A 57,671-nucleotide genomic window follows, 5' to 3' on the forward strand; every position below is an offset into this window, starting at 1 on the left:
TCGAGCCTGTTGTACGTTTAAAGAGCTTCCACCAGCCTGCTTTTGCCACAGCTTCCCCTGCTTTAAGTTCATACTCTTTAATCACTTGGGTTCCTTGGTAGACAACCAGCTTGCCTATGGACTGGCCTTCAGCCACTGGTGCCTTCACGCTTTCTGGAAGTACTAGTTCGTGACGAATGCCTTCTTGCGTCACACCTTTTTTCAAAAGAACACTATACGTCTCTTTCGCCGTAATCGGCAGCTCGGACTTCACACCCTTCTCAATCTTAAGGGTACCGATAGCGTCCCCTTCTTTGTGAATAGTGTGGATCTTATATTGCGAAAAGAGATAGTCAAACATGCCCGACACTTCACTGTTACGTGTCTTCGTGTTCGGCTCACCCAGCACAACAGCAACAGCACGCAGACCGTCTCTTGCAGCCGTAGCAGATAAGCAGAATTTTGCTTCAGCGGTATATCCTGTTTTCAGTCCATCAGCGCCTGTATAGAAACGTACAAGCTTGTTCGTGTTTACCAACCAGAATGGTTTGGTGGAATCCTTACGCAGATAATCCTGATAGGAACCGGTATATTTGATAATTCTATCATGCTTTAAAAGCTCCCGGCTAATTACCGCAATATCGTAGGCTGAGGAATAGTGATTAGCAGCTGGAAGACCGTTGCAATTGGCAAAGTGGGTATCTTTCAGACCCAGTTCTTCCGCTCTTTTATTCATCAGATCGACAAAAGCGCTCTCCGAACCCGCTATTTTCTCTGCCATCGCCACAGATGCATCATTACCGGAGGCCATAGCGATGCCTTTGAGCATCTCATCCACCGACATTTCTTCACCAGGCTCCAGGAAAATTTGCGATCCGCCCATCGATGCGGCATATTCACTCGTGCGCACCTTATCCGTCAGTTGCAGTCTTCCTTCATCCAGTGCTTCCACCGTAAGCAGCATCGTCATAATCTTCGTAATACTTGCGGGAGGCAGCTTATCATGGCTGTTCTTTTCATAAATAATAGTGCCGGTGCCTGCATCCATCAAAATCGCTGAACGCGCACCAGGCGCAAGATCTACAGCGGCAGCATTACTGCCAGAATCCTTGCTTTTTTCCTCAGCATAAGCACCTGACATCGGTCCTAGAACCGACACAACGATACAGAGCACAAGCACAGCAAAACGCATTTTTCTCACAATGGTTCCCCTCCTGAACGTTAACCTTCATATCACAGGTACTGTGTTCCAGTTTCGTCAGAAAGGGTGGAAATTATTCCATTTCCAAGTAAATAACTATAATAATTTATCGCAAGAAGTAATGATGTTGTCAATAAAAAAAAGCCCAGCAGCAGTTGCAGAGCATTTTTATTATAGGGGAGATCAAAAGTTAATTCAATTTTTAAGTATTTCCAATTTTTCCGTACTCATTTAACCCCCCTTTAAAGGAAAATGTAATATTTTAACGAATGGTATTTAAGAACTTAACTGCTTATAGAGGAGTGAATATACAGATGAACCACCTTGCAGATTGTATTGAAGCAGAAGCTAAACAGAACAATTTCTCTGGTGTAGTGCTGGTACAACAACCTGATAAAAAAGTCATCAGCAGTTGTTACGGTTATGCCAATAAGTCGGATAAGCGCGAAAACAATATTCATACTCGGTTCGGCATTGCTTCCGGGTGTAAAATATTTACCGCGATCGCTGTCTGCCAGCTGGTCGATCAGGGATTGATTTCTTTTGAAAGTAGACTATTAGATTATCTGAAAAAGGTAGAGTTCCCTCTCTTTAGTCCCGACATCACCATACATCAGCTGCTTACGCATAGCTCTGGTATTCCGGATTATTTTGATGAAACAATTATGGATGATTTCGAGGATCTGTGGAAGGCACGGCCTATGTACACCTTGCGACAGCTTGAGGATTTTGTGCCGATGTTCCGGACTCTTCCCATGATGTGGACCCCTGGCGAACGTTTCCACTACAATAATGCCGGCTATATCGTGCTAGGCCTTCTGGTAGAGGAGCTGAGTGGAATGTCTTTTTCCGATTATGTAGAGCAGCACATCTTTAAGCCTTGCGGAATGGAGCAATCCGGTTACTTTACGTTAGATGCCTTACCTGCCAACTGTGCACTAGGATACATAGAGGAAGAGAACGGAAACTGGAGAACCAACATCTACTCAATCCCGGTAAAAGGAGGCGCTGACGGTGGAGCTTTCGTCACTGCACCCGACATGCAGCTATTCTGGAGCGGGTTAATCAACCATACATTATTGAGTCCAGTACTCACTTCATTATTGCTTACTCCCCATGTACATGTGGATGGCGAAGGCTATTATGGTTATGGTGTATGGATTACCCTCCGCGAAGAAAAAGTGTTCAAATTTCACATTATGGGCTATGATCCCGGTGTTTCCTTCCGGTCGGCTATCTATCCAGCTAGTGGCGAGACTGTGGTCGTATTATGTAATACAAGCAGCGGGGCTTCGCAGATATTCAATAAGATTAATAATCAGTTATAAATATTGCACCATTGAGCAAAACGCAAAGAAGCGACCTTCCCGTTATGGGAGGATCGCTGCTTTGTTGTTTGTTTAAGGCCATAGCCATGACAATATTTATATTGCCTAGGCTAGTACCGTGTTACCCCATCTTTAGTAACAAGTGCAAATACCAAAGGTTGGGCAGGAACAGGTTCAGAAGTGATACGGTAGGCTTCTAACACCTTACCTTCAGCTTCCTCTACTTTCTTCTCACTGGCATCATTGATATGCAAGACTGCAAGCGTCTCGCCGATCTCTACAGCATCTCCAACCTTTTTAGAAAGTTGAATCCCCACAGCCAGATCGATTACGGATTCCTTAGTTTCACGTCCAGCTCCAAGCAGCATAGCCGCAACGCCAATTTCCTCGGCCTGAATCCCTTCTATGAACCCTTTGGTTTTTGCTATCACTTCAATGAATCGCTTAGCCGTAGGGAGCTTCTCCGGAGAATCAATTTGCGATACATCTCCACCTTGTGCCTTCACGATTTGTTTGAACTTCTCTAGCGCACTGCCATCTTCAATATGCGTCATAAGAATCGAACGTGCCTCCGCTTCATCCTGGGCTTTGCCGCCAAGAACAAGCATCTGGCTGCCCAGAATAAGACAGACCTCCTGCAGATCCTTCGGACCGTGACCCTTCAAGGTCTCGATTCCTTCCTTAATTTCCAACGCATTTCCGATCCCGTAACCAAGCGGCTGGTCCATATCACTGATAATCGCAACGGTATTGCGACCCAGATGCGTTCCAATGTCAACCATCGCCTGAGCGAGTGCTATAGAATCATCCAGCGTCTTCATAAAAGCACCGCTGCCTGTTTTGACATCCAACACGATCGCATCCGCACCTGCTGCAATCTTCTTGCTCATCACAGAGCTTGCAATAAGGGGGATGGATTCAACTGTTGCTGTTACATCCCGAAGGGCATACAGCTTTTTGTCTGCGGGTGTAATGTTGCCCGACTGGCCGATCACGGCAGCCCCGATCTCCCCTACTTGGTCAAAGAAACGCTCACGAGCCATCTCGATAGAGAAACCACTGATGGACTCCAGCTTATCGAGCGTGCCTCCAGTGTGCCCAAGTCCGCGGCCGGACATCTTCGCTACCGGTACTCCAGCAGAAGCTACCAAGGGTGCCAATACTACAGTTGTTTTATCGCCCACTCCGCCTGTGGAGTGTTTATCGACCTTAATACCTGCGATTGGGCTAAGATCTACTTGATCGCCGGACATCGCCATTTCCATCGTTAAATCGCCGGTCTCCCGCGCGTTCATGCCTTGAAAATAAACAGCCATTGCCCATGCAGAGAGCTGATAATCAGGCACTTCACCTTTACTGTAGCCCTGAATTAAAAAGGAAATTTCCTCACGACTCAGCTCTCCACCATCTCTTTTTTTCTGAATAATATCGACAGCTCTCATATTACACCTGCACTTCACGGACAATTGCGCGAGCAAGTCCGATAAATTTTGGTCTAGTCAAATTAGTTACCTTCATTATCTGTTCAAACTTCAATGGCTCAAGCTCATTCACTTGTGTCATAGATTGGACCTCCCAAAAATTCATAATGCAGTACCCGAAATTACATTTTCGGAATAAAGCCCAACACCAGCTTCAGGAAACGCTCACGCACACGATCTGCAGTTTCCATAACCTCTTCATGGTTGAGCGGTTGATCCAGGATTCCCGCAGCCATGTTAGTAATACAGGAGATACCCAATACCTCGATACCTGCATGCCGGGCAACAATGGTTTCCGACACAGTAGACATGCCAACAGCGTCAGCCCCCAGATGACGAAGCATTACGATTTCAGCAGGTGTTTCGTAGCAAGGTCCCAGCAGACCTGCATATACGCCTTCTTTGAATTCGAAATTCTGCTGCGCTGCCGTTTCCTTCGCTACCTTGATCAGGCGGCGGCTATAAGCGGTTGACATATCCGGGAAGCGCACGCCCAGTGCAGGATCATTAGGTCCTATTAACGGGTTCCGTCCCGTCATATTCAGATGATCCGTAAGGAGCATAAGATCGCCCGGCGTGAAATCTGTGTTCACTCCACCAGCAGCATTAGTTACTAATAGGCTGGCTATACCAAGTTCTTTCATAACCCGAACAGGGAATGCCGTAACCTCCGGTCCATAACCCTCATACATATGAAAGCGGCCCTTCATCATCACGACACGGCGTCCTTCAATCATACCGATCAGCAGTTCTCCCTCATGCCCTTCTACAGTGGACACAGGGAAGTGAGGAATCTCATCATATGGAATGCTGATTCCATCGGTGATCAGGTCTGCCAGCACACCGAGTCCTGAACCAAGGATCAATCCAATTTCCGGAGCCACCGGACATTTGTCTTTTATATAAATGGCTGCTTCTTGAATTTCTTTTTGAGTTAACATGCTATGGATGATCCTCCTTAATGAATGTTGTGGCGCAACCCACATTCTTTTATTGCAGTTTCGCTAAAAAGCTTGTCCCATACTGCGGCGCCTTCGCACCGAAATTATCAGCAATGGTTGCAGCAACATCTGAGAAGGTCTCACGAATACCCAAGCTATCTGGATGCTTAAGGCGTGGGCTGTAAATAAGCAGCGGCACATATTCACGAGTATGATCTGTTCCACTATGGATTGGATCATTCCCATGATCTGCTGAAATAATCAACAGGTCATCTTCACCAAGCGTGGATAGAATTTCAGGCAACGCCTGATCGAATACTTCCAGTGCATGACCGTATCCTTCCGGATCGCGACGGTGTCCATATAAAGAGTCAAAATCCACCAGATTCGTGAACAGCAACCCGTTGAACGGTTGGCGAAGCTGCTCAATGGTAACTTCGATACCATGTTCATTGCTCTTCGTAGGGTAAGAAGCTGTAACCCCTTCACCTGTGAAAATATCGTTGATCTTTCCTACCGCGATAACATCTTTTCCGATATCAGCCAGCGAATTCATTACCGTTGGTTCCGGTGGTTTCACGGCATAATCATGGCGATTCGAGGTCCGTACGAACTTTCCTGGTTCGCCAACATATGGACGAGCAATAACGCGCCCTACGGAGAATTCAGGAGCCATAGTTAGCTCACGGGCGATTTTACACGCGCTGTATAGCTCTTCCAGTGGAATGATATCTTCATGTGCCGCAAGCTGGAATACACTGTCCGCAGAGGTGTACACAATCCAAGCTCCGGTCTTCATCTGCTCTTCGCCATATTCAACTAAAATTTCCGTACCGGAAGCCGGTTTATTACCGATCACTTTCCGGCCAGTTGCTGCTTCGAATTTCTCAATCAATTCTGCCGGAAATCCATCCGGATACGTATTGAATGGAACCTCAATTTTCAGCCCCATCAGCTCCCAGTGCCCGGTCATCGTATCCTTACCTACAGATACTTCCTGCATCTTGCCATAATATCCAGTTGGTGAAGCTACAGGTTCAAGCGGCGGCAGCGGAGCAATATTAGCTAATCCTAACTGCTGAAGGTTAGGCAGTTTTAATCCGGGAACACGGTTCAAAATATGGCCAAGCGTATGCGACCCTGCATCACCAAAATTCGCAGCATCTGGAGCTTCTCCGATACCTACACTATCCAAAACAATAAAACCAATTCGTTTAAATGAGGACATATTGTCTTCACTCCTTTTTTAATATAGATCGTTCGTTCATTCGTTTGCACCAACAAGAAGAAACGGCTGTACCTTCTCCCGGAAGTCAGACGCTTCCGTAGCTAGCGATACAATGTATCGCCTGTCAGGTATCCGTTTCTGCCAAAGGATAACCTGTGGAAAATTACCCATTCCCCAGTCTATCCTATAAGTATGATTCCATCATAACTATCTTACTCACAAAAAGCATCTTTGAAGCATGATCAGCGAGCTCTGGGATGATGGCTCTCATATACTTCCTTCATATTCTTACGCGCGATACCGTTATAAATCTGAGTCGTCGAAATATCAGCATGACCCAGCATTTGTTGTACGGAACGCAAATCCGCTCCACCTTCCAGTAAATGGGCGGCAAAGGAATGCCTAAGCGTATGCGGTGTAATATCCTGCTCAATGTTTGCTTCCCGTGCGTATTTTTTTATGATTTTCCAGAACCCCTGGCGGGTTAAACGCCCACCTAGGCTATTCAGGAACATGGCCGGCTCCTCCTGATGATCACGAAGCAGCTTGTCCCGCATAAGAGAAGTGTAAGCTGCTACACTCTCTGCAGCAATGGTTCCGATGGGAACCACTCGTTCCTTGCCCGAAGTCCCTGTACAGCGCGCAAACTTCATGTCCGTATGCACATCGTCTACGTTAAGAGAAATTAATTCAGAAACCTTTATCCCCGTTGCGTAGAGCAATTCCAGCATAGCCTTATCGCGCATCCCTTGTGCTGTACTCACATCTGGAGCAGCTAGCAGCCGCTCAACCTCCGAAACCGCAAGCACCATAGGTGGCTTCTTATCGGGCTTCATGGTTTCCATGTCCAGTGTTGGATCCTGCTCAATTAAACGTTCCTTCAGCAAATAATGAAAAAAGGCCCGCAGGGACACCGCGTTTCTGTTGAGTGTTGCAGTAGCTCTTCCCGCTCCGCGTAAGGAGCCAAGATATAACATCACATGAGATCTTCGGATTTCTTCGGGCTGCTCAACCCCCCGCTCTTCAGCAAACTCTAGAAACTGCGATACATCCCTACCGTAAGATTCCAGTGTATTCGGGGACAAACCTTTATCTCCGGACAAATAATGTAAAAAAGGCTGCAAGTGTGACTTCATTATTTCACGCTCCTGTCCTGGCGCAGCTACTCTTAGTGTCTTCCTGCAGCACATTCAGCATGAGGCTTCAGCAGATGTGTACACAACGCTTACTCTGCATAAATCCACCCTAGCTTTCTTCGACATTCTTCTCGCTTGTTCCTGCTTCCTGCGTAGCTTTCATTCTCCGAACCAGTAATAGAAACGCAAGCGCTGCCGTGCATCCAGACCATCATCACCAACCTCGGCGTGATCAAATGCCCGAACAGCGGTGCCTTCAGGAATTCCATAGTTCTCTATCGGACTGAGCCATTCCCCTAGCCAGCTCATAGCATAGTAGAGTAAATAGCTTAGAGCCACAAACATGATCATAAAATACAGCTTACGCACTGTTTTGGGCACAGAAACAATCATAAGGACGCCTCCTATTACATATAAATGAATTCTGCTCGTCCTTCATTTTATGCTCCAAAAAAGGCTGATATGTATGGCTCTAATAGACTAATCATTTAAAAAGCCCCCTCCGGTATAGGAACCGGGGAGGACTTGTGAAGTTAATTCTTAATATAAGATAACTTTAGGATGGATTTCCGTCTGTATTGTTCTTATCAGTACAGCGGTAGCAAATCCCATGGAAATCAAGTCTATGATCAAGCACTGTGAAATTAAACTCTTTCTCCAGTCGCTCTTCCAGCGGACCGAGCCAATCCTCGCGAATCTCATCCATACTGCCGCATTGCACACAAATTAAGTGATGATGATGATGCTTCGCAGTATCTGTTCGCAAATCATACCGGGCTACACCGTCGCCGAAATTGATCTTTTCTACGACATGAAGCTCACTGAGAAGTTCGAGGGTACGATACACAGTCGCAAGACCGATCTCGGGAGCTTTCTCCTTCACGAGCATAAATACGTCTTCCGCGCTAAGATGATCTTCCTCATTCTCCAGCAGCACTCTTAAGGTCGCTTCCCGTTGGGGTGTAAGCTTGTATCCTTGGGATTGTAACTGTTGCTTAATCTTGTCTATCCGTGCTTCCACCTGTCTCCCTCCCCCTTGGATAATTACCGCACCGGTCTTCAAACCACTTCTTCCATTATAGGGGGTGTCGCTTTCAGAAGTCAAACGCTTTTACTGCACAGTCAAGGTCGTCACCGCTTGTACAAGTGAAGGCGTGACCCAACGCATCATGGTTGGTGTAACCCAAGTCTCAAAACATGAAATACCCAGGATCAAAAGCGCCATCACAAATGACAATATAGTGTACATGGTAAAAGGACGAGTCACTGGCGTCCGGCGCTGTCCCATCACCCGGCTGCGGATCATCTGCAAGGAAAAAGCTATCGCAGCTGCACTGCTTACCAGCAGCACAGGGATCAGCACCAGATTATGTGGAGCCACAGAGACTAACGCGAACAACATCCCATGCCAAGAATATTGACTAACCAGACAGCCAACCGTAAAACCAATCAGTACCCCTTTTAAAAAATCAAGAATCAAAATTCCCGGCAGCCCAATGACCGACAGCCCAAGAATCCAGATCAGTCCGATCCATTTCAGATTCAAGGCCGCTATACTCCAGTACGAATCAGGTGCGGCTGGCAGACCTTGCTGATCAACCGTAACAAAGAAATTCCCCAGATAATCCCCCAGCTCCTGCTGCTGATCCATCGTAAGCGCACTAACGATAAGAGCTCCAAATACAACACCTACCAGAAATAATACGCCGACAAAAATATACAGAGGCGTCTGTTCCTTCATCATCAGCCGTAAATTACGCATTTGGGACGTTCCCCTTTCCGGTTACATGTTACACCATATGAGAAAACGTCCCGCGATATGACTTGTCCTTCAGGTAATGACTCTACTTTATGGGCTGAACCACTTTACCGTACGTCCCGCCACCGCCTGCTGATAGCTCCAAAATTCCAGAGCGGGCCTGGACGATCATCGACGCCAGATCCGCACCTACAACGCTGGCAATTTCCGCTTCACCACAACCATGTAAAATGTTCATCTCAGTTCCAAACGCTTGCAGTAACGCGTTCATCTTCGCCTTCCCTAACCCCGGGATAAATTCAAGCGGAACCTGATAATGATAGGGTGGACGGTCAGCAGGCACTAACGGGGTCTTGCGGTCCGCAATATCTAGGATCCGGTCGAAGACACCTCTAACCAGCTTAAGACTGCCGCAATATTGGCAACGGTCCGAGTTGACATAAGCCTCATCAATAATACTGCCACAGCCCCCGCAATAGCTCCGGTGGTATTTGCCAAGCCGCGGATTAAGTCCGAAATTAGCACTTACCTTCCGCCCATCTTTACGTTCCAGTGCAAGCCGCAGTTCAGCGAACGAAGGCCGTGCCAGCTCCATCACATTATACTCACGCCCTAACTTACCCAGTGAATGCGCATCTGAGTTGGTTAGAAACGTGAAATTATCCAGCTCACAGAGATATCCAGCCATTTCGGAATCTGCACTCAGCCCAAGTTCAACCGCAGCTATGCGGTCCAGATCAAAGATGTCCGCCATACGCTCGGCAGCACAGCCGTACAAGCCCTTGTGAGGCGTGAAAATATGTGCAGGGATAAGAATGCCTCCCCGGCCGTAAATCTCATCCTGAAGCTCCCTAGCCGGAGCATACAGGCGTTGGGAACTTAGATTCACGTTCCGCATATAGCGGCTCATCCACGCACTAAAGTCGGTCATGCGTTCCACGTCCGGCATGTAAGCGAGCACATGGCACTCTTTTCGCCCTGGCTCGCGGATTTCAATCTCTGTTCCCAGAATGATCGTAGTCCCTCGGTAAGCAATGCCTCCACCTTCAGCTAATGTCATCTCTCCAGATTCCAAAGACCGCTGAATATCCCGCAGGACGCCAGGTGAATGACTATCTATAATACCGATCATTTCTAGTCCTTTGCGCTCTGCAGCTTCTTTGGCAATGCCCGCAAAGGTAAGCTCGCGGCTGCCGCTAATTTTGACAGCCTGACCTTCCGACGTTCGCCCAATATGAACATGCAAATCGCAATAGAAACTCTTCAGTTCAGTTGTTAATTCCATTGGCCTGTCAGCGTGTATAGATGCCAAGCGTACACTGCCATCATCGTTTTTGCATCCGCGATGCGCCCGTCAGCCATATATTGATACGCTTCCTCCAGGGTAAGCTCCGAAACCTCTAGAAATTCATCCTCGTCCAGTGACATGTCCCCTGGTTGAGCGTTAGTAGTCACATACAAATGAATAATCTCATCGGCGAAGCCGGGAGAAGTATAGAAAGATTTAAGCAATTTCAGATCTCCACTGTGAAATCCAGTCTCTTCCTGAAGTTCACGACCAGCCGCAACTAATGGATCTTCACCTTTATCCAGCTTCCCAGCCGGAATTTCTACCTCAGTGCGTTGCATGGGCTGACGGTATTGCTCTACAACAAGCATTTTGTTGTTGTTTAAAGCAAGCACCGCTACGGCGCCGGGATGCTTCACAACTTCACGTGTCGCAGTATTTCCATCAGGCAGTCTCACTGTGTCCACCTGCAAAGATATAATCTTCCCATCAAAAACAGGCTGTGTAGACAATGTCACTTCATCAAGCTCGGGTTTGCTGTGCAAATGTTGTTCTCCCATAAAGTTTCTGGTCTCCTTTTTCTCTATTGTGCATACGGTGTATTATAGCAAACTTAAAGGGAAAGAAGGAATTTCAGATGAATGAAATCTTCAGCCGTACAAGCTCATCCGCAGTGATGATGGTAGGTAAGCCGGAGGAAATAAAGGCCATCTTGGCTGGATGGATCCAGCAGTATGGGCGCGATATGCCCTTGGCATACATTCTTTCCCTGCACGATCAATCCGCAATCCTTCCGTCCAAGGCAGGATGAATTCATCCTCTCCTTTGGGACTTAGCCATACATGTTCACACAACTATAGGGGTGTCTCAAAAGCCATGAAATGGCTACTGGGGCACCCCAGTCTTTTTGCGTCGCCCCGATTAGAGAGGGATTCTGCTTACGATGCAGGTATTGGGCACAGGTTGTTTGATTAAACGACTATTGCGCTTACGATACTGGCATCAGACACAACTTGTTGATCGCTCACGATGCTGGCGTCAGACACAACTTGTTGGTCGCTCACGATGCTGGCGTCAGACACAACTTGTTGGTCGCTCACGATGCTGGCGTCAGACACAACTTGTTGATCGCTCACGATGCTGGCGTCAGACACAACTTGTTGATCGCTCACGATGCTGGCGTCAGACACAACTTGTTGATCGCTCACGATGCTGATATCTAGCACAAGTTGTTTGATTAGGTTGCTATTGCGCCTACCTTTGTACGCTATCGGACTCAGTTGCCCTTAAACACACCTTTTCCCCACTTTTACGATGCTATCGGACCCCAGTGACGCTATCGGCACGAAAAACACACTTTATGCTCCTCTTCTTATGGAATAGCTGCGCTCGTGTCCGATACTCTGCTCAATTGGCGATAATTTTGCTTTTAGCGTCATCTGGGTCCTTTCGCCTCAACAGAGGGGGCGGACTTGGCGCTGTCGCTCTCTGCCCATTGGAAGTGACTCGCGCTATCGGACTCAGTTGCCCTTAAACACACCTTTTCCCCACTTTTGCTAGGCTATCGGACCCCAGTGACGCTATCAGCAAGAAAAACACACTATATGCTACTCTTCTTATGGAATAGCTGCGCTGGTGTCCGAAACTCTGCTCAAATGGCGATAATTTTGCTTATAGCGTCATCTGGGTCCTTTCGCCTCAAGAGAGGGGGCGGACTTGGCGCTATCGGTTGTGTCTCTGTGCTATGTGATGTGTCTCAGTACTATCGAATGTGACTCGTTGCTGACTCTGCGCTGTGTAATGTGTCTCTGTGTTATCGAATGTGACTCTTTGCTGTGTGTGACTCGCGCTATCGGACACAGCTGCACTTAAACACACCTTTTCCCCACTTTTGCTATGCTACCGGACCCCAGTGACGCTATCGGCACGAAAAACACACTATATGCTCCTCTTATTAAGGAATAGCTGCGCTCGTGTCCGAAACTCTGCTCAATTGGCGATAATTTTGCTTTTAGCGTCATCTGGGTCCTTTCGCCTCAAAAGAGGGGGCGGACTTGGCGCTATCGGACACAGTTGACCTTAAACACACCTTTTCCGCACTTTTGCTTTGCTATCGGACCCCATTGCAGCTATCAGCACAAAAAACACACTATATGCTCCTCCTATTAAGGAATAGCTGCGCTCGTGTCCGAAACTCTGCTCAAATGGCGATAATTTTGCTTATAGCGTCATCTGGGTCCTTTCGCCTCAAGAGAGGGGTGGCATCCGGGAATTCTGAAAATCTCTACTTCGAGACTCGCCAAAAGCAGCGTTAGAGGTCGCATGACTTTTTTGGGATTACCCTAAATATAGCTGCACTAAACTCCCCATAAAAAAAATGCAGAGCAGCGATCCTCCGTTACGGTAGAATCGCTGCTCTGCTGTTTTATAAGGTGGTTAGCCCTTTACGCTCTCTTTTACAATATTCACAACGAGTTCAGCCACTTTAACGATATCTTCGGCTTTAATCCGTTCCTTGGTAGTATGGATATGTTCATAACCCACTGCAAGGTTAACAGTCGGAACATCTAGACCGTTGAACACGTTAGCGTCACTACCTCCGCCAGAGTGGAACAGACGTGGAGTAAGCCCCATAGAAGTAATGGCCCGCTGTGCAAGCTGTACTACCGGATCATGTTCATTAAAGCTAAAAGCAGGGTAGATGATTTCACTGCGGAATTCGCATTCTGCGCCGTATTCCCGCACAGTTGTCTCGAGTGCTTCGCGCATCGAAGCGATTTGATCGCCAACCTTCTCCTGCACAATACTGCGTGCTTCTGCATCCAGCTGGACGTGATCGCACACTACATTCGTTGGGCCGCCGCCAGCGAACTTTCCAATATTCGCTGTGGTTTCGTTATCAATACGACCCAGCTTCATGGCTGCAATCGCTTTGCTAGCGACTTGAATTGCGCTGATGCCGTCCTCTGGGTTCACGCCAGCATGAGCCGATTTCCCAAAGATTTGCATCGTGATTTTAGCCTGTGTCGGTGCTGCCACCGCAATCGCTCCAACTTCACCATTGGAATCAAGCGCAAAGCCGAAGTCTGCATCCAAGTTGCTTGGATCCATCGAACGTGCGCCCAGCAATCCAGATTCTTCACCCGCTGTAATCACGAATTGAATCTGACCATGCGGAAGCTTTTGCTCTTGGATCACACGAATGGCTTCGAACAATGCCGCAAGCCCTGCTTTGTCATCAGCTCCAAGAATCGTAGTGCCATCACTTGTAATCCATCCATCTGAACCAAGTGTAGGCTTGATATTTTGTCCGGGAACAACCGTATCCATATGGCAAGTGAACAGAAGCTTTGGAGCAACTCCTCCATTCTCAGCTGGCCAGGTAATAAATAGATTACCTGCTCCATGTCCGGTTCTTTCCTGGGAATCGTCTTCGAGCACTTCTAAACCCAGTTCGTTAAACTTACTCTTAAGGACATCGGCAATCTGCCGTTCATTTCTTGTTTCGCTATCAACTTGGACAAGTTCCATAAACTCCTGAATCAATCGGTCTTGTGAAATCACTGGACTTCCCTCTCTTTCGTGAATACGGTACAATGGTTGTACGGATTACCATCTTCATGTTAATAACTTAAACTAAATCTAAAGGAGTTACCCATGCAACGTAATAAATGGTTCAAGATCTTCATCTACGTCATGTTGTTTGCCATGATTGCCTCTACACTATTTATGGTTATCGAGCCGTTCCTTGCAGGTTAAACATTGCTCAGGAAGCATTAATAATAGCGGCTAGGAACACCTTGCCGCTATTTGGCCTGCACGTTTGTTCTTAATCAGCCTTTGCCATATCACAGAAAGTATCCATCAGCTCTTCATATGGAAAATGTTTCAAGAAATATGGAACCAGCTCTCTAGCCACCTCTTGAAGCTCAAATCGACGACCTGCACATTCCTCTAGAGAAGTTATCCCAAAATCGGTGATTCCGCATGGAATAATCCCTTGAAACCCGCGCGCCGCAATCCCCTCAGAAATGTTAAAAGCAAAACCATGACTGGTAATAAAACCTCTTCTAAATTTACTCTTATTAAACTTCACACCTATAGCACAGATCTTCTCATCGCCAACCCATACTCCGGTGTACTCCGGTTTACGATCTCCGGCAATACCGTAGGATGCCAAATAATCAATAATAACAGCCTCCAGACTGCGCAAGTACCCATGCAAATCCACTTTGCCATCTTCTCCGAGCTTAAGGATCGGATAACCTACAAGCTGACCGGGTCCGTGATATGTAATATCTCCTCCGCGATCGATTTCAAACAGCGCGATTCCTTTTTCTTCGAGCTGCTTTTGATCCAAGAGAAGATGTTCAGGATGATTTTGTGAACCAATAGTATAGGTAGGCGGATGCTGCAAAAGAATAAGTCTCTCCGGCTGCTCGCCAGAATCAATGGCATGCACACTTTCTTTTTGCAGCTCCCAGGCCGTCCCATACTCCATAATAGGGTCATATGAAATCTGCAGCTTACGAATATCCGAATTATTCATACCGTCAGGTCCCCTTTTTCAGTCTCATGCCTGCACAGTTTGGCTCGTTATTATTTTAGTAAAGTTTCGTATCCGGGGTATATCCTTCAATATTATCCTTGACGCGTTGCAAGAAACGACCACAAATGACTCCGTCCAGAATCCGATGATCGAGCGACAGACAAATATTAGCCATTGATCGCACACCTATCATATCGTTAATAACCACAGGTCTTTTTACAATCGATTCAAATGTTAAAATCGCTGCCTGTGGATAGTTAATGATTGGATAAGAAAGAATGGAGCCAAACGAGCCTGTATTATTTACAGTGAAAGTCCCTCCCTGCAAATCTTCCAGGCTCAGTTTGCCTTCGCGTGTTTTTTGTGCCAATTCATCAATCTCACGAGCCAACCCAGCGACATTTTTCTGATCAGCCTTCTTAATCACAGGAGTGATAACCGAATCTTCTGTACCTACCGCTAACGAGATATTGATATCACGTTTGACAATAATTTTGTCTACAGCCCAGACAGAGTTCATAATCGGGTAATCCTTAATCGCACTCACAACAGCCTTCATCATGAAAGCCAGATAGGTTAGATTGATACCTTCTTTACGCTTGAACTCATCCTTATGTTTATTGCGCAGTGCGACCAGATTAGTCACGTCTACCTCAATCATTGTCCAAGCATGCGGAATCTCAGAGACACTTTGACGCATTCTTGTAGCAATTGTATTCCGGATTGGCGTTACATCAATCAGGTATTCAGAACTGCTGCCTCTGCCACCCTCAACTTCAATTGTTGGAATACGAGGAGATTCGCTCAAGTGTAGACCCGAATGGCGAAGTGGCTCTTCTGCCTTCTTCTCTTGGGCTTGAACGAACTGTGGAGCAGGCGGTTGTGACGCCATTGGGGCAGGCTGGCTAGCAGAAATCGAAGCTGCAGATCTAGCTCCGCCGCTTTCGAGGAAGGTCAGCACATCCTTACGGGTAATCCGACCACCCATACCAGTACCAGCAACTAAAGTCAGATCGATGTTATGTTCAGCAGCCAAAGTCTGTACCGCAGGAGAATAGCGTGCACGCATCATATCGCCAGCAGTTGAAGTCGCACTTTGTCCTGCAGCATTATTAGAGGAATTAGCTGCAACTGTGTTAGTGTTAGTCACGTTTGCAGCAGCAGATGCAGTCACAGGCACGGCTATACGACAAATGACTTCGCCGACATTGACAACCTGGCCTTCTTCCGCCAATAGTTCACCCATAACTCCATCTATCGTTGAAGGTAATTCAGCATTTACTTTATCTGTAATAAGCTCACATATTGGTTCGTATTGCTCTACCGGATCGCCCGGTTTCTTCAGCCATTTGCCGATCGTCGCCGATACTAGCGATTCCGCCAGCTGCGGCATGATCACGTCAGTCAACTTTTGGTTGTCAGACATCTTTTCACTCCTTAAAAGTTTTACGAAGCATTGACTCTTAGAAAGACTACATAGTAAAACTTGCTTCGTAAGCATATTCTTAAAGTTTTACGAAGCTTCGTCAGCATCACCTGAGTTTTAGGAAGCTTCGCATCTACTCAACAAATTAATATTGTGCCAGCCGGAGCATTTCCGCCTTCACTTTTTCTTTACTTAGCATGAAAAACTTCTCCATTGGCGGGCTGATTGGCATCGCCGGAACATCGGGACCACAAAGACGGAAGATTGGTGCATCCAGCTCGAACAGACAATGCTCAGCGATAATGGCCGCCACTTCGCCGCCAATTCCGCCTGTTTTATTATCTTCATGCACAATCAATACCTTACCGGTCTGACGGGCAGCAGCAATAATCGCATCACGATCCAGCGGTTGCAAGGTACGCAGATCAAGAATATGTGCTGTAATTCCTTCCTCGCGTTCCAATTCTTCCGCAGCCTGCATAGCAAAATGCAGCGGGAGACTGTAGCCAATCACCGTAATATCCGTTCCCTCACGCAGCAGATTAGCTTCGCCAATTGGAACGGTGTAATCCCCTTCCGGTACTTCTTCCTTGATCAGCTTGTAACACTTTTTGTTCTCAAAGAAAAGCACCGGATCAGGATCACGTACAGCTGCCTTCAGCAATCCTTTAGCATCATAAGCGGAGTAAGGCGCTACAATCTTCAATCCAGGTGTACCAAAGAAAATCGATTCTGGACACTGTGAATGATACAAACCGCCGAACACCCCGCCGCCAATAGGAGCACGAATGACAACCGGGCAACTCCAATCGTTATTTGAACGATAGCGGATTTTAGCCGCTTCACTGATAATTTGATTCGTCGCCGGAAGCATAAAGTCGGAGTATTGCATTTCAGCTATTGGTTTCATTCCGTACATAGCTGCTCCGATGGCTACACCAGCAATCGCTGATTCAGCGAGGGGTGTATCCATAACCCGCTCTTCGCCAAACTGTTCCTGTAGACCTTTAGTTGTGGTAAATACGCCGCCTTTGAGACCAACGTCCTCACCAAGCACGAACACGGAATCATCGCGCTCCATTTCTTCCTTCATCGCGAGCCTGATGGCATCGATATATTCCATTATAGCCATGGTTTATGCCCCTCCTTTGAGGTCGGAATCACTGTATACATGCAGCAGTGTGTCTTCCGGTTTCGGGAACGGAGCATTATCGGCATACTCGATAGCCGCTTTAAGCTCAAGATTGCATTCAGCAGCAAGATCTTGTTCTTGCTCGTCACTCCACAATCCCAGACCGATCAAGTAATTACGGAATCCTGCTACGCCGTCCTTCTTCCAGTTCTCATCAACCTCTTCTTTGGTCCGGTAAGCCAGATCATTATCTGAGGTGGAGTGTGGAGACAAACGGTACATCATCGCTTCAATCAGCGTAGGACCTTCACCCGCGAGGGCTCTTTCCCGCGCTTCCTTAACGACACGATAAACCTCAAGCGGATCGTTTCCGTCTACACGCACACCAGGAAATCCATAACCCAGTGCACGGTCGCTAACCTTGCCGCCTAACTGTTTATGAACAGGAACAGAGATTGCGTACTGATTGTTCTGGCACATGATAATAACCGGCAGCTTATTCACTCCGGCAAAGTTACAAGCTTCATGAAAATCCCCCTGATTGCTGGAACCTTCACCGAAGGTTACAAAGGAGACGAATTTCTTCTTCTGCATTTTGGCCGCCAGAGCAAAGCCAACCGCATGAGGGACCTGAGTGGTTACAGGGCTTGACCCTGTCACAATACGCAGACGTTTGCTGCCAAAGTGACCCGGCATTTGCCGCCCACCACTGTTTGGATCTTCTGCCTTAGCGAATACGGACAACATAAGTTCGCGTGTAGTCATACCCACTGAGAGCACGAAAGCATAATCGCGGTAATAAGGTAAAAAATAATCATTTTGCCGGTCCAGCGCGAACGCCGCCGCCACCTGACCCGCCTCCTGGCCTATGCCGGAGACATGAAAGTTGATCTTGCCAGCGCGCTGAAGCAGCAGACTGCGCTCATCGTATTTACGAGCGAGCGACATATATCTGTACATATCGATGACCTGGCCGTCACTAAGTCCAAGCTGCTTATGTCTGTTAATCGTTTCTACAGTACCTTGGGGTTCCATAAAGAGATACCTCCTTATTCATAAAGCCTGAAGTCTTACAGGAATTAAGACCAATTGTGCCCTGATCTTAAAACCTGGTACTAAGACTTGACTTGAGTATATTATAATCCCTTTCTACCCAAAAAGAAAAGCTAAGAAAAACTAAAATCCAATAGATCTTCCATCCACAGCTAACATTGCTTCTCCGATAATCTCCGAAAGGGTAGGGTGAGCATGTATAGCTTCACCAATCTCCCAAGGTGTTGCATCCAGTAGCTGTGCCAAGGCCGCTTCTCCAATCAGATCCGTCACATGAGGACCAATCATCTGCACACCAAGAATATCTCCACTGCTACGATCCGCTACAACTTTGACAAATCCATCCTTCTGGCCATATACAATTGCCTTACCAATGGCCGAGAATGGGAACTTGCCAATCACTACATCATGTCCAAGCTCTTTAGCTTCCTTCTCGGTGTAGCCCACACTTGCTACCTCAGGCCGAGTATAGACACAACGTGGTACTAAATGTGTATGATAAGGATGTAGCTTCTCACCAGATAGATGGTTAACCGCCATTATCCCTTCATGACTGGCTGCATGAGCCAATTGAAGCCCACCGATGCAGTCGCCAATGGCATAAATATGCGGCTCTGCCGTCTGCATACTAGCGTTTACAGCAATAATCCCTTTGTCAAAGCGAATGTCTGTGTTTTCCAGACCAATATTCTCGATGTTGGCCACTCTGCCTACGGATACAAGCAATTTTTCTGCCATTAGGCTTTGACTTTGCTCTCCCTTACGGGCTTCGATCGAAATTCCATCCTCCGTTACCTGGCAGGTTGCAGCATCCACTGTAGTTTCAGTCAGTACCTTAACCCCACGCTTTTTCAACAAACGTTGCAGTTCCTTAGCTATCTCTTCATCCTCTTGAGGCAGTAACTGACCTGCCGCTTCAACCACAGTCACCTGCACTCCAAAATCAGCCAGCATTGAAGCCCATTCGACCCCAATTACACCGCCGCCCACAATGATGATAGAGGATGGCAGCTCTTCGAGCATGAGCGCTTCATCACTGCTAAGAATCACTTTCCCGTCTGGTTCGAGACCAGGCAATACTCGTGGACGTGAGCCCGTAGCGATAATAAGATGGCTGGAAACTACTGTTTCCATCTCCCCATCTTCCAGTTCCACAGCTACAGCACCGCTGCGCGGAGAAAAAATAGAAGGACCCGTTACGCGCCCTTTACCTTTGACAACTTGTATTTTATTTTTGCGCATCAAATATTGTACGCCTTGATGAAGTTGCTCAACTACAGCTTCTTTGCGTTTCTGTACCTTTGGGAATACCAGCTGTACACCGCTTGTCTCAATGCCATAGCTCTCGCTCTCATTGATTTCAGCATATACCTCTGCACTACGGAGCAGCGATTTACTAGGAATGCAGCCCCGATGCAGACAGGTTCCTCCTAGTTTGTCCATTTCGATGACGACAACGGACTTTCCAAGCTGTGCAGCGCGAATAGCCGCCACATACCCTCCAGTACCTCCGCCAAGTATGGCCACGTCACATGAAATTGTCATGATATGTATCCTCCAGTCATTACACGTAAGTTCATTTTACTTAGTATATTGTACTCTCTTTTTGCTCTATTACAAAACTTATAAACGTCATATGCAAATGGACTTTTTCTTGCTAAAGCGTTATCATATGGGTGAATCTAAAGGGCTAAGAGGGGTAGGAGACACTTATGAAACTGTTAATTTCACGCTTCATTGCCATCCTTATTCTTGTGTTTCCGGGCTTAATAGCAATGAAGGGCTTCCTCATGATGAAGGATGATATTTTTGATTACATTTCCATGCATGGTGATGATTCTGTAGTGCCCCACTTTGCTTGGCTGCATTTCGGTGGTGGATTGCTGCTCTTCGCAGCTGGCATGACTTTCCTTGGTGGCTGGATTCTGGCTAGGGACCGTAAGAAGAATTACGTAGGTCCAAGGTTCAAGGAGAAGCAAAAGGCGAAACAAGCCGGAACGCAGGAAACGATCTCTTAAGAGGCTATGCTGAACTTAGGATCAGCTTTTTCATCTCATCATTTATTCACCTGATCATCTGAATCTCGAATCGCACACAATCAAGCCTTAATACCCTGCTGATTGTAATTTGTACAATAGATTTCCCCACATTCAAAGCCTCCCAGCTCACCCGATCTGGTGCTCGTTATCTATCATAAATAACATAAAGGCGAGAACTTCATGGACGCAATCTGCGCTCCCTGAAAATTCTCGCCTTTTTCTTAAATACCCGCCTTATCAAGCGCCTCTTTCCGCCGCCCCTGTACCAACTCGCTGTACAGTCCGCCTTGCTTCAGCAGCTCTTCATGAGAGCCTTGCTGCAATAATCTGCCGCCCTGAAGCACAAGAATTCGATCAGCTGCACGTATCGTGCCAAGTCTATGAGCAATGACGAAGCTCGTTCGCCCTTTCATCAGCGCCTGCAGCCCTTCCTGAATCTTGATCTCGGTCACTGTATCAATACTGCTGGTTGCTTCATCAAGCACAAGCATAGAGGGGTTAGCAAGAATCGCTCTCGCAATGGAGAGCAGCTGCTTCTGCCCTTGGCTTATACCGCTGCCATCCGCCGAGAGCATCCGTTCATAACCTTCGGGCATTCGCATAATAAAAGAATGGGCATTGGCCAGCTTAGCCGCCTCTTCAACCTCTTCATCGGACGCATCCAGCCTCCCGTATCGGATGTTATCGCGGATACTCCCTTTGAACAAAAAGGAATCCTGCAATACAAAGGCCATATGACTTCTCAAGCTTTCCCGCCGAATCGAAGTGATATCTAAGCCATCCAGCGTGATTTTCCCCTGATTAGGATCATAGAAACGGGATAACAGCCCAATTAGCGTTGTTTTGCCTGCACCGGTAGGTCCAACTAAAGCGATCATCTCGCCAGGCTTCGCTACAAAGCTGATATCCTGCAGCGTGTTAGAACCTCCATCATAAGAAAAAGCTACATTTTCAAACTTCACCGCACCCTGTACAGTTTCAAGTGATTTGGCTGCACCTTCATCTTTAGCCTCGGTCTCTTCGTCCAGCACTTCAAACACCCGCTCGGCCCCTGCCACCGCTGAGAGCAAGGTATTCCACTGATTCGCTAAATCATTAAGCGGACGAGTAAACTGGCGGGTATATTCCACGAATACGATGATCACACCCACTGTAATCGACCCACGGATCGCAAGCAGACCACCAATTCCTGCAACTATGGCGAAGCTGAGATTATTAAGACCATTCATAAGCTTGGGGATGAAACCAGAAATGGACTGCGCCCAGTAGCCTGACAGCATAATTCGCTTGTTGCGTTCATGAAAACCAGAGATGACGCGTTCCTCTTGTGAAAAAGCCTTGATAATCCGTTGTCCGGATAAGGTCTCCTCAATATAACCGTTAAGCTCCCCTACATTGCGCTGACGTTCTTTAAATAGTGGGCCTGTACGGCGTGTAATCCAGCGCATGCCTAACAACATCAAAGGCACTACGAGGAATGTGAGCAGCGTCAACAAGGGACTAAGCCACAGCATAACCCCTACGGTTCCTAGCAAGGTTAAGACACTTGAAAATATCTGAATAGCCGAGCTATTCAACGTAGAGCTGACGTTCTCGATATCATTGGTAAGACGGCTCATAATTTCCCCCTGCTGTCTCCGATTAAAAAAGGAAATAGGCAGACGGTGTAAATGGGAGAATAGCTCCGTACGCATCCGTAATACAGTTTCTTGAGCAATTTCGATCATCCATATGTTTTGCAGCCAAGAAGTCAGAGAATAAAAAATGTACACACAAGCAAGGCTTGTCAGAAAAACAACCCATGATCGCCCGCCGGTACCTTCCAGATAATTATCCACCGCTCTGCCAATCATGTATGGCCCCAGCAGCGCTAGCGCTGAGCTGAAGACAACCATGATCAGTACAAGAATAAGCTTGGCTTTACGCTCAGCTAGATAACTCCAGATCCGGATCAGCGTCCCTGACCAATCCTTCGCCTTTGCTTTGGGTTTGCCGCCAGATGCTGTCCCTAGACTTCGTCCCACGCCAAGTTCAAAATTCGGTTTAGGATGACGAAAAGGTTCAATTAATGCTTTGAACATGCTGCTTCGCCTCCTCTACCTGTGATTCATAAATCTTGCGGTACAGCTCGGAGCTTGCCATAAGCTCCTTATGCGAGCCTTTGCCAATTAATCGTCCCTCATCCAGCAACAGGATCAAATCGGCTGATGCCGTTGAACTGATTTTCTGAGTAATCAAAAAGGTTGTACAGGAGATATCCTTTAGCGCCTCCAGCAATAGCCCTTCCGTAACCGCATCAAGGGCACTAGTGCTGTCATCAAGGATCAACATAGCCGGTTTTCTAACAAGTGCACGGGCAATCGTTAACCGCTGCTTTTGTCCGCCAGAGAGATTAACCCCTCGTTGACCAAGCATCGTGTCATAACCATCTGGCAACCCTTTTACCGTCTCGTGAATTTGTGCAGCTCCCGCTGCTTGTTGGATTTGTTCCAGTGTGGCGTGTTCATTGCCCCATGCAATATTATCGCGAATTGATCCGCTGAAAAGCTGCAATTCCTGAGGCACATAACCTATCGATTTCCGCAGTCTGGAAATATCGATATCGGCACTTTTTTCACCGTCAATCCAAATGATGCCCTCTGTCTCTTCATACAAGCGCGGAATCAAACTCACGAGTGAGGATTTTCCTGATCCGGTCGCCCCCATAATCGCTACTCGCTCACCAGCAGCTACTTCAAAATGAATGTCCTCCAGGACAGAGATATCACTATTAGGATACTTAAAGCAAACGCCTTCAAATTTAACGTGGCCCTGAATTGGCTCACCTTGCAAAGTCCCGCCTTCACGAACTCCAGCTCCCGCTTCCATAACTTCTGAAACACGTTGAGAGGAGGCACGAGCGCGGGAAAATGTTACAACAAGACCAGAGATAGCTGATAACGCCCCAATTGTTCGCAAGGAGTAATTAATAACAGCAACAGTCTGACCCAAAGTAGCCTCCCCATTGGAAATGGCTATCCGTCCAAACCATAAAATCGCCAAAATCGCCGCATTCACAATAAGCATAACAAAAGGCATCGTCGTCTCAGTCAAACGCAAGGCAGACACCGTTGATCTCATCAAATTCCCGCTAAATACCGTGAAACGTTCAATCTCATACCCCATACGCACAAATACGCGGATCAAGCGAATACCCGTAAGATTCTCCTGAATCACGCCATTAACTCCGTCTAAACGCTGCTGGACCGTACGAAATAACAAGGAAGCTTTTCTCATAATCCAGTAGAGGAAAAAAATCAACAAAGGTAACGCCACCGTCAGCAGTAATCCCAGCTTCACATGAACAACTAACGCCATAATCACACTGCCTACCACAACAAGTGGCACCCGTGTCATAAAGCGCAAGCTCATAAAAATAGTATCCTGCAGCTGTGATACATCGCCAGTCAGACGGGTAATCAGTGACGAAGTAGCAAAACGATTAAATACTTCATACGTAAAAGACTGTACCTTTTCGTACAATTTGTCCCTAAGATCGAACGCAAAGCTCTGACTTGCATGGGCAGCAAAAAAAGAACTGAGTACCCCGGCTGTAAACGCAACTACCGCGCTGCCGATCAATACACTGCCCCACAGCCATACTACAGAGGTATCTTTTTCTCGGATCCCCAAGTCAATGATTTTGGAAATGATCAAAGGCTGTGATAATTCTACCGTCAATTCAATGAGCATCATTACAAGGGCAGCTATTGCAGCTACCTTATATTTTTTGAGAAAAGAGAAAATCAAAGCCATTCGCATACCCTCTTTTTCTATTCGTACAGTGCATCCCTTAACCGAGTTGACATCGTGGAAGCCTGTCCAGTTTTCAGTATTGCTCGACGCAGCGCTTTATTACTCCGATTCAATTCCACCAAATCCGCCATCATTTCTTCCAGCAAGCTTTCAGTGTCACTGGATAAATCTCCATTCTGCTGCAAAAGAGCTAACCGTTCCTTATATTCGTCTAATCTTTCAGTCACACTTATTACTTCCTTTCCCATCTCTTATTACCTCTTATCATACCACATCCAATCAATCGCAATGTTTTCACTGGATACATCTGATCCGAATATGATACTCTAATATGGTCGCATTTTTAAGATATAATCAATGTTTTTTACGAAAGGATAGATGGAAGTGGCACAATTGTTTTTCAAATACGGAGCAATGAACAGTGGTAAATCTATTGAGATACTCAAGGTTGCACATAATTATGAAGAGCAGGGGAAATCGGTGCTCATTTTCACTCCATCCATAGACGACCGGGACGAGGTTGGTTTTATTTCTTCTCGTATTGGGCTTCGGAAACAAGCAATCCCCATCGATGAGAACACAGATATTTATAATATCGTCAGCAGTAACCAACCTAAACCACACTGTGTACTTATTGATGAATGTCAATTTCTAAGCAAGGAATGTATTCTCCAGCTAGTGCGTATCGTTGATGAGCTGGGCATTCCGGTAATGGCCTTCGGACTTAAAAATGATTTTCAGAATCAGTTATTTGAAGGCAGCAAATATATGCTGATCTACGCTGATAAAATTGAGGAAATGAAGACGATCTGCTGGTTCTGCGAGCGCAAAGCTACTATGGCTCTACGAGTAGAAAACGGCAAGCCCGTATATAGCGGCAAGCAAATCCAGATTGGTGGCAATGAAGCTTACTATCCGGTATGCCGCAAATGTCACAAGAATCCACCGCTATAGCCGTGTATAAAAAGCATCCCAAAGCCATAAAGGCTATTGGAATGCTTTTTTGATTAAGAAGATATTACCCTAAATATCTTTCTTTAAGAATATTCAAATGATGATGGTCATGTCCAATCATAATGCAGGCCTGAGCTCTCGCAGAAAGAGTAGCCTCGTTAACTATTCCCTTCCGGATCCATGCTTCCTCCGGCAGAGTTTCCATTAGGAGTAATGTCGATTCTCGAACAACCTTGTAGTGGGCCAGCAATGCTTTTAAAGTGTGCGCTTCGAAATTGGCGGTAAGTACATAGTCTTTCTCTTCAAAACCCGGCAGTGGAGTCGTATCCCCTCTGGCGATGCACAATAAACGGTAGGACATGATTCTTCCGGTATCAGCCAGATGTCCGACCATTTCCTTGATACTCCATTTCTCCGGAGCGTAACGATAGTCCCCTTGTTCTTCCGTAAGATTCGAAATAAAAGTGCAAATCTCATCCGTCTGCTCTCTAAAAATAGTAATGATGTCTCCTTCAGCTGGCACTAAATCGACATATTTTGATAATTCTTTGAGATACTCACTGCTTTCTGGACGTCGATCCATGTCTAAACCCCTCTCATTTTGAATTTTTTTGAAAAAATAGGAGGAAAATTATACTGTAGTTGTTGTATTTTAGCTCATTTTATACGATACTTGCAATAATAGGGTTAGTTAAACTAGAAGTCATCGGGAGTGTCGGCATGCTAGATTTTATTCTTTTTATGATATTTTCAATACTAGAGACTTATGCAATGTTTTTTCTGGCTTTCAAAATCTTCAAAATTGATTTATATCATAAAGAGATGGTGTTTGCTAGTTTTGTTATGGGCTTTTCTTCTTATACAATTAGGATCAACTATGGGATGTTTCCATTAGATATTTTCTCACAATATGCACTAATGTTTTGTTTTATGTGGATGTTATTCCGGATTCATCCCTTCTACGCTTCTATATTAACCGGGATGACCTATCAAGCATACTTGGTGATTCAGACCAGTCTTATGTATCTATTAAACTCTGTAATCATCATGCCTCTAAATATCTTGAATCCGATTACCAAAAACATGATTACAATGCAGGTTTTATCAGCATTAACCGCGATTCTCATTGGTATGTATGTAGGTCATAAACGTATTGGATATGACTTTGTACCTGATAAACCCGATGTAAAAATTAAACCAACGACTAATGAAAAAATATTATTCGCTCTTAATCTTCCTACAATAATTGTCGTTACTTCACTCAACTACTTTTTTGAATCTCGTTTCTTTTTCATAATCCCATTTCTCTATGGAATACTATTATGGGGATATCTATATTTCTCATACAAAAAGGACAGAAATAATTATGAATCATTTATCTCTTAAAATTGTTGAGTTCATTAAGAAAAGTAATCCAGAGCAAACGCATTCTATTGAAATCATGCATTATGCCCTTAGCATTATTATGAATACTTTATTAATTATTATGACTTCGTTATGCATTGGCGGGCTCACTGGACAGCTTAAGGAAACATTCTTAGCCTTATTCAGCTTCATACTCCTAAGAATGTCATCTGGTGGTGTGCATTTAAAATCCGCAAGAGCCTGCAATATTGTATCTATCTTTATCTGTTCACTTATCCCTCATATTACCTATCTAATACATAACCATTTGATTTGGATTAATCTTTTTTCTTTACTTGTAATGATCTTATGTGCTCCGAATCCTGATGCTAATGCTCAAATCCCCAAAGAATGGTATTTGGGTTTAAAGATCATTTCCATAATTCTGGTTTCTTTGAATTTTTGGATCCATTCGTCTGTCATTGGATTGGCATTTTTAGTTCAATCCTTTACAGTTATAATCCCATTACAAAGGAGGTCAATCAGATGAAAAAAACCTTAGCTCGTTATGCTTCTAACCTACTGGGTACTTCTGCTCAAGTTTTTACAAAAATTCTAAAACCAGCAGCTTACAGCCCTGAAATTCCAAAAGAACTGCGCAAGTAATTAAACAAGGATGGGGAAAAGATGCGTGTCTTACAGAAAGACGGTTCCTCTAGTGATATTCTAGAGGAAGATATATTGTATTTCTCGAATTATAAAAATACAATATTCGTCCATACGAAAGAAGGCGAATTTATTCTCCCCACCACGCTTTCCGATCTTTCCGTAGCGTATGAGGGTAAGGGATTCGAACGCCTTGACCGCAGCAATGTCGTCAATATCAACAACATAGAAGGCTATGATCCCGGGCGGAAGATTGTATGCTTTAATCAAGGTACGCAGTTCACTACTGTTTCGGAATCCAATGAACCTCGCCTTAAGAAGTATCTTGCTTCACAAAAGAAAAAACCGTCAGAATAAAATTCAGTTTTTTAATAATCCCGGCATGTTCACGCATGCCGGGATTATTTTATTAAAAATTGAAACTTTTTAGCAATTTCCTCAAAATCGCACATTATGCCATAATAATCCTCAAATGTAAAGATAAATTCGTAGGATGAATGACAGGAGACGGATCCTATTCCAAATGATACCATATAGATAAACCTATAATAAAAAACAATTAATGATGGAGGATCATAATGAATTACTATTTTCATCCCTCTCCACGGCCCTCATCTCTGGAATCTATATCTGACGAGGATTTACTAAGAATCTATGAGCTAGCGATTGATGCCCATGCGTTACCGGATTTCATTGAAATTATTAAAGAGATCATGAGAAGTAGAAATCTCATAGATTCTGAAAATATATAACATCCCCTTCCCCATTAAATTCACACTGACGCATGGTACACATTTTTCTTCAGCTTCAACCAACAATAAGCTCCTTAGGTCGCCTTAAGTCAACTACATTAACATAAAAAAGGTAGAGCCTCCGCGGCCCTACCTTTTTTATATGCACATATGATGGTTAATCTGAGATAAAAATAATGCTCTATTCTGTAATTTCTGTTTTGAAAACATTTTCCAATTTGCCGCCGAGTCTTTTCTTCAAGGGAACCTTAATATCTCTTCCCAATTCTTTAAAGAAAGTTTCAACATCACATTTCACATTTTTTGCAGTTGCGATTACCGCACCATCACCAACAATGTTTTGATTCGCTTCAAGAGGAACATCAACTTCGATGTCATACTTTTTTGATAATGTCTTGATGTAACGTGCGAAGATCTCCAGCAATTCCTCGTTATTAAAATTCTCTATAGCGACTTTGCCCTTGCTGGTAAACTTCATGTTAATTTTCATTATTAATATCCCCTTTTCTGTCAAACCATTTTTAGTTGTTAGTTTATGGATCAAGATGAATAGATGGCTGCAAGAAAGGGCAACATTCATTCATTTTTGAGATCATTAGCAAAAGGCATACATTATTTATAAGCACCCTTTATTTGTTGTACTTTAAACTGAGTAAATTCTTTAAGTGCTTGTATGACCTGATCCTGTTCCTCTTCCTTCAGTTCATAAACGCACTCCCGTAGCCACTCGCCAAATAGAAAGGCTTGACGCCCTTTACGGGGGCTCTTTCTTAAGGAGTCGAGGTTACCCTCAAACTTATCGTTCAGGACATCGGTCAGATTGTATTTCTCAATCTTCTCTATTACCATTCCTGCCCCATATTCCGTTTCGTAAACTATAACTTCATTCGAATCAAAGGAAACGTACGATGTTTCTTTCCCTTCCTTCGCTCTGAATTCCTTAAGCTTGTTAAAGGCTGTCTCGTAGATGTAATCTTGAGACTGTTTGAGCTGTGGCAGCTCATATCCTTGCTTCAAGGTCTTGATATATTCAATATCTGGCATATAATCTGCCAAATGGTACATCCGATTCTTCAGATCCGTTCCAAGCGCTTCAATGATCTTGTCCAGATTGTCTTTAAGCGGAATGCTCTCTCCACGTTCGATTTTGCTAAGCTGTGAGTAACTTATACCGCTCTTTTCTTCCAGTCCTCTTAAGGTTAACCCTCTCGTCTTTCTGATGTGCCGAATGAAATTACCCAGCTCATCGGGATAGTTCTCAAAATCATTCATGGGAGTCACCTCCCTACTATCATAACACAACATAACAATTTGTGTTGGCTAATAACAATTATTCCTTGTTTTTACTTGCCTCTGAAGAGTAATTCCCAGTATTCCACGCCCAATATAACCCTATCTTTACAAAATACCGGAAAAAGACTCGGCGCCCGTCTGTAAGGATTTGGAATATGCTCGTTACTCGCCTCAGTTTTACTTTCTGCTTAAGCCCCATCCATCTTCTTGGTCTTACCTTCCACTTTCTGCTCACTTTACTCACTTTACTCACCTGGCTCACTTGGCTCAACTAGCTCACCTGACTCACCTAACTCAACTAGCTCACCTGACTCACCTGACTCACCTGACTCACCTAACTCAACTAGCTCAACTAGCTCACCTTGCTTACCTAGCTCAACTAGCTCAACTAGCTCACCTGACTCACCTAGCTCCACTTGGCTCACCTGACTCAACTAACTCACCTAGCTCACTCAATTCTACCTCATCGGACCGAGGAGACCTTATTAAGCTGATTTCAGCCATTCTGCTCATCTATCGGACTCAGATGCAGCTATTCATTAAAATATATTACGATTCCGGGCAAAAGTATGACAATAAGAGCTATGGAGTCCGAAAATTTGGAAAAATGGACCAAAAAGTTAAAATAGCGGCAATACAGTCCGTTACGATCCCAAACCATCGAGGCTATCTGTTAAAACAAACTTTCTTGATAAAAGTAGCTCGTCCGAGCCGAACTTACCAAGTGTGCATCGCTGTTGGCGTACTTTAGCTTTAGCGTTCCTCAGCGAGCGTGTCTTAGGTTTAGCCGTACCTCAGCGAGCGTACTTTAGCTTTAGCGTACCTCAGCAAGCGTACTTTAGCCTGCCTCAGCGAGCGTGCCTTAACTTTCCGTTCTCCATTTTCCCTTCTCCAATCCTTTGTGTCTCACCACCTGTTTTACTTTTAATTCGCTTTCCCCCTCTGTGTACATGCGTGCGTACCCTGCACATATCCAACTAATCCAATTATCAAAAAAACAGCCAGTCCCCATCAACCTGAGACTGGCCACAATCATTACTCCATAACACTCAGCAGGTTGAGGATCATCTGTGCACTTTCAGCACGTGTTCCGTTTTGGTTCGGTGCAAATTGTCCTTCAGCCCGTCCTTGCATCAAACCAAGTCTGTACACTTCGCTGATTGCCTCTTGAGCCCACTGTGGAGCATAACCAATATCGTTGAATGCCGAAATGTTACGGCTAGCTACAGATACATTACTCTTCGCGTAAGCATATGCACGAGCCAGCATTGCAGCCATCTCCTGGCGGGAGATCTTCGCCTCCGGTTCAAACTGTGAAGCAGTCTGGCCGTTAATCACTCCAGCTTGTTTGGCTAACCCTACTGCTTCTGCATACCATTTATCTGCAGGTACATCAGCGAAAGCAGGTTCCGCTTGACCTTTCAAGCCAAGCGCACGAACTAACATCGCTGTGAACTCCGCCCGTGTAACCGCACGGTTCGGATCAAATTGGTCCGCAGCTACACCCTGTACAAGCTGTTTTGCCGCAAGCTGCTTCACAGCAAGGTAAGCCCAGTGATCGGACTTCAAATCTTTGAATGTTTTATCAACTTCTAAAACAATGTATTTACTAAAATGACTGACGGCAGCAGATAGATAACCATTCGTCCATGTACTGCTCATATACTCTAATTTACCCACGTCTTCGATAAAATAAATACCTAATAAGCTTCGATCTACATCTGCACCGACCTTATATGAAATCATAATCGGCTCTGCAAACTGTCTTAACGAGAAGGACTGATCATTTTGTGTGAATATGCTAAGCGACCATTCCCGCAGATCACTTTTCGCCCGCAATTGTGCACCCGCAAGTGCACTTGCACGAGCCAACAGGTCCACTGCTGTATTATCAGCTACAGGTTTCAGCCGTAGCGAAATCGTACTCTTGGCAAGAGCCTCAGCTGAGATTAGCTTACTTAGTTCTGCCAGTACTGTAGCAGGAATCGTAACGGATAAATCCTGCATAACCACTCTAAGCGGTGCGCGTCCAAGCAGCTCTGCTGCATTGCCTGGCAAAAGTAATTCCGTAACCGCCCCATTAACAGAAACCACAGCTTCACCTTGAGCATTCTTGCTCTCTGACAGTTGAGAAGCCGTTATGGTGACTACGCCCGTTTGTGCTGATGCCGACGGAGTTGGTGTAGCGGTTGGCGTTGGTGTCACCGCAGGTCCCGGCACCCAAGCACCCGGCGTTGATGTTGGCTCTGGACTTGGTGTTGGTGTTGGTGTCGGTGTTGGTGTCGGCTCTGCGCTTGGTGTTGGCTCTGGGCTTGGTGTCGTACCCGGCGAGCCCTCAGTCACTATCAGAATATATTCAGTGCTCAAACCGTTATAAACAGCGCTGACTTTTGTTGTACCAGCACTCAGAGCATGAAGTTCTCCAGCCTCACTAATCATTGCAATGGAATGATCAGATGTATCAAAGATTACTCCCTCGAACAATTCTTGCTTGCTGCCGTCACTATATACCGCCTGAACAACAACGGAGCCTTTACTTCCTTGTTCCAGCGAATCCGGCCCATCCATCGTTATTTCTGTAAGAATAGGTGCTTCATCATTTGTTACTACAAGGTTATACTCCGAGGCGAACTCCCTATAGGTTACTGAAATCACAGTGGAGCCTTCCTGATGAGCCTGAACTAAACCCTGTTCATTGATCGTAGCAATATGCTCATTCAAGCTGGAATAATGAAGTCCATCTAATATAGCGATTCGTTTACCAGATGCGTAGACAGCTTCTGTTACAGATTGGTCGACTTCTTCCGGTTTAAGCTGTCTCTTTCCCTGAAGCTTAATTGCTTGCAGCGCATCTACAGTTATCGTACTTTCGGCAAAAATATTCGGGTAACCTGCCACTGTGACTCTTATCTTAGCTGTCCCTGGCTTCAATGCTGTAACCAAGCCATATTCATTTATAGTAACAACTGATTCTGCCGTATCAGGAACGATGGTCCAAAGCTTTGTCAGATGATTAGCCTCATCCGGCCCCACCTTAGCTTGCAATTGCAGGCTAGCCCCAGGCTCAAGCTCTACAGCAGTTTGATCCAGCGTAATGGATTCCGGAACCAATTTGCCGATTACTAAACGGTCAATCTCAACCCCGTCTACTGTTCTTGCGGTAACCGTAATCTCGTTCTTCTCAATCTCAACAGCCGTATAGATTTGCTCATCTTCGTCATATATTTTTTCCTGCCAAAAACGTGGTGTCAGCGCATAGAACTTAGGACCCGAGGAACCGCCGATAACATACCGAGTGCCTTCGCCTTCTGCAACCTGTTTACCCTCCTTCATCGGAAAAGTTCGCAAATAGATATGATCATGACCGTTCATGACCAAATCTACGTTGTGCTTATCAAAGACCGGAACCCACTTCGCTTGTACCTGCTCATTCGAATAGATACTGCCGTACGGTCCTTGATGGAAAAAAATCACCTTCCACTTTTTATCTGTAGCGGAAAGATCCTGATCCAACCACTCGGCCTGTTCAGTAAACGGACTACCTGAATGCTCTGTATTCATAACCACAAAGTGCGTATCCTTAATATCAAAAGAATAATTCGTACCTTTTACGCTCGCCGCACCGTTTTGCGGGTTATTGAATTGCGCTAGATAATCCCCATCTCCATTGGTTCCCATCACTTCATGGTTCCCGATAATCGGAACAAGTGTGGTATTCATCAGCTGCTTTTGAGCTGCATCAAACCACCAGTTCCACTGCTCTTGTTCAAAGCCCTTATCCACCATATCTCCAGCATGAACCAGCATTTCCGCATCCGGCATATACGCGTAAGCCGCTTCAATCGTATCTCCCCAAAGACCAAAACCAGCCTTAGAATCTGCTTGGGAATCTCCGATAAACAGGAATTTTGTAGAAGTGTCCTCACCACCACTTGTAACAAAAGCTCCTTGCTCACTTACATTTGACTCGCCATCACCCACACGATATACATATTCCGTTCCCGGGGTAAGCGCAGTGGCCTCCGCTTTATGAACTCGCATCGTTCCGTCATTGTTGGTGTTGTAAATTGAACTGCTGCCGGTAATTTTTATTACATTCGCAGCTTGAAAGCTTGTAAACTCAGCTTTTTTCACAAGTTCTACTACAGTATCCATGGTCAACGGTTCTGTCTGCCAAGTGAACTGGCGAGAAGTTGCTGCATCTTGGCCCATCGTAACATTAACATTACGCGGAGCTGCAGTAGCGTCATATGGAGCAACCTTGAACGTCATTACAGGACTATAGGTATTTCCTTTTACCGCCTGCAATTTAAAAGTTCCTTCTGCTGAAGTGACAAAGTCAGTAGTTAGTGTTCCACTTGCCCCTGAAGCAACACCTTGTACCTCCACTCCATCGAACAGCAGCTTTGCTCCTTCAACGACACTTCCATTCAGATCTTTTACCGCAAAAGATACATCAAAGCCCTTCGCAAGATCATAATGGTTCCAAGTGAGCATCAACTGTGTCTTCACAACAGATTCAACAGCCGCTCCAATAAAAGAAATAGGAACCCCAGTACCCTCTGTAGAAGTTACCGATCCGGATGTATTTTCAATTACAAAAGCTTTGCTAATATCTCCAGCCAACTGCTCCTGAGTGTAGGGACCCACAAAATCATTTCGAACTGTATATTGAATTTGCCCGATGAGATCCGTATCTCCCAGATTGGAAGAATTGATATTCGTTAAGTTAAGACGCACAGTGCCCAATACCGGATCAATGATGGACTCCACTTGTGTTTCTGATAACATATTCCCCCGAATTACCTGCAAATCTTTAACTGCAGCCGGATTAAAAGCAAACGTAAGATGTCCTTCCTTCAGCTTGCTCGCTTTCTCTGCCGTTATGTCCAAAGTGTAAGTGTTGCCGGCATATACTACTTCTGGTGTTTTGTACAAATAGAACGGAGAGCCCAAATTTACTGTAAAATACCATTCTTTTATCGTCTGGTTACCGCTCAAATCGCGGATGGCAACTTTTACTTTATGACGGCCTTCTGTCAGTGGAACCTTTGGTTTATAAGTGATCTGACCTTTGGGAGGATAAAAGCCATGCTCCACTAATTGATCGTCCACATATACTCGTGTTTTGTCAGGATCGATTAAGGTCGTTCCCGGATGCACTACTGGATCATAACCATCATCCTCACCATTGACGGAAAGGGTCGGTGTAGCTGTTTTGACAATTTCGTTCACGCCAGGATATGCATCTTTAAGAATAGGAGGTATTCTGTCCTCCTCTAGCGGGCCATAAATGGCACGAATATCATCAACGTAAATAGCTCCCGCACTCTTATTAAGATTGCTTGTCTCCATATAGCGGACAGGCATATCCATCGTTAACGGGGTGGTTTTCCCCTTAGGAACGGATACTTCGACGTATTTCCACCCCGTCCAGTTCACACCATTTACCTGATCAGTAAAATCCACAGGCACTGCCGCATTATTGCCATCCCGAATCTGTCCCCGCAGCCAGTGCTTTTTGCCATCTCCGTAGATCCACATACTGATCTTTTCAGGATACCCCGGAATCTGAATCCGATTGGCGGTTGAGCTTGCGGCTAAATAAGCACCGGATGTGCCTGTTTTATTAACAAAATCATATTCCAGCTTCAAGGCTTTGTCCCCGTTGCGGACAAAATCCAGATCCGACACTTCCTGAATCGCCACGCTGTTAGCTGCTGCACTAGAGGCTATATATTTATCAATGCCATTCTCAAAATCCTCCAGCATTACAGGCGGTAACCCCACATTTACTTCAAAAGAGGTCTCAACGTCCCTGTATTTAGCATAAATCTTTCCGTTTTTCCCGTTCTCACTCGTCGCCTGAAACAGACCCTTCTCGTCCACGGTTCCGATCTCGCCCTCAACCCGCCATTCGAAGCTAGGGTTGTCAGCTTGAATCACTTGTCCATTACGTAGCGCCTTCACAGTTAATTGTGCAGCAGCACCTGAAGAATAAGTTTTGATCTCATCAGGAAACCTAAGCTCTGTAAGCTTATCTACAACCTCAATTTCAACACTGCCTTTGACTGCCCCAGCCTCTACAATTACATTTCCTGTGCCGGCAGTGATTCCTCCGGTGAAGACTCCGTTCGCATCGACAGTACCAAGGTTAGCGTCCACCTGCCAATTCAGCGTACCCGAATAAGGCGCCGGATGGCCGTTCTCGTCCACTCCTGCCGCTTTGAATATAAAGCTGGAGCCTTGCAAAATACGTTCCGTATTCGGCTGCACAACCAGCTTAGAAGCCGAAGGTTGCTCAGGGGCTGTATTGACAAGCAATAAACCGTTACCGGTTTTACGCTCGTAACCATCTGAGCCCTGATTCATCATTCGGACACCAGATGTACCCGGCATTCTGGCCACAAAAGTAGAAGAACCGCCACCATCCAGATTCATGGCGTTCACTACGCCCATACCCTTCAGAATGTTGCCAAGCTCATCGGTATCTACGCCCTCACTAAAACCTGGAGATCTTCCATCCACTTCGAATAGAACGAGACTTCCGTCCGCTTTTGTCCCAATGGCTGTCCGCGGATGAATTCCTAAAGGCCCTACACCTTGTTGAACTACTCCGTCTTTTACCAGCGGCCCCTCGCCGCCAATAGCTACCTTCACATCATTCCATTCTCCGCTGAGCGCAAAGCTGGCAGTAACGTTATCGCCAACAGATAACCCTTGCAGAACAGCACGGGACGTACCCTGGGCAGATAAAACCACTTTTCCTTGGGAAAGCGGCGTATTGCCTTGATTGTTGCGGATTTCAGATACCTTCAGCTTCAAGGTCTGGCCGCTTTTCACTTCTCCCTCGACAATATCTAGAACAACCTCGTCACCCTCATTGGTTGACTTTGTAGTTGTATTATAATCTTCCGTATAAAGAACCAGCTCATTTGTATTTCGGTATCGGTTGATGCTGGTCAGATTGGTTGTTTTTCCATTTATCGTCACGTTTTTGGTCAGCTTCGGCACCCCATAAATCGAGCTGCCATCTTCTTTTAAACCGAAAGTAAAAGCTGAAATCGAACTGTTTAGAATTACACCCTCATCCATAAATAACCCATTAGGAACACCCGTAGCAAAACCGGAGATTTCATAGAAATCACCATTGATTCCTGCGATCACTCGGTTTTCAGGTGAATCCGCATACGTGGCCATTTCTGTAACGCCCTTCATACCGTATACCTTTCCATCCTTCGTACCTGCCCGCAGCTCCAAATTTCCTTGTTGCGGGTTGAACTCCACTGCATGTATCTTTTGTAAACCACGTTCATTCTGGAGATCCATCCAGGTATACATCGCCCCAGGTGCAAGCTCTGTTTGGCGAACATCAATAACGGTTCCGTAGTCTGTTGCTGGTAAATCAGAGATGGAAGCGCGAACAATTGCCCCCGGTTGTAACAACGAAATCAACAAAACAAAGATAACAACAACATTAATTTGCCTTAGATACCTTCTCACTGTGTTGACATCCTCCCCACTTGGCTGTCCTAATATCGATCTGAGCTTGGACAACATCATAGGGTTAATATTAACTAGGAAGCGTAAAGGTTAGATAAAATTTACCAAGGCATACTGTTAACTCCGTCTAATCATTTCATCAAATTCATGCTTTAGCCTGTTGATAAATCTTCGGGCGGTCTGGGAGGTCTGTTTGGAAGCAGAGACAATAGCTCCTGAATATTTCGCACGGGTATCTGGTGATCGTAACTCGATGGTTTTCATGAAGGCAGAAGTCATCTCTGATATTTTAAGAAACGAATAATCCAGACCAATTGTGATGGCCAGTCCTTCTGCAACTGCATTCTCAATCGCCCGTGTGTTGTTACTTACAAAAAGCAAATTGATCGGCCCATAGCCAGATAAATATCGCTCTACATAGTCCTTAATGTAAGGATCATCGTATAAAACCAACGTCTGCCCCACTAACTGATCCGGTGTAAGGATTGAATTCAGGGCTAGCGGTGAGTGTGGATGTACACCAACTACAATTTTTCCTTCCATTAACCGTTCAAACTTAATCCCCTTATATGTGTCAGGCATTCCCTCCGGTGAGACCATAAGTCCAATGTCCATTTCATCCTGAAGTACATTATCCAGAATTTCTTTGGGTCCTTTTTCAAAAATCTCTATTTTCACATTTGGAAAATCTGCCTTAAAACTAGAGATTACCTTCACCATCAGATGCATGGGTCCAGGTATCGTAGCAATTTTCAAATGACCACTTAACGTATCGCTGTAAATCTGTGCTTCTTCTTTTAATTCATTTACTTTCATCAGGACTTCATTTGCTTTGCTAATAATGGCATTTCCTTCTGCTGTGGGAACCGCCTTTTGCCCGCGCGAACGGATGAACAAAGTAACTCCCAGCTCAGCCTCCAGCATGGTAATGGACTGACTCATTGCGGATAGAGTGATATGACGATTCTGAGCTGCTTTGGTTAAAGAACCAATCTTTGCGACTTCTACAATATTCTCGCATTGCTCTAAATTCATTTGAATCACCCCTTAAGTTAATCTTTACTTAATAACTATTAAATTTACTTAAATTTTAATTAATTTAGACAAGTGTTACAATGTAAATAAGTTAGTAAGTAACCATTTTTACTATATCAACTTTCATTTCTAGTATAACTATATTTCTTGAGGAGGAAACTCAAATGACAGACAAAAGAGTAGCCGTAATAACAGGTGGAGCCAGTGGAATCGGGAAACAAACCGCCATTAAATTTGCAAGTAAAGGTGATCAAGTTGTCGTTGCCGATTTCAATCAACAATTAGGTGAAGAAACGGTAGCACAAATTATTAAAGAGGGTGGCGAAGCAATTTTCGTCAAAACAGATGTTTCCAAATATGAAGATGTCGAAGCGCTGGTTCAAAAAACTGTAGATACTTATGGAAGAATTGACGTTATGTTCAACAATGCCGGGATCGGCCGCGTCACTCCTGTACTAGACCAAGACCTTAAGGATTATCACAGTGTCATTAATGTCAATCAGCATGGTGTAGCCCATGGGATTATCGCTGCTGGTAAAAAAATGCGTGAGCTCGGCATCAAAGGTGTGATCATCAATACAGCTTCTGTATTTGGATTCCTAGCTTCCCCAGGTACATTCGCATATCACGCTTCCAAAGGTGCGGTCATTATGATGACTAAATCCGCAGCACTTGAACTTTCGGTTCATGGCATCCGCGTGCTTGCCGTTGCTCCAGGCGCTGTAGATACGCCAATTATCCAAGGATATAAAGATCAAGGAATGGTTGACCAAATGAAGAGCAAAGTAATGGGTAACAAACTAACATTACCTGAACAAGTTGCAGACACTGTATACTTGCTCTCCTTACCAGAAGCTAGTGCAATTAACGGTAGTGTTGTAATGGCTGATGAAGGTTATGCTTCATTTAAATAAAGTTTAGGGTGAAAAAAATCCAAGGCTTCCCTCGAGGGAGGTCCTTGGATTTTTTTAAAAGTATTCAATAGATACACCCTACTCCCAAGTCCTCTGTTCATTAATCTCCAGCTTACGTTTAAACGCCTGCTCCAGATCAATACCAAGTTTATTGGCCAGATCAAAAATATTCCACACCACATCGTACATCTCGTATCCCAAGTTTTCTTTCCGCTCCGCATCTGGATGAAAAGATACCGACAAAACCTCTTTGGACAACTCCCCAACCTCAGTCATTAAGTACAGCATTCTCTGCTCAATGGTGCTGGTATCAAACCCTTTGATTTCACTGAACTCCTTAACATACTGTTGAAACTCTGCTGCATTCATTTCCTTACGCCTCGCTTTTTGGTATAAAGTTATGTAAAGTAATTATTCCTGCGTATTTACCAATTATCATCCTTTTGATCTAAGAATACAAACTCTCCAAGACTTTGCTGTTTATTAGACAAGAACGCTCTCACAATGCGATAAAAAAGAAGCGATTCCTCATTTATCGAAGAATCGCTTCTTTGCATTTTGCTCACTATAGTGATACCTCAATAGCCAACTCGTTACAATCTGAATAAAGCCACTCCGATGATCACCTTATTTACCAGCCCCTACTTCAGCCACTCTACGATTCTGAAAATGACGAATATCCGGACGCTCCAATCCTAGATGTTCACGAAGGGTACTCCCCGTATACTCAGTGCGGAACAAGCCGCGTGCTTGCAAGATGGGCACAACATGATCCACGAATTCATCCAAGTTGCCCGGCAGTACTGGTGGCATAATATTAAATCCATCGCAGCCGTACTCTTCGAACCACAATTGCATTAAATCTGCCAATTGTTCATAGGTTCCAACAAACTGCATATGTCCTCGTGCACCAAGCAAACGGCGGCCTAATTCTAATATCGATAATTTGTCCTTACGAGCCATATCCATAATCAGCTGAACCCGGCTTTTCATTCCATTTGATGCTTCTACTGGATCAGGAATCTCAGGCAGCTGTCCATCTATTGGGTATTCGGACAGGTCAAACCTCAACATGCCAGACAACATACCAACAACAGCGGCAGGAGGAATCAACTCCTGCAGTTTTTTATATTTACTTTGGGCTTCCTCTTCGGTCGCTCCAATGATCGGAGATAAGCCCGGCATAATTTTTAAGCTACCACGTTCACGGCCATAATCTGCTAATTTGGAATTGACGCTTTCATAGAAGGCCTTAGCCGCTTCAAGCGACTGCTGTGCCGTAAAGATCACCTCTCCAAAACTAGCTGCAAAATCTTGTCCTGGACCAGAAGATCCGGCTTGAATAAGTACAGGATACCCTTGAGGTGAGCGAGGAACATTGAGGGTTCCTTTTGTAGAATACCACTCCCCTTTGTATTCCACTTCTTTGATCTTCTTCGCGTCAGCAAATTGTCCCTCTTCGCGGTTGACGATTAAAGAGTCATCCTCCCAGCTGTCCCAGAGAAGCGTTGCCACCTCAACAAATTCACGTGCCATTTTATACCGAAGTCCGTGCTCTGGATGCTCCGGCTTCCCATAGTTATAAGCTTCCACATCAAGCTGGGAGGTAACAATATTCCAACCCGCTCGGCCTTCACTAATATGATCTAAAGAAGCAAATTTGCGAGCCACATTATAAGGTTCGTTATACGTGGTCGATACGGTAGCCGTTAATCCGAGTTTTTCTGTTTCTGTCGAAAGGGCTGACAACAGCGTCAATGGGTCCAGCATACCCGAAGCTGCTTGATCCGCACCCATCACATACAACAAATCCGCCAAAAACATCATATCGAACTTCCCACGCTCGGCGGTTTTTGCCAATTCGCGATAAAATTTATAATTGAAGATCTTATCCGCTCCCGATTCCGGATGACGCCAGCCATAATGATGATGTCCTGAATAATAAATAAATGCACCTAAATGTAGCTGATCTTTTCTGGTTCCCATAATGACCCTGCCTTTCGAATTCTAGAGTTCGTTAACCTTTGAATGTATCACGCCAATGCAGCCATCTTCTCTCCAGCAATCGAATTGCGGAATCCGAAAGTTTTCCTATCACTGCAAAGATTGAAATTCCAACGAATACTATATCTGTTTGCGAATAAGCTCTGGCATCCTGAATCATATAGCCTATCCCCGCACTTGTTCCCATCATCTCCGCTACGACGAGTACAAGCCACGATGCACCAAGTGATAAGCGAATACCAAGTAGAATATTGGGCATTGCAGCCGGAATAATCATTTTGCTAAGCAACTGCCATCTTGTATATTGGAAAATACGGGATACTTCAACAAGCTTGATATCAACATTACGAATTCCTAGGAAAGTGTTCAGATAAACTGGAAAAAAAGCACCTAATGAAATCATTAGTATTTTAGAAAATTCACCTACACCAAACCACAAAATGAATAACGGAATAAGGGCAAGTAATGGAATCGTCCGAAGCATCTGTAAAGATGGATCCAGTGTACGCTCTACCAACTTCCCAAGTCCTGTAGATAAGCCAAGCAGCAGTCCAGTAGCAGATCCCAATAAAAAGCCAAGCCCTGCCCGATAGGCGCTAATCCCCAGATGTCGAAACAGCTCACCGCTAGCTATTAAAGAAAAGAACTGCGCAATAATGGTAGATGGAGCAGGCAATGTCGTCGCAGAGACTAGATGGAGCGCAGCTGCCACTTCCCAAATCACCACTAGAACTAGAGGTACAATCCAACCATGCAGTTTTTTTGGAATCCAGCTTAAACCATCGTCGTGACGCTCTATTTTATTACTGGATAGGTGATTGCTCATGATCCTTTATCTCCCCTATAACTGTCCTGCCATCTTAGCAATCTCGATTCCAACAGCTTCACTAATGAATCTGACAGTTTACCTACTACAGCAAACACGATGATCCCAACAAATACCACTGTGGTCAAAGAAAACGATCGCGCGTCATTGATTAGATAGCCAACACCTGAGCTAGAGCCCATCATCTCCGCTACGACAAGTCCAAGCCAAGCTATGCCCACAGACAAACGGATACCTAAAAAGATGTTGGGCAGTGAGGCTGGAATAATTAACTTACTCACCATCTGCCATTTACTGAATTGCAGTACTCTCCCAACATCAAACAACTTGTTGTCCACCGAACGGATTCCTAGAAATGTGTTCACGTATAATGGGAAAAATGAACCTTTGGCAATCAACAATATTTTTGAGGTTTCACCGAATCCGAACCACAAAATAAAAAGTGGAGCGATTGCTAAATGGGGCAGCGTGCGCAGCATTTGCAGCGACGGATCCAGCAAACGTTCTGTTTTGTATGAGAAGCCTACCCACAAACCCGCCGCTAAGCCAAGCCCTCCCCCTATTAAGAAACCAAGCAGTGCCCGCCAAGCAGATATGCCTAAATGTTTCGCCAGCTCACCGGACGCGGTCAAGCTAACCAGTTCCCGCCATATTTCACTTGGCCTTGGCAGCAATATAGGATTTAACTTTCCCATCGCTCCGGCTATCTCCCAAATCAGGAGTAAAGCAATTGGTAAGATAAGTCCAAGCAATACATTCGTCGTTTGGATGGAAAGTCCGCGCTTCTTTACTGGATTCTTCTTATGAATTAGTGGCGAGATCACAGCTTTTTCAGCACTGAATTGCATGTAAACAACCTCTTTTCTACATCTGTGGTTTCATCCGTTACTTCAAAGGTTCCTTCAGTGCTGCTTCAATATATTGATTGTCTGTTATTTTAGAAACTTCAATCTCTTTACGGATGTTCTTAATATTAAATTGAAAATCGGCTGTCTTCTGCAATTCTTCAACAACAGCATCGCTAATTGGAATGTTGATCATCTGGGAACGTTCAAACGTACCTTCGATTACCGCTGCCGGAATGTTCCGCTCAGCTGCATATCTTTCAGTCGCTTCAGCGCGATTATCTGTCTCCCAAGCTATAGCTTTGTTGGTTACTTTTAAATAAAGCGTAACTAGTTCTGGATATTTCTCTGCGAACGCTGAACGGGAGATCACAAAAGAAGGAGATAAGACACCCAATTGCTCACCATCCGTCAAAACCTTCCCTTTACCGGTCAATGCGTTTAGAGTAATATACGGATCCCATGTAGCCCATGCATCAACGCCACCGGTTTCAAATGCAGGTTGTGCTTCATCAGGCTGTAGCTGGATAATCTCAAAATCTGCTTCTTTAAGACCTGATTCCTCAATACCGCGATAAAGGAAGTTGTAAGCATTGCTGCCTTTTGTAACAGCTATCTTCTTGCCTTTCAGATCCTCCAGTTTCTGAGCAGTACTACTACCAGGTACAAGAAGAGCAACGTTATTCGTACCTTCTAATACTTGTGAGATAATCTTAATAGGAATACCCGCAGCTTGGGCTGCGATCACCGGCATGTTACCAAGAGTCGCTATGTCCAACTTATTAGAAGCGATCGCCTCTGTCATTGGGGGTCCACTTTGAAATTCCGTCCATTCTACTTTTACGCCCAGCTTATCAAATTCTTGCTCATACCATTTTTCCTCACGGGCTTTACCAAACATCCCCCCGCTGCCCTGCACGCCAATCTTAATGGTCACACCTTCATATTTGTTGGCGTCGTTCTTTCCCGCACTCTTTTCATTCGATGCACAACCCGTTGCAAATACAGTCAAAACAAGTATAACAAGTAGTGAATTACGAAATAATTTCATGGATCATTTCTCCCCTTTTTATAAAAAATGGACTCTCTTTATCTAGATACCAGCACCAACATCGATTGCCGGTTCTTCAACCTTCTCAAACTCACTCAGCACCAGTCGACGTAGCTCTTGGAATGAAGTACTGGATCTTTTTCGCGGAAACGGTAAATCAATGGGAAGAATATTGCGAATATGCCCAGGTCGGGGATTCATAATGACTACCCGCTCACCCAAAAATACAGCTTCATCCAGATCATGAGTTACAAATAACATAGTCGTCTTATTGCTCTGCCAAATATCAAGAAGTACCTCTTGCAGATGTGATCTAGTAAAAGCGTCTAGTGCGCCAAAAGGTTCATCGAGCAATAATACATCCGGATTACGGAGCAACGCCCTAGCAATAGATACTCGTTGGGCCATCCCGCCTGACAGCTCACGTGGATAGGATTTCTCAAAACCCTTTAATCGTACAAGTTCAATCAATTCATCTACTTTTTTGCGAACCTCTGGATTTTTAAGCGATAAATTTGCTGCAATATTATGCTCCACCGTCAACCACGGAAAAAGTCTTGGTTCTTGAAAAATAAATCCCTTCTCAATACTCGGACCGTCGATCTGTTTGCCATTCAGTAGAACCGTGCCGCTATAGCCCGTATCCAGTCCTGCCACAATTTTTAGCAAGGTACTTTTTCCGCAGCCGCTGGGACCTATAATCGTAATCAACTCGCCTTTTTTCACCTTCAGCTGAATATTACTTAATGCGATAACATCACCTGCAGGCGCGGCGAATACTTTATTCAAATGTTCGATAACCAGTGTTTCCTTCGACACTCCATTCACCCTTTCCGATAAATTTAAACTAAACTATACTTATGTATTTAATAGGTATTAAGAGCAAAAAAAATAATGAGAGCTTCTAAAGAACCTTATCCGACTATTCAACTAGGTTTAATTTACATCATCTTATCAGTGACATTCCTCACATGTCAAACATTATTTGCCAAATGGTTGTATGTCTTGTGAAGTGGGTAGGTTTTGCGAATGGCAAGGACATAGTATTAGTTATAGCCGATAGGGATTTATCTAATTGGAGTTCAAAACTGCACAAAAAAATACCGCATATTTATTGGTTTTGGACCAATGAATAAGCAGTATTTTGGGGGCTGTTCACAAACCCCATTGCTTAGGGAACCTCATGCTAAATTCTGAAAATATCAGCATTGATAATAATTCCAACTATTACTTTCTAAACGTTCTTTCATAATCTTCAAACCGTATTTTTCTAATTTGTTTACGATCCGTTGTTCTAGCAATGATTCCTTCTGATTTGCCTGATGCGTCGATGCCTACTTGCGTGTTTTCGAATCTTTTTAAATAAGAATATGTACTCTCAAGAGAAATTGGAAACTCGGAACCCTTTGTGGTTTCAAGAAGTGGTGCAGACTGCAAATCAATACTTTCAATAAATCTCTTCTTCTCAATTTCATCATAAAATGGTTGATTTCCGTGATCACGCCACACCGCAATTTTCTCCTGCGATAACTCAAGAAGTCTATATAATTCATCCTTATTCAAGGAGAACACATCAAATACACGATACCCTTGAGTTTTTCTGTCAGAATAGTTCTTGGATGCTTTAGTTTTCCCTCCATAAGATTCCTGATAAATTACGGTTAATGCCCAGTCACCCTCAAGAAGGATATCTGCAATTACTTTTTCTGCTAACGGCTTAAGAAATTCCGCAATGTTCCCATAAGGATTACCGATTCTATCTCCTTTTGCATATAACAATTCTTCTCTGGAACCAATTAGATAATCAACTTCGTTATCATCATTTTTTAATAAAATGATCCTTGAATTTTCACCATCTACTTTTTCGTAAATAAAAACATCGTCTAATTCTGCGAAGCCTCTTGACTCCGTTAAAACATCATTTAACCGACCTCGTTCACCTAATTGATGATATGTAAGAATGCTTGGGTACTTTGTTAAAGAATTTATTTTCTTTAAATCCATAAACTATTCTCCTTCTTTCAAATTCACTTTATATGACTCTTGTTCTTATAAACATAAACAAAGATAGCCAAGGAATATTTTACCACTGATTACGTGTTCACGTGTTATTCCTGATGGGATTGTCATAAAGAGTTCTCCTTATTTGTTTACCAATTTAACTTTGAAGATAAGTATCATCATAATCTACGTAATTACTTTGTTGATTACGCATGAAGGTTATACGCAAAGAAGGTTCTTATATGTATTTTCAAGTGATACTCATGTAATAGAAAATCAGCAAAATAAGAATATGTAAATAGTAGTAAACACCAATAAATCTTCTTTAATAATCTGATTCAAATATTGTTTCGTTTTTATCATTTGAGAAAATAATTTTTAATTGAGCAGTCGGATTCCAAATCCTACTATCTTTTATAATTAGATATTTTCCACCTGTATATTCATACTCACGAGTCTTACTGTCAATCACCACTGAAAATGTTTTAGCATCTTTTAAAACTTGCGTATTATTAATTACAAGGCCAATTGAACCTTTCTCTAAACCACCCATAGCTATCTCATCTCGTATCATAGCCGTAGATTTAGTATAGTCAGAAGCACTACGATAAATATAAATATAGGGCAAGCTAAAAATGTAATATTCCTCGTCGTTTAGCTTTTGTATAGATACATAATCCAAATTTTCACTTTCGATAAATTGATCTAATTCTTTTTCATTGATTGCATTCCAGCTACATCCTGACAAAAAGAAGAATACACAAAAAGATAGTATTACATATCTCAAATAAAATTTCATATTCCCTCCATAATTAAATATTACACTTAGATTATTTACATCTGTAGCTATGATTCTCCTTAATAAATTCAAGCATGTACGTATCTAAAATAACAAAGGATTTACCCTACTAACTCCACTATAACATTAAATGGAATATGCTTATCTTCTACCAAGGCAATAAATTCCGAGTTGTAGCCATTAGGTATTTATAGGTTTTATGACCATAATTTATTAGTCTGTAAGATTGTATTATCAGATGATTTTGATACCTTTAATGCGAAATGATTGAAGTTGCTTGTAAACAGTGTTACTCTATCAACGGTAAACTCAAAATCTGTACTCTTCAATACATCTTATAATAGTCACTATTTTTAGTTAAGAAAGGTAACACTATGATAAAAGTTGATAACTTATCCTTCGCATTCCCGCAAAAAGAACTATATAAAAACATTTCATTTACGCTTGAAGAAGCACAACATTGCGCTTTTATAGGAACAAGCGGCAGTGGTAAAAGTACACTGATCGATATACTGATGGATCCAGAAAAATATTTGTTCGAAGGCAAGCTAGAGATGGACCCCACCTGCAAAATTGGATATGTAAGTCAGTTTTCGCAACTAGACAAATCTAAAGAAACAACCGTTTTTGAATATATAGGAGAAGAATTTATTAAGATACAAAATGAAATAACAGCTATTCTCACTGAAATGGAAACATCATCAGATATTGATTCATTACTCGAAAAGTATCAATTAGCTCTAGATGCCTTTGATTTAATGGATGGAAATGATTTTGAAAGCAATATTAATAAGAAACTAAATTTAGCCAACCTCTTGAAGCTAAAAGATGTTAGGGTATCCGATCTAAGTGGTGGGGAATTCAAGCTTATTCAAGTGATGAAGGAAATGCTGACTAGTCCAGACTTAATGATTATGGATGAGCCCGATGTATTTTTAGATTTTGAAAACCTAAATGCACTTAAAAATCTGATTAATGCTCACAAAGGAATATTGCTAGTTGTTACGCATAACCGTTATCTATTAAATCATTGTTTTAACAAAATCATACACCTTGAAAACATGGAGATCCAAGAGTTCGATGGGCGATATATTGAGTATAACTTCTCATTACTTCAGACGAAAATTGAGTTACAAGAAATCGCAGTCGCTGAACAAGAAGAAATAGAGAGATACGATAACATTATTGATAATCTTAGAGCGATCGCAACCTATAATTCAGAAGCATCTAGAGGGAGAGCGTTAAAAGCTAGGGTTAAGTTTCAAGAAAGATTGGAAGCGCGAAAAATTAAAGCGCCATTCGTTGATATTAAGCAACCAAAAATCAGTTTTGGTGTGGACAATGAATTTGAAGAAGACATCACTGTTTTAAATGTGAATAATTATAGTGTTTCCTTTGATGAGTTGATTTTAGAAAATGTTAACTTTGAGATGAAACCTACAGATAAAGTAGCCCTTATCGGTCCAAACGGTACCGGGAAAACGACTTTACTCCGAGATATCTTTAAAAATAATCATGATTCAATTGAAATAAATGCTGATATTAAATTGGCTTATCTTTCTCAGCTTCAAGACGAAGTGCTAAAGGATTCTAATACCATACTAGAAGACTTCATCGATGCCGGGTTTGCAACTTATGACGAGATTAGAGCACATCTTTCAAACTATGGCTTTGAAGGAGAAATTCTTACTCAAAAGATAGAATCTTTATCTGGTGGCGAAAAAAATATACTGCAATTGGCGAAAGTTTCTGCTAGCAAAGCAAACTTATTGCTTCTTGATGAACCGACAAGCCATTTAGACACCTATACACAAATCGCACTGGAGAAAGCCATTGAAGACTATAAAGGTGCGATTCTCATGATTTCTCATGATTTTTATTCTGTAGTAAATGGGATGGATTATGTACTAATCATTGACGAGAAGACGATTAGAAAAATGAGTATGCGAAAATTCAGAAAGATGATTTATGCCAGTCATTTTGATAAAGATTATTTAGAAAATGAACAAAATAAAAAAGCAGTTGAAATGAAAATAGAATTAGCTTTAAAAGACAATAATTTTGAACTTGCGAAAGGTATGGTTGACGAGCTAGAAGAGCTGATTAAGTTACTTTAAATTCCAACCTTCTGAATGAAATGATTACAAGAACGATGAAATAAAATGTTGGTGGAAAAGTATCCACATTAAAGACACTGATGAATAGATCTCAGTGTCTTTTTACTGCATTGATTTTATTGATAGCTCTTGCCACGGACAGTGGTCACTTATCAATAAAAATCTTTTTCAACACATTTTTTTCCAAACTTCTCTTCATCTCTCCGATTGATATAACTTTAATGAAGCATCATGAGAAATTTTTATCAAAACAGTCTTTAGTCTCGCATTTAATTTTATACCATTGATAACCATAATCCGATAAGTTTGGTAGGATCAATAATTTGTTACCACAGCGGATACAATTATTTTCTGATAAGTTTCCGTTCTTGTAGTCCGCTAAGTAACCTTCTGCTAGTTCTACTTCCTTAATTATATTTTCTAGAGCAACATCGCTTATATCAAAAGGTGTCATATCTCCTCTATTTGCATAAATAGAGCGTGAAAAAGCTCCAAATCCACCAACCAGTTCGTGGTGATGGGTATTAATCCGTCCCCCACCTCTCTCAAATAATTTGATCATCGGTTCATATATATCTGGAAACTGCAATGCGATATTGTCGCGCGAATCAAGCAAAGAGCACCAGCGTAAATAATGTATACTTATTAATTTCATAAGCATAATATCAATTTTATTAAAATTCGGACACGTTTCTAAGAAGATGTCCCACTCATTTTCCTCCATCTTAAAACCTAATAACATATCCATACCTATGTATATACTTGCTGCTTCCTTAGAGATAAACTGCAAAAACATGCCGACTCTTCGGTAATACTCTGCAATCAAATTAGCATCTGCTTCATATTCACCTCTAGATCTTACTTCTTCATATCTTTTTTTTGAAATTCCAATGTATAAATTCGCATCAATGTTCTTAATTCTTTCAACACCTGATTCGTAATAATTCATGAAGATTCCTCCGACTTAACTCACAAATGTAGTTCTCTATATTCTGATAGAAGAATTGGTTTATCTAACCAGCTGGCCCGATTGTTCTAAGCCCCTGCTTGAGTTTCACTATTTATAAGATGGCTAATCTTTAAATAAAAACAAAACCCAATAAACCATTTAGGTTTATCGGGCGAGATTTAAAAAAGTTTATCGGTTCAAAACAAGTTTATCGATTTTATACTGACTGTACCCCGCACTGCCCCTAACCCTTTCAACTAACCTTATGCTCAATCCGCAGCTTGTCCGCTACCATGGCAATAAATTCCGAGTTAGTAGGCTTAGATTTGGAGATATTAATGGTGTAGCCGAATAAATGGCTGATGGAGTCAATGTTGCCACGTGTCCAAGCCACTTCAATCGCATGGCGGATCGCGCGTTCTACGCGTGAAGGCGTGGTTTTGAACTTCTCAGCTATGGCTGGATAGAGTGTTTTTGTAATCGCACCAAGGATCTCGATATTGTTATATACCATGGTGATCGCTTCACGCAGGTACTGATAGCCCTTGATATGCGCTGGGACACCGATTTCATGGATGATCGAGGTAATGTTAGCGTCGAGGTTCTTGCCCTTAGAGAGCGGCACTACATTCGATCTGGACGTCGACGAATAATTGTACATGTTGGAGGAGGAGCTCATGCTGCCTTGAGAGCCGACAAGCTGACGTACACGATTTGCCAGGACCTCCATATCGAACGGTTTCAAAATATAATAGGATGCACCAAGCTGTACAGCTCTTTGAGTGATGTTCTCCTGACCAAAAGCAGTCAGCATGATGATCTTCGGTTGAGGATTCAGATCCATATCACGTAGACGTTCCAATACACCTAGGCCGTCTAAATGCGGCATGATGATATCAAGAATAAGAACATCGGGAATTTTACGCGCTTCGCTAAGCATTTGAAGCACTTCTTCACCATTGTAGGCGATACCCGTTACGGTCATATCTTCTTGCTCAGAAATGTACTCGGAAAGCAAATTCGTAAATTCCCTGTTATCATCGGCCAACAACACTTCAATATTCTGCACTGGCTGCTTCCTCCTTAATTATATCTGCTATTCGAAAATAACATTTTTTTCTTGTCTCTTACGTTTTCGACATGGAGATCGAATTCCCTTCTGTCGAAAATTATTTTTCTTTATTTTTTTTCTGTGTTGGATTATAATTAAATATTTTATCTCAATGTTCGAGGTTCTTCGTAATCGTTCGACAAAAAATCTTAAGGCTAAACCGCCTTAAGATTTAATGAATACCTATTCTCCTGTTTGGTCACACCTGAATCTTGAAGCATCCATTCGATGAAGCACCCATAACCGGACTTAGGATCATTTACAAATACATGAGTTACGGCTCCGATGAGGCGGCCATCCTGTACGATAGGACTTCCGCTCATGCCTTGGACGATACCGCCTGTCTTATCAATAAGGCGTGGATCGGTGATCCGCAGCACCATTCCTTTAGTGGCTGGCGTTTGCTGATGTGCTACATGAATGATCTCAACCTTAAACCGCTCCACCTGCTGACCATCAACTACAGTTAGGATCTCAGCAGGACCTTCCTTGACTTGATCGCTCATCGCCACGGGGATCGGTTCTTTGTAAAGACTGTGCTCGGGATTGGAGCTCATTTTACCGAAGATGCCGAAGTCAGTATTGCTCTCCACATTTCCAAGCACTTGGCTTTCTTTCAAAAAATGCGCTCGTTTCTCGCCCGGATCGCCATCCTGGCTTTTGGATATGGAGGTTACACTGGACTGAACGATATGACCACTGCCTACAACAATTGGAGTACCGGTATTCATGTCTGTAATCACATGTCCCAAAGCTCCATATACACCTTGCTCTGGAGCATAAAAAGTTAATGTGCCAACACCCGCTGCTGAATCACGAATGTACAGGCCTAACCGCCACACTTTGTCATGAATGTCATACGCGGGCTTTAACTTAGCTGTATGCTCTTTACCTCCGCGTTTGAAGACAATGGTCAAGGGGTTATTCGCTTTACCAGCACGATCCACCAGCTTGGCCACCTTGGACAACTCGTCCAATTTCTCACCATTCATGGAGATCATCAGATCACCCGGCACTAAACCGCTGACCTCTCCTGGGGAAAGCTTAGTTTTCTCGGATACTTCAATCAGATGATGACCAACAACCAAAACACCTGCTGATTTCACTTTCACACCGATCGTTTGACCTCCCGGGATCACCTTAAGCTCGGAATGAATTCCTTGTGCAGTCACCTTGGCTGGTTCACCTTGCAGTGGTGCAGCAGAACTTAGGTTTGTTCCCGTTATGCCCGATAAACTAAGAAAGAAGGCAAATAAAAGGCCTGGCATTAACTTCCTGAGGTTAGGCTTCAATGGCTGTCACGCTCCCTTTTGCTTCTTTCGCTTGACGAAAAAGGTGGTCGCCAATTGCGTACCTATAAGATAACCTTGCCCCCAGGCTTTTATTACTGTCAATCATTGCTCCGCTTAGCTTGTTGCAGCCTTACTTGCCTCGGCCAGATTAAGCATTTCCTGCGAGTGATGCAATGTTTTTTCGGTAATTTCTACGCCACCCAGCATCCTGGCCAGCTCCATTACACGTCCATCGTTCGTTAGGGATTCCACTTCAGTCATGGTTCTTCCATCCTCAACCTTTTTGCGGATTAAGTACTGATGGTCAGCCATACAAGCCACCTGTGGCAAGTGAGTAATGGAGAACACCTGACAGGTAGACGACAGCTTAAACAGCTTATCTGCGATGGACTGAGCAGCTCTGCCGCTGACACCGGTATCCACTTCGTCAAAAATTAGAACTGGAATTGCATCATGGCGCGCAAAAATACTTTTCATTGCCAGCATAATACGCGACAGCTCACCACCAGAGGCAATTTTGCCAAGAGGTCTCAGGGGTTCGCCCGGGTTAGGGGATATCATAAATTCTGCGCTGTCTATCCCTTGTCTTGTGAGGCGAATACGCCGACCATTGTATTCGACTCCACGCGGGTCCTCCAGCCTGTCCAATTTGACCTGCAACGAGGTTCTTTCCATTTGAAGGTCTTTGAGCTCACCCTCCACTTGGGTGGCCAGATCAGCAGCACAAAGCTTTCGTGCTTCACTTAATTCCGTAGCTGCTTCCATTAATACAGACAGCAACGAATCGCGCTTCGCCGTCAATTTCTCCAGATATTCATCTTTATTCTCAAGCAAATCAGTTTCCCGGTGAATTTGTTCATAATAAGCCAAAATCTGTTCTACACTTTCTCCATATTTACGTCGGAGTCCAGTGATCAAATCCAAACGATTCTCTATTTCTTCAAGTCGCATCGGATTGAACTCGATATTTTCCCGGTAATCACGAAGCTGAAAAGCAGCATCCTCTAGCTGGTAATATGAGGACTGCAGCTGTTCGAGCACTGTTCGCAGACCCTTCTCATCGTAACGAACTGCATCCTCAAGTCTGGAAATAACATTACCGATCGATTCCAAGCCTTGTCTGTCGTAAAGTAGCTCATATGCACCCGATACGGAATCCATCATTTTCTCACTGTGGGATAGTTTGACCCGTTCTTCGGTAAGTAATTCATCTTCTCCCGGTTTTAATCCGGCGGATGAAATTTCTTCAAGCTGAAAACGATATAAGTCAAGCATTTGGTATGCCTTCTGGCTGGATTCCTGCAGCTCTCGCAGCTCTTTCTCCACCTTCGCGAAGGCAGAATACCTTTCCTGAAAAACTGCCTTTAGCGGACCAATAATCGGTTCTCCGTATGTATCCAGCAGTCCCAGATGCCGTTCCGCCTTCAGCAAGTTCTGGTGTTCATGCTGGCCGTGTATATTAACCAGCTGCTCGCCGATCTCGCGAAGCATGGTAAGATTGACCATCTGCCCATTTACACGTGATGTACTTTTACCTTGAGAGGTAAGCTCGCGTCGTATAATAAGATGCTCCTCGCGCTGGGCCTCAATGCCAAGACGCTCCAAAGTCTCCCAAACGGGATGACCGCTGGGAAGACTGAAGAGCGCCTCCATCTCCGCTTTTTCACAACCATAACGAATGGAATCCGCAGAACCGCGGCCTCCAACAATCAATCCAAGCGCATCAATAATAATGGATTTACCTGCCCCGGTCTCCCCCGTAAGCACGTGGAAGCCAGGATAAAAATGCACATCTACCGCCTCAACGACGGCAAGATTGCGTATAGACAAGGTTTCTAACACTAATAGAGCACCTCCGAGAAGATGACAGGCATCTGATTAATTATAATTAAGAAATATAACCCATGATTTGTGAAATTACGGTCTTGCTGTCCTCAGGTAAACGGCAAATGATAAGGATTGTATCATCACCAGAAAGGGTTCCCATAATTTGCGGCCAGTCAATATTATCAATTAAAGCAGCGACAGAGTTAGCCGTACCTGGTAAACATTTCATCACCACAAGATTAGCCGAGGAATCGATCTGCACAAAATTATCCACAAGAACGCGCTTAAGCTTCTGAATGGGATTGTACCGTTGATCCGTTGGAAGTGAATATTTATATCTTCCATCATCCATGGGTACCTTGATGAGCAACAGCTCTTTTATATCTCGAGATACTGTGGCTTGAGTAACTTGAAAACCTGATTCCCGCAAGGCTTCCACAAGCTCGTCCTGTGTCTCGATATCCTTTTGTGTAATAATTTCACGAATCTTAATATGTCGTTGTCCCTTCATTGTTGCCTCCTGGTATATAAAAAATATGGACTCAGTTTGATTCTCCGTCGTCTTTGCCAAGCTTAATGACATGGATCGATGCTGTTGCTACATTAACATATAGAACGCCGCTGCATTCCGGATAGATCAGCAGGTAGGGAAGCAAGGTATCACGTAAGCCACTGCCAGTGAAATCCAAAGGCTTGCGTGGTCTGGAAAGGATAACTAAATATAAAGATCCTTCCTCTTTTGTCGCCACATAATCTATAAATAACCGGCTATACATCTGCGCCCCATTTACGTTGAAAGACAAGGGGATTTTTAATTTCCCTCCAACGACCTCATATCCTTCATCCTCAAGTATATCAATAGAGGGATGTGGAATAATCACTTTATTGAACGGAATTTGATCCTTCATAAAAGAACGCGGAGAACTCTGCAGCCATACATATATCCGATATATTATAAAAATCGATAATGCTACCCCAATAAACGCCATAACGACCTTGTCAGAGCTACCCGCCACTATCAATCACCTCGGTGATTTATTCGCGTGAAGCCCTGGTAAATCCTGCTTCTAAGCTGTCTTTTTATAAGCTTTCCGCATAATTGATATTATTCGCTAATTCAGCAATTTACAATTACAACGAGCACAGTAAATCCAAAAAAAGATTCAAAATATAAAGACCCGGATTTTATACCGGGTCTTTATTTTAATAAATTCAATCCCTTTGAGCAAATCTGCTCCCTCAATCTTAACAGATGAAGAGGAATTTTCAAGGTTGAACTCTTCAGACTTCCCACTCAAAAAAAACACCCCGCTGACCATTTGAGGTTGACGGGGTGTTCATAAAGCTCTAACGGCGCGCGGAGTTTCCATGAGTAGAACTCACATTAAAAGTACCCGTAGCCTGCTTAATCACTTCATCAGCAAGGGATGGAAAGTCCTCCACTTGAATGACTGCTGCAACAGCAGCTGCCGGCTGTACGGATGATTCTTCGCCTTCCGCCACTTCTGGCGTCAGTCTCCAATGAGCAAGAAACTCAATATTGCCTTCCCCGCCTGTAATTGGCGAAAAAGTCAATCCATGGAGACCGAATCCTAACTCAGCAGCCATAGTCAGTACATTAATCAAAACCTCTTTATGGACAGCAGAATCACGAATCACACCTGATTTTCCAACCTTCTCACGTCCAGCCTCAAATTGCGGCTTGATGAGTGCAGCGATATCTGCTGGACGTTGCAGCAAGGCTTTGAGGGGTGGGAGAATTATTTTTAAGGATATAAAAGATACATCAATACTGGCAAAGTCCGGAACAGGACCCTGCAAATCTGTAGGTGTCATATACCGGAAGTTCGTACGCTCCATAACGCTCACTCGCTCATCATTCCGCAGTGACCAATCCAGCTGGTTATAGCCAACATCAATGGCGTACACATGGCTTACACCATTCTGAAGCGCACAATCTGTGAAGCCGCCAGTGGAAGCACCAATGTCCAGCATGTTCCGACCGGTAAGATCAATATTAAATTGGCGAAGAGCCTTCTCCAGCTTTAGGCCTCCACGACTGACATACGGATGCACAGAGCCTTTAACCTTAAGGGTAGACTCCCGCGAGACCTTCATGCCAGCTTTTTCAATACGTTCCTCATCCGCGAGCACCAACCCTGCCATAATAGCAGCTTTAGCTTTCTCCCGGCTTTCATAAAAACCTTGCTCCACAAGCAGTACATCAATTCGTTCTTTACGGTGTTCCATGGTCATCTCCCGATCGTTCAAGGGTTACTAATTTCCGGCTTCCACTTAGGAAGACGAAGTCGTTTTGTAATTATAAGCACTTAGAGCCATCATGGACTTGATACGAGCACATAACGCTTCTACGGTAAGACCTGTTTGCTGACGTTGTTCTTTAATGGAGCCATGCTCCACGAAGATGTCGGGCACACCCATCAGATGTACACGAGCGTCATAAATTTCATGCTCCGCGTAGAACTCCAATACCGCACTGCCGAGACTTCCCGCTTGACAAGCCTCTTCAATAACAACCATATTGGTTCCAGCATGAGCCAAATCCAGAAGCATGGAATTATCAAGCGGCTTCAGGAAACGCGCATTCACAACGCCCACCTGAATCCCTTCCCGCTTCAGCAAATCAGCGGCTTCTTCAGCCACTTGAACCATAGGACCACATGCTACTACAGCATATCCTTCTCCTGTACGCAGTCGTTCCCATGATCCTATAGGAAGGGTATGCAGTTCAGCGTCCAATGCCACACCTGTTCCGTTAATACGCGGATAGCGGTAAGCAATTGGACCGTCATTATATTCAAGTGCCGTCTTCATCATATGACGCAGCTCATTTTCGTCTTTTGGCATCATCATAACCATATTAGGGATATGGCGCATAAAAGCAACATCGTACACACCCTGATGAGTCTCACCATCCGCACCCACAAATCCAGCACGGTCAATGGCGAACATAACATTGGCATTATGGCGGCAAATATCATGGACGATCTGATCATAGGCACGCTGCATGAAGGTAGAATACACGGCGTATACCGGCTTCATCCCTTCCATAGCCAAAGCTGCACACAAGGTTGCTGCATGCTGCTCTGCAATCCCCACGTCAATCATGCGATCCGGGAATTCCTTTGCAAAAGGAAACAAACCTGAACCGCCTGGCATCGCAGGGGTAACTGCAATCAGACGCGAATCTTCACGTCCCAGCTCAATCAGCGTACTGCCAAATACTTCGGTGTACATTGGAGGACCTACAGCTTTAAGTGCCTGACCTGACTCAATTTTGTAAGGCGAAATGGCATGCGATTTATAAAAATCAGTCTCAGCCGGTTTGTAGCCCTTGCCTTTGGTCGTCAGCACATGCACAAGCACAGGACCCGCCACGTTATCTGCTTGATGGAAGGTGTCAATCATTTTCTCCAGATCATGTCCATCCACTGGCCCAAGATACGTAAAGCCAAGCTCTTCAAACAATACTCCAGGAACCATCATATATTTAAGACTGTTTTTTAATTGTTCAGCGGTTTTCGCTAATCGCCCACCGATGGCCGGAATCTTCTTAAGCAGCCCTTCAACCTCGTCTTTGGCACGCAAATAATGACGGTCCGAACGAATTTTGCTTAAATAATTGTGCATCGCCCCTACATTCGGAGCAATCGACATTTCATTATCGTTCAAAATGACCATCAGCTTGCGCTTCTCATGACCAATGTGGTTAAGCGCTTCAAAAGCCATCCCGCCGGTAAGCGCACCGTCACCAATCACGGCAATCACCTTGTTGTCTTCGCCTTTTAGATCACGAGCCATAGCCATCCCCATCGCTGCCGACAAAGAGGTGCTGCTATGTCCAGCCTCCCACACATCATGTTCACTTTCAGAGCGCTTAACAAAGCCGCACAATCCCTGATATTTGCGCAGGGTATCAAAGCGATCTTGACGGCCGGTCAGTATTTTGTGGACATAGGCTTGGTGGCCAACGTCGTAGATCATTTTGTCACGAGGACTGTTGTAGCAATAATGTAAGGCCAGCGTGAGCTC

General features: G+C 44.1%; 54 protein-coding genes (2 of these 54 only partly in view). 12 read left to right on the forward strand and 42 right to left on the reverse strand.

All coding sequences use genetic code 11. From position 1 onward, the window contains the following. Window positions 1-1,120 carry the 5' portion of a D-alanyl-D-alanine carboxypeptidase family protein gene (locus NSQ91_RS22135; protein WP_235219379.1) on the reverse strand. 17 nt of this gene lie to the left of the window's left edge, so the window shows 1,120 of its 1,137 coding nt (coding positions 1-1,120); it begins with the start codon at window positions 1,118-1,120; its stop codon lies beyond the left edge, outside the window. Between the two features lie 374 nt (window positions 1,121-1,494). On the opposite strand from NSQ91_RS22135, the gene NSQ91_RS22140 reads away from it, so the two are divergent. Next, complete coding sequence (locus tag NSQ91_RS22140; protein WP_076304005.1) at window positions 1,495-2,508, forward strand: serine hydrolase domain-containing protein; 1,014 nt, start codon at window positions 1,495-1,497, stop codon at window positions 2,506-2,508. Window positions 2,509-2,618: 110 nt separating this feature from the next. Here the strand turns inward: NSQ91_RS22140 and NSQ91_RS22145 are convergent, their stop codons facing one another. The 9 genes from NSQ91_RS22145 to NSQ91_RS22185 form a co-directional block, all read right to left on the reverse strand. Next, entirely contained in the window at window positions 2,619-3,950 is a 1,332-nt protein-coding gene (locus tag NSQ91_RS22145; RefSeq protein WP_076304004.1) for a pyrimidine-nucleoside phosphorylase, read from the reverse strand. A 161-nt stretch (window positions 3,951-4,111) separates the two neighbouring features. Beyond that, the gene (locus tag NSQ91_RS22150) at window positions 4,112-4,930 is read right to left on the reverse strand and encodes a purine-nucleoside phosphorylase (RefSeq protein ID WP_036676055.1); all 819 of its coding nucleotides are present in this window, start codon (window positions 4,928-4,930) and stop codon (window positions 4,112-4,114) included. A 49-nt stretch (window positions 4,931-4,979) separates the two neighbouring features. Further along, window positions 4,980-6,158 (reverse strand): phosphopentomutase, encoded by a 1,179-nt coding sequence (gene deoB, locus NSQ91_RS22155; protein ID WP_076129494.1) that lies wholly within the window; start codon window positions 6,156-6,158, stop codon window positions 4,980-4,982. Window positions 6,159-6,400: 242 nt separating this feature from the next. Beyond that, window positions 6,401-7,294, reverse strand: a complete 894-nt coding sequence (gene xerD / locus NSQ91_RS22160) for a site-specific tyrosine recombinase XerD (RefSeq protein ID WP_076184121.1) — start codon at window positions 7,292-7,294, stop codon at window positions 6,401-6,403. 159 nt (window positions 7,295-7,453) lie between these two features. After that, entirely contained in the window at window positions 7,454-7,687 is a 234-nt protein-coding gene (locus NSQ91_RS22165) for a DUF4227 family protein (protein ID WP_036676052.1), read from the reverse strand. Between the two features lie 163 nt (window positions 7,688-7,850). Further along, entirely contained in the window at window positions 7,851-8,315 is a 465-nt protein-coding gene (gene fur / locus NSQ91_RS22170) for a ferric iron uptake transcriptional regulator (protein ID WP_036676051.1), read from the reverse strand. Window positions 8,316-8,405: 90 nt separating this feature from the next. Next, window positions 8,406-9,056, reverse strand: a complete 651-nt coding sequence (gene spoIIM, locus NSQ91_RS22175; RefSeq protein ID WP_036676050.1) for a stage II sporulation protein M — start codon at window positions 9,054-9,056, stop codon at window positions 8,406-8,408. A gap of 82 nt (window positions 9,057-9,138) precedes the next feature. Further along, a complete protein-coding gene (locus NSQ91_RS22180) occupies window positions 9,139-10,338 on the reverse strand; it encodes an endonuclease Q family protein (protein WP_076304003.1) in 1,200 nt (399 codons plus the stop codon). Further along, the gene (locus tag NSQ91_RS22185) at window positions 10,329-10,901 is read right to left on the reverse strand and encodes an NUDIX hydrolase (RefSeq protein ID WP_036676048.1); all 573 of its coding nucleotides are present in this window, start codon (window positions 10,899-10,901) and stop codon (window positions 10,329-10,331) included. The genes NSQ91_RS22180 and NSQ91_RS22185 overlap by 10 nt, the downstream gene beginning before the upstream one ends. A 77-nt stretch (window positions 10,902-10,978) precedes the next feature. Between NSQ91_RS22185 and NSQ91_RS22190 the strand changes: the two genes are divergently transcribed. Further along, on the forward strand, window positions 10,979-11,152 hold the full coding sequence (locus tag NSQ91_RS22190; RefSeq protein WP_162636775.1) for a hypothetical protein: 174 nt from the start codon (window positions 10,979-10,981) through the stop codon (window positions 11,150-11,152). Window positions 11,153-11,312: 160 nt separating this feature from the next. On the opposite strand, the gene NSQ91_RS22195 is transcribed toward NSQ91_RS22190, so the two are convergent. Beyond that, the gene (locus NSQ91_RS22195; RefSeq protein ID WP_340919852.1) at window positions 11,313-11,549 is read right to left on the reverse strand and encodes a hypothetical protein; all 237 of its coding nucleotides are present in this window, start codon (window positions 11,547-11,549) and stop codon (window positions 11,313-11,315) included. Between the two features lie 1,228 nt (window positions 11,550-12,777). Continuing rightward, on the reverse strand, window positions 12,778-13,905 hold the full coding sequence (locus NSQ91_RS22200; RefSeq protein WP_076304002.1) for a tripeptidase T: 1,128 nt from the start codon (window positions 13,903-13,905) through the stop codon (window positions 12,778-12,780). 93 nt (window positions 13,906-13,998) lie between these two features. Between NSQ91_RS22200 and prli42 the strand changes: the two genes are divergently transcribed. Next, window positions 13,999-14,100 carry a stressosome-associated protein Prli42 gene (prli42, locus tag NSQ91_RS22205; RefSeq protein WP_094872112.1) on the forward strand — a complete coding sequence of 34 codons (102 nt, stop codon included), beginning with the start codon at window positions 13,999-14,001 and terminating at the stop codon, window positions 14,098-14,100. Window positions 14,101-14,170: 70 nt separating this feature from the next. Here the strand turns inward: prli42 and lipB are convergent, their stop codons facing one another. The 5 genes from lipB to lpdA form a co-directional block, all read right to left on the reverse strand. Then, window positions 14,171-14,890 carry a lipoyl(octanoyl) transferase LipB gene (gene lipB / locus NSQ91_RS22210; protein WP_076304001.1) on the reverse strand — a complete coding sequence of 240 codons (720 nt, stop codon included), beginning with the start codon at window positions 14,888-14,890 and terminating at the stop codon, window positions 14,171-14,173. 55 nt (window positions 14,891-14,945) lie between these two features. Continuing rightward, complete coding sequence (locus NSQ91_RS22215; RefSeq protein ID WP_076184130.1) at window positions 14,946-16,316, reverse strand: dihydrolipoamide acetyltransferase family protein; 1,371 nt, start codon at window positions 16,314-16,316, stop codon at window positions 14,946-14,948. 145 nt (window positions 16,317-16,461) lie between these two features. After that, window positions 16,462-17,448 (reverse strand): alpha-ketoacid dehydrogenase subunit beta, encoded by a 987-nt coding sequence (locus tag NSQ91_RS22220; protein WP_036676034.1) that lies wholly within the window; start codon window positions 17,446-17,448, stop codon window positions 16,462-16,464. A 3-nt stretch (window positions 17,449-17,451) separates the two neighbouring features. Beyond that, entirely contained in the window at window positions 17,452-18,483 is a 1,032-nt protein-coding gene (locus NSQ91_RS22225) for a thiamine pyrophosphate-dependent dehydrogenase E1 component subunit alpha (RefSeq protein WP_076184133.1), read from the reverse strand. Between the two features lie 141 nt (window positions 18,484-18,624). Next, entirely contained in the window at window positions 18,625-20,046 is a 1,422-nt protein-coding gene (gene lpdA, locus NSQ91_RS22230; RefSeq protein WP_076304000.1) for a dihydrolipoyl dehydrogenase, read from the reverse strand. A 167-nt stretch (window positions 20,047-20,213) separates the two neighbouring features. Between lpdA and NSQ91_RS22235 the strand changes: the two genes are divergently transcribed. Further along, complete coding sequence (locus NSQ91_RS22235) at window positions 20,214-20,519, forward strand: DUF2627 domain-containing protein (RefSeq protein WP_076129486.1); 306 nt, start codon at window positions 20,214-20,216, stop codon at window positions 20,517-20,519. A gap of 242 nt (window positions 20,520-20,761) precedes the next feature. On the opposite strand, the gene NSQ91_RS22240 is transcribed toward NSQ91_RS22235, so the two are convergent. The 3 genes from NSQ91_RS22240 to NSQ91_RS22250 are packed head-to-tail and all read right to left on the reverse strand — an operon-like array spanning window position 20,762 to window position 24,583. Beyond that, a complete protein-coding gene (locus tag NSQ91_RS22240) occupies window positions 20,762-22,621 on the reverse strand; it encodes an ABC transporter ATP-binding protein (protein ID WP_076184140.1) in 1,860 nt (619 codons plus the stop codon). Further along, window positions 22,602-24,335 (reverse strand): ABC transporter ATP-binding protein, encoded by a 1,734-nt coding sequence (locus NSQ91_RS22245; RefSeq protein WP_340919862.1) that lies wholly within the window; start codon window positions 24,333-24,335, stop codon window positions 22,602-22,604. Before NSQ91_RS22245 ends, NSQ91_RS22240 begins: the two co-directional genes overlap by 20 nt. Window positions 24,336-24,352: 17 nt before the next feature. Next, window positions 24,353-24,583, reverse strand: coding sequence for a hypothetical protein (locus NSQ91_RS22250; protein ID WP_036676022.1), 231 nt, complete (start codon window positions 24,581-24,583; stop codon window positions 24,353-24,355). Between the two features lie 136 nt (window positions 24,584-24,719). On the opposite strand from NSQ91_RS22250, the gene NSQ91_RS22255 reads away from it, so the two are divergent. Then, the gene (locus tag NSQ91_RS22255) at window positions 24,720-25,289 is read left to right on the forward strand and encodes a thymidine kinase (RefSeq protein WP_036676019.1); all 570 of its coding nucleotides are present in this window, start codon (window positions 24,720-24,722) and stop codon (window positions 25,287-25,289) included. Between the two features lie 64 nt (window positions 25,290-25,353). Here the strand turns inward: NSQ91_RS22255 and NSQ91_RS22260 are convergent, their stop codons facing one another. After that, a complete protein-coding gene (locus NSQ91_RS22260) occupies window positions 25,354-25,872 on the reverse strand; it encodes a DinB family protein (RefSeq protein WP_076303998.1) in 519 nt (172 codons plus the stop codon). Between the two features lie 137 nt (window positions 25,873-26,009). Here NSQ91_RS22260 and NSQ91_RS22265 point away from each other — a divergent pair, with 137 nt between their 5' ends. From NSQ91_RS22265 to sda, 5 genes are all read left to right on the forward strand, one after another. Next, complete coding sequence (locus NSQ91_RS22265) at window positions 26,010-26,675, forward strand: hypothetical protein (RefSeq protein ID WP_143763858.1); 666 nt, start codon at window positions 26,010-26,012, stop codon at window positions 26,673-26,675. Next, the gene (locus tag NSQ91_RS32095) at window positions 26,656-27,183 is read left to right on the forward strand and encodes an accessory gene regulator ArgB-like protein (RefSeq protein WP_175617304.1); all 528 of its coding nucleotides are present in this window, start codon (window positions 26,656-26,658) and stop codon (window positions 27,181-27,183) included. Before NSQ91_RS22265 ends, NSQ91_RS32095 begins: the two co-directional genes overlap by 20 nt. After that, on the forward strand, window positions 27,180-27,299 hold the full coding sequence (locus NSQ91_RS22270) for a cyclic lactone autoinducer peptide (protein ID WP_139329854.1): 120 nt from the start codon (window positions 27,180-27,182) through the stop codon (window positions 27,297-27,299). Before NSQ91_RS32095 ends, NSQ91_RS22270 begins: the two co-directional genes overlap by 4 nt. Before the next feature lie 21 nt (window positions 27,300-27,320). Continuing rightward, complete coding sequence (locus NSQ91_RS22275) at window positions 27,321-27,656, forward strand: LytTR family DNA-binding domain-containing protein (RefSeq protein WP_036676016.1); 336 nt, start codon at window positions 27,321-27,323, stop codon at window positions 27,654-27,656. Window positions 27,657-27,877: 221 nt separating this feature from the next. After that, window positions 27,878-28,051, forward strand: coding sequence for a sporulation histidine kinase inhibitor Sda (sda, locus tag NSQ91_RS32100; protein ID WP_081383395.1), 174 nt, complete (start codon window positions 27,878-27,880; stop codon window positions 28,049-28,051). A gap of 181 nt (window positions 28,052-28,232) precedes the next feature. Here the strand turns inward: sda and NSQ91_RS22280 are convergent, their stop codons facing one another. From NSQ91_RS22280 to NSQ91_RS22300, 5 genes are all read right to left on the reverse strand, one after another. Beyond that, window positions 28,233-28,541 (reverse strand): hypothetical protein, encoded by a 309-nt coding sequence (locus tag NSQ91_RS22280; RefSeq protein ID WP_036676014.1) that lies wholly within the window; start codon window positions 28,539-28,541, stop codon window positions 28,233-28,235. 122 nt (window positions 28,542-28,663) lie between these two features. Further along, a complete protein-coding gene (locus tag NSQ91_RS22285; protein WP_036676012.1) occupies window positions 28,664-29,323 on the reverse strand; it encodes a helix-turn-helix domain-containing protein in 660 nt (219 codons plus the stop codon). 266 nt (window positions 29,324-29,589) lie between these two features. Further along, complete coding sequence (locus tag NSQ91_RS22290) at window positions 29,590-29,778, reverse strand: hypothetical protein (protein WP_076303995.1); 189 nt, start codon at window positions 29,776-29,778, stop codon at window positions 29,590-29,592. A 601-nt stretch (window positions 29,779-30,379) separates the two neighbouring features. Further along, window positions 30,380-36,847, reverse strand: coding sequence for an S-layer homology domain-containing protein (locus NSQ91_RS22295; RefSeq protein WP_340919869.1), 6,468 nt, complete (start codon window positions 36,845-36,847; stop codon window positions 30,380-30,382). A gap of 117 nt (window positions 36,848-36,964) precedes the next feature. Then, the gene (locus NSQ91_RS22300; protein ID WP_076303993.1) at window positions 36,965-37,882 is read right to left on the reverse strand and encodes a LysR family transcriptional regulator; all 918 of its coding nucleotides are present in this window, start codon (window positions 37,880-37,882) and stop codon (window positions 36,965-36,967) included. 164 nt (window positions 37,883-38,046) lie between these two features. Here NSQ91_RS22300 and NSQ91_RS22305 point away from each other — a divergent pair, with 164 nt between their 5' ends. Further along, on the forward strand, window positions 38,047-38,796 hold the full coding sequence (locus tag NSQ91_RS22305) for an SDR family NAD(P)-dependent oxidoreductase (protein ID WP_076129478.1): 750 nt from the start codon (window positions 38,047-38,049) through the stop codon (window positions 38,794-38,796). A gap of 78 nt (window positions 38,797-38,874) precedes the next feature. Here the strand turns inward: NSQ91_RS22305 and NSQ91_RS22310 are convergent, their stop codons facing one another. The 8 genes from NSQ91_RS22310 to NSQ91_RS22345 all read right to left on the reverse strand — a co-directional run bounded on the left by NSQ91_RS22310 (window position 38,875) and on the right by NSQ91_RS22345 (window position 46,322). Further along, entirely contained in the window at window positions 38,875-39,165 is a 291-nt protein-coding gene (locus NSQ91_RS22310; protein WP_036676004.1) for a MazG nucleotide pyrophosphohydrolase domain-containing protein, read from the reverse strand. 258 nt (window positions 39,166-39,423) lie between these two features. Continuing rightward, window positions 39,424-40,782, reverse strand: a complete 1,359-nt coding sequence (locus tag NSQ91_RS22315) for an LLM class flavin-dependent oxidoreductase (protein WP_076303992.1) — start codon at window positions 40,780-40,782, stop codon at window positions 39,424-39,426. A 31-nt stretch (window positions 40,783-40,813) separates the two neighbouring features. After that, window positions 40,814-41,626 (reverse strand): ABC transporter permease, encoded by an 813-nt coding sequence (locus NSQ91_RS22320; RefSeq protein WP_076303991.1) that lies wholly within the window; start codon window positions 41,624-41,626, stop codon window positions 40,814-40,816. Further along, window positions 41,623-42,474 carry an ABC transporter permease gene (locus NSQ91_RS22325; RefSeq protein ID WP_076129473.1) on the reverse strand — a complete coding sequence of 284 codons (852 nt, stop codon included), beginning with the start codon at window positions 42,472-42,474 and terminating at the stop codon, window positions 41,623-41,625. Before NSQ91_RS22325 ends, NSQ91_RS22320 begins: the two co-directional genes overlap by 4 nt. Before the next feature lie 37 nt (window positions 42,475-42,511). Then, the gene (locus tag NSQ91_RS22330; protein WP_076281396.1) at window positions 42,512-43,522 is read right to left on the reverse strand and encodes an aliphatic sulfonate ABC transporter substrate-binding protein; all 1,011 of its coding nucleotides are present in this window, start codon (window positions 43,520-43,522) and stop codon (window positions 42,512-42,514) included. A 42-nt stretch (window positions 43,523-43,564) separates the two neighbouring features. Then, on the reverse strand, window positions 43,565-44,341 hold the full coding sequence (locus tag NSQ91_RS22335; RefSeq protein WP_076303990.1) for an ABC transporter ATP-binding protein: 777 nt from the start codon (window positions 44,339-44,341) through the stop codon (window positions 43,565-43,567). Window positions 44,342-44,749: 408 nt separating this feature from the next. Then, the gene (locus NSQ91_RS22340) at window positions 44,750-45,526 is read right to left on the reverse strand and encodes an RNA ligase family protein (protein ID WP_076193166.1); all 777 of its coding nucleotides are present in this window, start codon (window positions 45,524-45,526) and stop codon (window positions 44,750-44,752) included. Window positions 45,527-45,848: 322 nt separating this feature from the next. Beyond that, the gene (locus NSQ91_RS22345; RefSeq protein ID WP_340919878.1) at window positions 45,849-46,322 is read right to left on the reverse strand and encodes a hypothetical protein; all 474 of its coding nucleotides are present in this window, start codon (window positions 46,320-46,322) and stop codon (window positions 45,849-45,851) included. Window positions 46,323-46,696: 374 nt separating this feature from the next. On the opposite strand from NSQ91_RS22345, the gene NSQ91_RS22350 reads away from it, so the two are divergent. Next, window positions 46,697-48,439, forward strand: a complete 1,743-nt coding sequence (locus NSQ91_RS22350; protein ID WP_339244294.1) for an ABC-F family ATP-binding cassette domain-containing protein — start codon at window positions 46,697-46,699, stop codon at window positions 48,437-48,439. Between the two features lie 229 nt (window positions 48,440-48,668). Here NSQ91_RS22350 and NSQ91_RS22355 read toward each other — a convergent pair whose 3' ends face one another. The 8 genes from NSQ91_RS22355 to dxs all read right to left on the reverse strand — a co-directional run. Then, window positions 48,669-49,388: a hypothetical protein gene (locus NSQ91_RS22355; RefSeq protein WP_076303988.1), complete on the reverse strand. Its 720-nt coding sequence runs from the start codon at window positions 49,386-49,388 to the stop codon at window positions 48,669-48,671. 253 nt (window positions 49,389-49,641) lie between these two features. Further along, window positions 49,642-50,457, reverse strand: a complete 816-nt coding sequence (gene spo0A, locus NSQ91_RS22360) for a sporulation transcription factor Spo0A (protein ID WP_036682806.1) — start codon at window positions 50,455-50,457, stop codon at window positions 49,642-49,644. Window positions 50,458-50,654: 197 nt separating this feature from the next. Continuing rightward, window positions 50,655-51,767, reverse strand: a complete 1,113-nt coding sequence (gene spoIVB, locus NSQ91_RS22365) for a SpoIVB peptidase (protein ID WP_081383394.1) — start codon at window positions 51,765-51,767, stop codon at window positions 50,655-50,657. 138 nt (window positions 51,768-51,905) lie between these two features. After that, window positions 51,906-53,633: a DNA repair protein RecN gene (gene recN, locus NSQ91_RS22370; RefSeq protein ID WP_076129654.1), complete on the reverse strand. Its 1,728-nt coding sequence runs from the start codon at window positions 53,631-53,633 to the stop codon at window positions 51,906-51,908. 46 nt (window positions 53,634-53,679) lie between these two features. Next, entirely contained in the window at window positions 53,680-54,129 is a 450-nt protein-coding gene (ahrC, locus tag NSQ91_RS22375) for a transcriptional regulator AhrC/ArgR (protein ID WP_036682813.1), read from the reverse strand. 31 nt (window positions 54,130-54,160) lie between these two features. Then, the gene (locus NSQ91_RS22380) at window positions 54,161-54,634 is read right to left on the reverse strand and encodes a hypothetical protein (protein WP_232061423.1); all 474 of its coding nucleotides are present in this window, start codon (window positions 54,632-54,634) and stop codon (window positions 54,161-54,163) included. A gap of 331 nt (window positions 54,635-54,965) precedes the next feature. Beyond that, a complete protein-coding gene (locus tag NSQ91_RS22385; protein WP_076303987.1) occupies window positions 54,966-55,868 on the reverse strand; it encodes a TlyA family RNA methyltransferase in 903 nt (300 codons plus the stop codon). A 45-nt stretch (window positions 55,869-55,913) separates the two neighbouring features. Next, on the reverse strand, window positions 55,914-57,671 hold the 3' portion of the coding sequence (gene dxs, locus NSQ91_RS22390) for a 1-deoxy-D-xylulose-5-phosphate synthase (protein ID WP_076129652.1). The gene runs 147 nt beyond the window's last position; 1,758 of the gene's 1,905 nt are visible here — the last part of the coding sequence; its start codon lies off the right edge, out of view; its stop codon occupies window positions 55,914-55,916.

The organism is Paenibacillus sp. FSL R7-0048 (genome assembly GCF_038004505.1).
Taxonomy (GTDB): Bacteria; Bacillota; Bacilli; order Paenibacillales; family Paenibacillaceae; genus Paenibacillus_AQ; species Paenibacillus_AQ odorifer.

Excerpts from the sequence above, each read along its gene's own strand:
- NSQ91_RS22140 (WP_076304005.1), top strand. The coding sequence starts at position 1,495 with ATGAACCACCTTGCAGATTGTATTGAAGCAGAAGCTAAACAGAACAAT.
- NSQ91_RS22145 (WP_076304004.1), bottom strand. The coding sequence starts at position 3,950 with ATGAGAGCTGTCGATATTATTCAGAAAAAAAGAGATGGTGGAGAGCTG.
- NSQ91_RS22150 (WP_036676055.1), bottom strand. The coding sequence starts at position 4,930 with ATGTTAACTCAAAAAGAAATTCAAGAAGCAGCCATTTATATAAAAGAC.
- deoB (WP_076129494.1), bottom strand. The coding sequence starts at position 6,158 with ATGTCCTCATTTAAACGAATTGGTTTTATTGTTTTGGATAGTGTAGGT.
- xerD (WP_076184121.1), bottom strand. The coding sequence starts at position 7,294 with ATGAAGTCACACTTGCAGCCTTTTTTACATTATTTGTCCGGAGATAAA.
- NSQ91_RS22165 (WP_036676052.1), bottom strand. The coding sequence starts at position 7,687 with ATGATTGTTTCTGTGCCCAAAACAGTGCGTAAGCTGTATTTTATGATC.
- spoIIM (WP_036676050.1), bottom strand. The coding sequence starts at position 9,056 with ATGCGTAATTTACGGCTGATGATGAAGGAACAGACGCCTCTGTATATT.
- NSQ91_RS22180 (WP_076304003.1), bottom strand. The coding sequence starts at position 10,338 with ATGGAATTAACAACTGAACTGAAGAGTTTCTATTGCGATTTGCATGTT.
- NSQ91_RS22185 (WP_036676048.1), bottom strand. The coding sequence starts at position 10,901 with ATGGGAGAACAACATTTGCACAGCAAACCCGAGCTTGATGAAGTGACA.
- NSQ91_RS22190 (WP_162636775.1), top strand. The coding sequence starts at position 10,979 with ATGAATGAAATCTTCAGCCGTACAAGCTCATCCGCAGTGATGATGGTA.
- prli42 (WP_094872112.1), top strand. The coding sequence starts at position 13,999 with ATGCAACGTAATAAATGGTTCAAGATCTTCATCTACGTCATGTTGTTT.
- lipB (WP_076304001.1), bottom strand. The coding sequence starts at position 14,890 with ATGAATAATTCGGATATTCGTAAGCTGCAGATTTCATATGACCCTATT.
- NSQ91_RS22215 (WP_076184130.1), bottom strand. The coding sequence starts at position 16,316 with ATGTCTGACAACCAAAAGTTGACTGACGTGATCATGCCGCAGCTGGCG.
- NSQ91_RS22220 (WP_036676034.1), bottom strand. The coding sequence starts at position 17,448 with ATGGCTATAATGGAATATATCGATGCCATCAGGCTCGCGATGAAGGAA.
- NSQ91_RS22225 (WP_076184133.1), bottom strand. The coding sequence starts at position 18,483 with ATGGAACCCCAAGGTACTGTAGAAACGATTAACAGACATAAGCAGCTT.
- lpdA (WP_076304000.1), bottom strand. The coding sequence starts at position 20,046 with ATGACAATTTCATGTGACGTGGCCATACTTGGCGGAGGTACTGGAGGG.
- NSQ91_RS22235 (WP_076129486.1), top strand. The coding sequence starts at position 20,214 with ATGAAACTGTTAATTTCACGCTTCATTGCCATCCTTATTCTTGTGTTT.
- NSQ91_RS22240 (WP_076184140.1), bottom strand. The coding sequence starts at position 22,621 with ATGTTCAAAGCATTAATTGAACCTTTTCGTCATCCTAAACCGAATTTT.
- NSQ91_RS22245 (WP_340919862.1), bottom strand. The coding sequence starts at position 24,335 with ATGGCTTTGATTTTCTCTTTTCTCAAAAAATATAAGGTAGCTGCAATA.
- NSQ91_RS22250 (WP_036676022.1), bottom strand. The coding sequence starts at position 24,583 with ATGGGAAAGGAAGTAATAAGTGTGACTGAAAGATTAGACGAATATAAG.
- NSQ91_RS22260 (WP_076303998.1), bottom strand. The coding sequence starts at position 25,872 with ATGGATCGACGTCCAGAAAGCAGTGAGTATCTCAAAGAATTATCAAAA.
- NSQ91_RS22265 (WP_143763858.1), top strand. The coding sequence starts at position 26,010 with ATGCTAGATTTTATTCTTTTTATGATATTTTCAATACTAGAGACTTAT.
- NSQ91_RS32095 (WP_175617304.1), top strand. The coding sequence starts at position 26,656 with ATGAATCATTTATCTCTTAAAATTGTTGAGTTCATTAAGAAAAGTAAT.
- NSQ91_RS22270 (WP_139329854.1), top strand. The coding sequence starts at position 27,180 with ATGAAAAAAACCTTAGCTCGTTATGCTTCTAACCTACTGGGTACTTCT.
- NSQ91_RS22275 (WP_036676016.1), top strand. The coding sequence starts at position 27,321 with ATGCGTGTCTTACAGAAAGACGGTTCCTCTAGTGATATTCTAGAGGAA.
- sda (WP_081383395.1), top strand. The coding sequence starts at position 27,878 with ATGAATTACTATTTTCATCCCTCTCCACGGCCCTCATCTCTGGAATCT.
- NSQ91_RS22280 (WP_036676014.1), bottom strand. The coding sequence starts at position 28,541 with ATGAAAATTAACATGAAGTTTACCAGCAAGGGCAAAGTCGCTATAGAG.
- NSQ91_RS22285 (WP_036676012.1), bottom strand. The coding sequence starts at position 29,323 with ATGAATGATTTTGAGAACTATCCCGATGAGCTGGGTAATTTCATTCGG.
- NSQ91_RS22300 (WP_076303993.1), bottom strand. The coding sequence starts at position 37,882 with ATGAATTTAGAGCAATGCGAGAATATTGTAGAAGTCGCAAAGATTGGT.
- NSQ91_RS22305 (WP_076129478.1), top strand. The coding sequence starts at position 38,047 with ATGACAGACAAAAGAGTAGCCGTAATAACAGGTGGAGCCAGTGGAATC.
- NSQ91_RS22310 (WP_036676004.1), bottom strand. The coding sequence starts at position 39,165 with ATGAATGCAGCAGAGTTTCAACAGTATGTTAAGGAGTTCAGTGAAATC.
- NSQ91_RS22315 (WP_076303992.1), bottom strand. The coding sequence starts at position 40,782 with ATGGGAACCAGAAAAGATCAGCTACATTTAGGTGCATTTATTTATTAT.
- NSQ91_RS22320 (WP_076303991.1), bottom strand. The coding sequence starts at position 41,626 with ATGAGCAATCACCTATCCAGTAATAAAATAGAGCGTCACGACGATGGT.
- NSQ91_RS22325 (WP_076129473.1), bottom strand. The coding sequence starts at position 42,474 with ATGCAATTCAGTGCTGAAAAAGCTGTGATCTCGCCACTAATTCATAAG.
- NSQ91_RS22330 (WP_076281396.1), bottom strand. The coding sequence starts at position 43,522 with ATGAAATTATTTCGTAATTCACTACTTGTTATACTTGTTTTGACTGTA.
- NSQ91_RS22340 (WP_076193166.1), bottom strand. The coding sequence starts at position 45,526 with ATGGATTTAAAGAAAATAAATTCTTTAACAAAGTACCCAAGCATTCTT.
- NSQ91_RS22345 (WP_340919878.1), bottom strand. The coding sequence starts at position 46,322 with ATGAAATTTTATTTGAGATATGTAATACTATCTTTTTGTGTATTCTTC.
- NSQ91_RS22350 (WP_339244294.1), top strand. The coding sequence starts at position 46,697 with ATGATAAAAGTTGATAACTTATCCTTCGCATTCCCGCAAAAAGAACTA.
- NSQ91_RS22355 (WP_076303988.1), bottom strand. The coding sequence starts at position 49,388 with ATGAATTATTACGAATCAGGTGTTGAAAGAATTAAGAACATTGATGCG.
- spoIVB (WP_081383394.1), bottom strand. The coding sequence starts at position 51,767 with ATGCCAGGCCTTTTATTTGCCTTCTTTCTTAGTTTATCGGGCATAACG.
- ahrC (WP_036682813.1), bottom strand. The coding sequence starts at position 54,129 with ATGAAGGGACAACGACATATTAAGATTCGTGAAATTATTACACAAAAG.
- NSQ91_RS22385 (WP_076303987.1), bottom strand. The coding sequence starts at position 55,868 with ATGGAACACCGTAAAGAACGAATTGATGTACTGCTTGTGGAGCAAGGT.